Source organism: Pseudarthrobacter sp. L19, assembly GCF_050859435.1.
GTDB lineage: Bacteria > Actinomycetota > Actinomycetes > Actinomycetales > Micrococcaceae > Arthrobacter.
Genome location: NZ_CP193935.1, coordinates 230687 through 288357, shown reverse-complemented (window position 1 = coordinate 288357; position 57671 = coordinate 230687). Strand labels below are relative to the sequence as shown.

The 57671-nt window shown below is 68.6% G+C and carries 39 protein-coding genes and 9 pseudogenes (2 of these 48 running past the window's edge); 19 read left to right on the top strand and 29 right to left on the bottom strand.

The window, feature by feature from the left end; genetic code table 11:
- From ACRQ5B_RS01310 to ACRQ5B_RS01290, 5 genes are all read left to right on the top strand, one after another.
- A protein-coding gene (locus tag ACRQ5B_RS01310) for a hypothetical protein (protein ID WP_432396175.1) crosses the window boundary here: on the top strand, positions 1 to 391 show its 3' portion. Its footprint begins 194 nt before the window's first position; only the last 391 of its 585 coding nucleotides appear in the window; its start codon lies off the left edge, out of view; the stop codon is at positions 389 to 391.
- Positions 392 to 411: 20 nt separating this feature from the next.
- Positions 412 to 1227 (top strand): nucleotide sugar dehydrogenase, encoded by an 816-nt coding sequence (locus ACRQ5B_RS01305; RefSeq protein ID WP_432396173.1) that lies wholly within the window; start codon positions 412 to 414, stop codon positions 1225 to 1227.
- 87 nt (positions 1228 to 1314) lie between these two features.
- Positions 1315 to 2271, top strand: a complete 957-nt coding sequence (locus ACRQ5B_RS01300) for a GDP-mannose 4,6-dehydratase (RefSeq protein WP_432396170.1) — start codon at positions 1315 to 1317, stop codon at positions 2269 to 2271.
- Between the two features lie 159 nt (positions 2272 to 2430).
- Positions 2431 to 4311, top strand: a complete 1881-nt coding sequence (locus ACRQ5B_RS01295) for an S-layer homology domain-containing protein (protein WP_432396167.1) — start codon at positions 2431 to 2433, stop codon at positions 4309 to 4311.
- A gap of 241 nt (positions 4312 to 4552) precedes the next feature.
- The gene (locus ACRQ5B_RS01290; RefSeq protein ID WP_432396164.1) at positions 4553 to 5176 is read left to right on the top strand and encodes a hypothetical protein; all 624 of its coding nucleotides are present in this window, start codon (positions 4553 to 4555) and stop codon (positions 5174 to 5176) included.
- Between the two features lie 20 nt (positions 5177 to 5196).
- On the opposite strand, the gene ACRQ5B_RS01285 is transcribed toward ACRQ5B_RS01290, so the two are convergent.
- The gene (locus tag ACRQ5B_RS01285) at positions 5197 to 5721 is read right to left on the bottom strand and encodes a hypothetical protein (RefSeq protein WP_432396161.1); all 525 of its coding nucleotides are present in this window, start codon (positions 5719 to 5721) and stop codon (positions 5197 to 5199) included.
- Positions 5722 to 6773: 1052 nt separating this feature from the next.
- On the opposite strand from ACRQ5B_RS01285, the gene ACRQ5B_RS01280 reads away from it, so the two are divergent.
- From ACRQ5B_RS01280 to ACRQ5B_RS01265, 4 genes are all read left to right on the top strand, one after another.
- The gene (locus ACRQ5B_RS01280; protein WP_432396159.1) at positions 6774 to 8120 is read left to right on the top strand and encodes a polysaccharide deacetylase family protein; all 1347 of its coding nucleotides are present in this window, start codon (positions 6774 to 6776) and stop codon (positions 8118 to 8120) included.
- 261 nt (positions 8121 to 8381) lie between these two features.
- Entirely contained in the window at positions 8382 to 9677 is a 1296-nt protein-coding gene (locus ACRQ5B_RS01275) for a polysaccharide deacetylase family protein (protein WP_432396156.1), read from the top strand.
- Positions 9674 to 10063 (top strand): hypothetical protein, encoded by a 390-nt coding sequence (locus ACRQ5B_RS01270; protein WP_432396153.1) that lies wholly within the window; start codon positions 9674 to 9676, stop codon positions 10061 to 10063. Before ACRQ5B_RS01275 ends, ACRQ5B_RS01270 begins: the two co-directional genes overlap by 4 nt.
- Positions 10060 to 11493, top strand: coding sequence for a glycosyltransferase family 2 protein (locus tag ACRQ5B_RS01265; protein WP_432396150.1), 1434 nt, complete (start codon positions 10060 to 10062; stop codon positions 11491 to 11493). The genes ACRQ5B_RS01270 and ACRQ5B_RS01265 overlap by 4 nt, the downstream gene beginning before the upstream one ends.
- 93 nt (positions 11494 to 11586) lie before the next feature.
- On the opposite strand, the gene ACRQ5B_RS01260 is transcribed toward ACRQ5B_RS01265, so the two are convergent.
- From ACRQ5B_RS01260 to ACRQ5B_RS01245, 4 genes are all read right to left on the bottom strand, one after another.
- Entirely contained in the window at positions 11587 to 12636 is a 1050-nt protein-coding gene (locus ACRQ5B_RS01260) for a hypothetical protein (protein ID WP_432396147.1), read from the bottom strand.
- Positions 12637 to 13368: 732 nt separating this feature from the next.
- Positions 13369 to 13587, bottom strand: coding sequence for an SCO4848 family membrane protein (locus ACRQ5B_RS01255; RefSeq protein WP_290258502.1), 219 nt, complete (start codon positions 13585 to 13587; stop codon positions 13369 to 13371).
- Positions 13588 to 13590: 3 nt separating this feature from the next.
- Positions 13591 to 14088 (bottom strand): DUF2505 domain-containing protein, encoded by a 498-nt coding sequence (locus ACRQ5B_RS01250; RefSeq protein ID WP_412882465.1) that lies wholly within the window; start codon positions 14086 to 14088, stop codon positions 13591 to 13593.
- Positions 14089 to 14135: 47 nt separating this feature from the next.
- Entirely contained in the window at positions 14136 to 15656 is a 1521-nt protein-coding gene (locus ACRQ5B_RS01245; protein ID WP_432398652.1) for an SDR family oxidoreductase, read from the bottom strand.
- A gap of 278 nt (positions 15657 to 15934) precedes the next feature.
- Between ACRQ5B_RS01245 and mfd the strand changes: the two are divergent.
- Positions 15935 to 19584: pseudogene (mfd, locus tag ACRQ5B_RS01240) on the top strand (transcription-repair coupling factor).
- 6 nt (positions 19585 to 19590) lie between these two features.
- Positions 19591 to 20415 (top strand): metal-dependent hydrolase, encoded by an 825-nt coding sequence (locus tag ACRQ5B_RS01235; protein WP_432396143.1) that lies wholly within the window; start codon positions 19591 to 19593, stop codon positions 20413 to 20415.
- Positions 20416 to 20520: 105 nt separating this feature from the next.
- On the opposite strand, the gene ACRQ5B_RS01230 is transcribed toward ACRQ5B_RS01235, so the two are convergent.
- The 6 genes and pseudogenes from ACRQ5B_RS01230 to nirB all read right to left on the bottom strand — a co-directional run bounded on the left by ACRQ5B_RS01230 (position 20521) and on the right by nirB (position 27428).
- Positions 20521 to 20754 (bottom strand): hypothetical protein, encoded by a 234-nt coding sequence (locus tag ACRQ5B_RS01230; protein WP_432396141.1) that lies wholly within the window; start codon positions 20752 to 20754, stop codon positions 20521 to 20523.
- Between the two features lie 62 nt (positions 20755 to 20816).
- On the bottom strand, positions 20817 to 21548 hold the full coding sequence (gene deoC, locus ACRQ5B_RS01225) for a deoxyribose-phosphate aldolase (RefSeq protein WP_364136913.1): 732 nt from the start codon (positions 21546 to 21548) through the stop codon (positions 20817 to 20819).
- 111 nt (positions 21549 to 21659) lie between these two features.
- On the bottom strand, positions 21660 to 22535 hold the full coding sequence (locus ACRQ5B_RS01220; protein WP_432396138.1) for an FAD-dependent oxidoreductase: 876 nt from the start codon (positions 22533 to 22535) through the stop codon (positions 21660 to 21662).
- A 151-nt stretch (positions 22536 to 22686) separates the two neighbouring features.
- Positions 22687 to 23828 (bottom strand): annotated as a pseudogene (locus ACRQ5B_RS01215) (uroporphyrinogen-III synthase).
- A gap of 5 nt (positions 23829 to 23833) precedes the next feature.
- Complete coding sequence (gene cobA / locus ACRQ5B_RS01210; RefSeq protein ID WP_432396135.1) at positions 23834 to 24859, bottom strand: uroporphyrinogen-III C-methyltransferase; 1026 nt, start codon at positions 24857 to 24859, stop codon at positions 23834 to 23836.
- Positions 24859 to 27428: pseudogene (gene nirB, locus ACRQ5B_RS01205) on the bottom strand (nitrite reductase large subunit NirB). The gene cobA and the pseudogene nirB overlap by 1 nt, the downstream one beginning before the upstream one ends.
- Before the next feature lie 363 nt (positions 27429 to 27791).
- On the opposite strand from nirB, the gene nirD reads away from it, so the two are divergent.
- Positions 27792 to 28175, top strand: coding sequence for a nitrite reductase small subunit NirD (gene nirD / locus ACRQ5B_RS01200; protein WP_432396132.1), 384 nt, complete (start codon positions 27792 to 27794; stop codon positions 28173 to 28175).
- 22 nt (positions 28176 to 28197) lie between these two features.
- On the opposite strand, the pseudogene ACRQ5B_RS01195 reads toward nirD, so the two are convergent.
- Positions 28198 to 29977, bottom strand: a pseudogene (locus ACRQ5B_RS01195) (phospho-sugar mutase).
- Between the two features lie 175 nt (positions 29978 to 30152).
- On the opposite strand from ACRQ5B_RS01195, the gene ACRQ5B_RS01190 reads away from it, so the two are divergent.
- Positions 30153 to 30632 (top strand): RrF2 family transcriptional regulator, encoded by a 480-nt coding sequence (locus tag ACRQ5B_RS01190; protein ID WP_432396129.1) that lies wholly within the window; start codon positions 30153 to 30155, stop codon positions 30630 to 30632.
- Between the two features lie 10 nt (positions 30633 to 30642).
- Here the strand turns inward: ACRQ5B_RS01190 and ACRQ5B_RS01185 are convergent, their stop codons facing one another.
- Positions 30643 to 31461 (bottom strand): purine-nucleoside phosphorylase, encoded by an 819-nt coding sequence (locus tag ACRQ5B_RS01185; RefSeq protein ID WP_432396126.1) that lies wholly within the window; start codon positions 31459 to 31461, stop codon positions 30643 to 30645.
- 83 nt (positions 31462 to 31544) lie between these two features.
- On the opposite strand from ACRQ5B_RS01185, the pseudogene ACRQ5B_RS01180 reads away from it, so the two are divergent.
- Positions 31545 to 32959, top strand: a pseudogene (locus tag ACRQ5B_RS01180) (NAD(P)H-quinone dehydrogenase).
- Here ACRQ5B_RS01180 and ACRQ5B_RS01175 read toward each other — a convergent pair.
- From ACRQ5B_RS01175 to ACRQ5B_RS01165, 3 genes are all read right to left on the bottom strand, one after another.
- On the bottom strand, positions 32910 to 34463 hold the full coding sequence (locus tag ACRQ5B_RS01175) for an aldehyde dehydrogenase family protein (protein ID WP_432396123.1): 1554 nt from the start codon (positions 34461 to 34463) through the stop codon (positions 32910 to 32912). The pseudogene ACRQ5B_RS01180 and the gene ACRQ5B_RS01175 sit on opposite strands and share 50 nt — an antisense overlap.
- A 128-nt stretch (positions 34464 to 34591) precedes the next feature.
- Positions 34592 to 35458: a right-handed parallel beta-helix repeat-containing protein gene (locus ACRQ5B_RS01170; RefSeq protein ID WP_432396121.1), complete on the bottom strand. Its 867-nt coding sequence runs from the start codon at positions 35456 to 35458 to the stop codon at positions 34592 to 34594.
- A gap of 181 nt (positions 35459 to 35639) precedes the next feature.
- Positions 35640 to 36275, bottom strand: a complete 636-nt coding sequence (locus tag ACRQ5B_RS01165) for a hypothetical protein (RefSeq protein ID WP_432396118.1) — start codon at positions 36273 to 36275, stop codon at positions 35640 to 35642.
- 129 nt (positions 36276 to 36404) lie between these two features.
- On the opposite strand from ACRQ5B_RS01165, the gene ACRQ5B_RS01160 reads away from it, so the two are divergent.
- The gene (locus ACRQ5B_RS01160; protein ID WP_432396115.1) at positions 36405 to 36656 is read left to right on the top strand and encodes a DUF1272 domain-containing protein; all 252 of its coding nucleotides are present in this window, start codon (positions 36405 to 36407) and stop codon (positions 36654 to 36656) included.
- Positions 36657 to 36671: 15 nt separating this feature from the next.
- On the opposite strand, the pseudogene ACRQ5B_RS01155 reads toward ACRQ5B_RS01160, so the two are convergent.
- The 3 genes and pseudogenes from ACRQ5B_RS01155 to ACRQ5B_RS01145 all read right to left on the bottom strand — a co-directional run bounded on the left by ACRQ5B_RS01155 (position 36672) and on the right by ACRQ5B_RS01145 (position 41742).
- A pseudogene (locus ACRQ5B_RS01155) lies at positions 36672 to 38227 on the bottom strand (FAD-dependent oxidoreductase).
- A pseudogene (locus tag ACRQ5B_RS01150) lies at positions 38224 to 40401 on the bottom strand (molybdopterin oxidoreductase family protein). The pseudogenes ACRQ5B_RS01155 and ACRQ5B_RS01150 overlap by 4 nt, the downstream one beginning before the upstream one ends.
- Positions 40402 to 41742, bottom strand: a complete 1341-nt coding sequence (locus tag ACRQ5B_RS01145) for an MFS transporter (protein WP_432398650.1) — start codon at positions 41740 to 41742, stop codon at positions 40402 to 40404.
- Between the two features lie 432 nt (positions 41743 to 42174).
- Between ACRQ5B_RS01145 and ACRQ5B_RS01140 the strand changes: the two genes are divergently transcribed.
- Positions 42175 to 43584 carry an MFS transporter gene (locus ACRQ5B_RS01140; protein WP_432396113.1) on the top strand — a complete coding sequence of 470 codons (1410 nt, stop codon included), beginning with the start codon at positions 42175 to 42177 and terminating at the stop codon, positions 43582 to 43584.
- 131 nt (positions 43585 to 43715) lie between these two features.
- Here the strand turns inward: ACRQ5B_RS01140 and ACRQ5B_RS01135 are convergent, their stop codons facing one another.
- The 3 genes and pseudogenes from ACRQ5B_RS01135 to ACRQ5B_RS01125 form a co-directional block, all read right to left on the bottom strand.
- Positions 43716 to 44447, bottom strand: coding sequence for a glutamine amidotransferase (locus tag ACRQ5B_RS01135; protein WP_432396110.1), 732 nt, complete (start codon positions 44445 to 44447; stop codon positions 43716 to 43718).
- Between the two features lie 33 nt (positions 44448 to 44480).
- Positions 44481 to 46312 (bottom strand): annotated as a pseudogene (locus tag ACRQ5B_RS01130) (acetyl/propionyl/methylcrotonyl-CoA carboxylase subunit alpha).
- A 133-nt stretch (positions 46313 to 46445) separates the two neighbouring features.
- Positions 46446 to 47123, bottom strand: a complete 678-nt coding sequence (locus tag ACRQ5B_RS01125) for a Maf family protein (RefSeq protein ID WP_432396107.1) — start codon at positions 47121 to 47123, stop codon at positions 46446 to 46448.
- Between the two features lie 241 nt (positions 47124 to 47364).
- Between ACRQ5B_RS01125 and ACRQ5B_RS01120 the strand changes: the two genes are divergently transcribed.
- A complete protein-coding gene (locus ACRQ5B_RS01120) occupies positions 47365 to 48771 on the top strand; it encodes an HNH endonuclease (RefSeq protein ID WP_432396104.1) in 1407 nt (468 codons plus the stop codon).
- A gap of 182 nt (positions 48772 to 48953) precedes the next feature.
- On the opposite strand, the gene ACRQ5B_RS01115 is transcribed toward ACRQ5B_RS01120, so the two are convergent.
- Genes ACRQ5B_RS01115 through ACRQ5B_RS01105 form a run of 3 tightly spaced genes read right to left on the bottom strand, consistent with a single transcriptional unit; the run spans position 48954 to position 52610 of the window.
- Positions 48954 to 51494 carry an MMPL family transporter gene (locus ACRQ5B_RS01115; protein ID WP_432396102.1) on the bottom strand — a complete coding sequence of 847 codons (2541 nt, stop codon included), beginning with the start codon at positions 51492 to 51494 and terminating at the stop codon, positions 48954 to 48956.
- A 1-nt stretch (position 51495) separates the two neighbouring features.
- Positions 51496 to 52197, bottom strand: a complete 702-nt coding sequence (locus tag ACRQ5B_RS01110) for a TetR/AcrR family transcriptional regulator (protein WP_432396099.1) — start codon at positions 52195 to 52197, stop codon at positions 51496 to 51498.
- A gap of 38 nt (positions 52198 to 52235) precedes the next feature.
- Positions 52236 to 52610, bottom strand: coding sequence for a YbjQ family protein (locus tag ACRQ5B_RS01105; RefSeq protein ID WP_432396097.1), 375 nt, complete (start codon positions 52608 to 52610; stop codon positions 52236 to 52238).
- 180 nt (positions 52611 to 52790) lie between these two features.
- On the opposite strand from ACRQ5B_RS01105, the gene ACRQ5B_RS01100 reads away from it, so the two are divergent.
- Positions 52791 to 53360 carry a hypothetical protein gene (locus ACRQ5B_RS01100; RefSeq protein WP_412882495.1) on the top strand — a complete coding sequence of 190 codons (570 nt, stop codon included), beginning with the start codon at positions 52791 to 52793 and terminating at the stop codon, positions 53358 to 53360.
- A gap of 89 nt (positions 53361 to 53449) precedes the next feature.
- Here ACRQ5B_RS01100 and ACRQ5B_RS01095 read toward each other — a convergent pair whose 3' ends face one another.
- Positions 53450 to 54907 (bottom strand): dicarboxylate/amino acid:cation symporter, encoded by a 1458-nt coding sequence (locus ACRQ5B_RS01095; protein WP_412882496.1) that lies wholly within the window; start codon positions 54905 to 54907, stop codon positions 53450 to 53452.
- Between the two features lie 184 nt (positions 54908 to 55091).
- Here ACRQ5B_RS01095 and ACRQ5B_RS01090 point away from each other — a divergent pair, with 184 nt between their 5' ends.
- On the top strand, positions 55092 to 55451 hold the full coding sequence (locus tag ACRQ5B_RS01090) for a VOC family protein (RefSeq protein WP_432396093.1): 360 nt from the start codon (positions 55092 to 55094) through the stop codon (positions 55449 to 55451).
- A 24-nt stretch (positions 55452 to 55475) separates the two neighbouring features.
- On the opposite strand, the pseudogene ACRQ5B_RS01085 reads toward ACRQ5B_RS01090, so the two are convergent.
- From ACRQ5B_RS01085 to ACRQ5B_RS01075, 3 genes and pseudogenes are all read right to left on the bottom strand, one after another.
- A pseudogene (locus ACRQ5B_RS01085) lies at positions 55476 to 57175 on the bottom strand (DUF885 domain-containing protein).
- Between the two features lie 50 nt (positions 57176 to 57225).
- Positions 57226 to 57459 (bottom strand): acyl-CoA carboxylase subunit epsilon, encoded by a 234-nt coding sequence (locus ACRQ5B_RS01080; RefSeq protein WP_432396091.1) that lies wholly within the window; start codon positions 57457 to 57459, stop codon positions 57226 to 57228.
- On the bottom strand, positions 57456 to 57671 hold the final stretch of the coding sequence (locus tag ACRQ5B_RS01075; RefSeq protein WP_412882500.1) for an acyl-CoA carboxylase subunit beta. The gene runs 1368 nt beyond the window's last position; only the last 216 of its 1584 coding nucleotides appear in the window; its start codon lies beyond the right edge, outside the window; its stop codon occupies positions 57456 to 57458. Before ACRQ5B_RS01075 ends, ACRQ5B_RS01080 begins: the two co-directional genes overlap by 4 nt.

Genomic DNA, 57671 nt, shown 5'->3' with positions numbered 1-57671 from the left:
GGGGTACGTCGGCCTGCCGACCGCCCTCGCCGCGAACGCATCGGGCCGGCGCGTCCTGGGGCTCGATGTCTCCGAAGCCCGGCTCGCTACCATCCGGGCCGAGGAGGCAGACCTCCTCGACTCGGACAGAGTCCGGCTTCGGTCCGCCCTCAACGACCCGACGTTCACGATCAGCACGGATGTGTCACAGCTGGCCCGCGCGGCCGCCGTGGTGGTCTGTGTACCGACGCCGGTGGACCCCTACCTCGTGCCGGACCTGGGAATCCTTAAGTCGGCGTGCGCGTCGGTCGTGGAGTTCGCCGTTCCCGGCCAACTCCTGATGCTGACGTCCACGACGTATGTCGGCACCACGAGGGACCTGCTCGCATCCCCCTGGCAGCCAGGGGCCTGATCCCTGGTCGTGACGTCTTCGTGGCCTTCTCTCCTGAGCGAATCAATCCGGGGGTCGACGCCTTTTCCCACGAGGACGTCCCGCGGGTGGTCGGCGGTGTGACGCAGGCCTGCGGCGATGCCGCCGCGGCCTTGCTGAGCGCGAGTACCAAGTCGGTACACAAGGTCCCGTCGGCCGACGTCGCCGAGATGACCAAGCTGGTGGAGAACACCTTCAGGGCCGTAAATATTGCCCTCGCTAATGAATTTGCGGATATCTGCCAGGGGCTCGGAATGGAGGTCATGGACGTCATCGAGGCGGCGTCCACGAAGCCCTATGGTTTCATGCCCTTCACTCCCGGGCCCGGGGTTGGCGGCCACTGCATCCCTTGCGACCCGCACTACCTGCTGTGGCAGCTGCGTAAGTCAAGGGTGACGGCGCCAGTGATCGAGCACGCAATGGCCGGCATCGCAGGCAGGCCGCACCAGGTCGTGGAGAAGGCCCGCAAAATCCTGTCAGAACGAAACCACGGCCTGACCGGGGCCCGGATCCTCATCATGGGCGTCGCCTACAAGCCCGACGTCGAAGATCTCCGCGAGTCGCCGGCACTGGAAATCATCGCAGAGCTGATCGCCGACGGTGCCGAGGTCGCCTACCACGACGAATGGTGCCCGACGGCGCCCGACGGGCACGGGGGACGGCTGGAATCCCTGCCGGATCCACGTGCGTGGAACGCCGACCTGGTCATCATGCACACGAGGCACTCGGCGATGGACACCGGCTGGCTTTCAGAGGCATCCGCCGTGCTCGACACGACATACCGCTTGCCGAACGACGCCAACGTGACCCGCCTCTAAGCGGTATCTGAAAACGCCACACCAACGAGAAAGTAGTAGCAATGAAGACCACAATTACTGGGGGGCGGCTTCATTGGAAGTCACCTGGTGGAACACCTGCTGAGTGCAGGCGACGAAGTTACCGTGATCGACAACTTGTCCACAGGCCGCCTAGAGAATCTCCGCGACGTCATAGGACACCGGAATTTCCGCTTCATAGAAGGGGACATCCTGGATAAGGCCGCTGTCGACAAGGCGGTAGCCGGGGCCAATCGTGTCTTCCACCTGGCTGCAGCGGTGGGGGTGAATCTCATCGTCGAGCACCCGCTGGAGAGCCTCCGGACGAACATCCACGGAACCGAAGTCGTGTTGGACTCGGTGCTGGCCAACGGGGCCTCGCTCCTGTTGGCATCCACCAGCGAAATCTACGGGAAGAACACGGCCGACAGCCTCAACGAGGACGCTGATCGGATCCTCGGGTCGGCCCTTAAATCGCGGTGGACGTATGCGGCGGCGAAAGGTATCGATGAGGCGTTCGCCCACGCGTACTGGCGCGAGTTCGGTCTCGAAGTGGCTATCGTGCGACTCTTCAACACCGTGGGTCCCCGGCAGACCGGGCGCTACGGCATGGTGGTGCCGAGACTGATCCGGCAGGCACTGGCGGGCGAGCCGTTGACCGTATACGGCGACGGACGGCAGACCAGGTGCTTCTCCTACGTCGGCGACATCGTCCCCGCTATCACCCGGATTTCCGAGGTTCCGTCCGCATACGGACAGGCCTTCAATCTTGGTGGCAGCTACGAAATTTCGATTCTCACGTTGGCCGAGCGGATCATCGAGCTTCTCGGAAGTGAAAGCGATATCCGCTTCGTTCCCTATGAAGAGGCTTACGCAGAGGGCTACGAGGACATGCGGCGGAGGGTTCCGGACAACGGTAAGGCCCGGCAGCTCGTTGGTTTCGACCCCAAAACCACCCTGGATCAGATCATCCGGAATGTGGCGGCGGACCAGCGATCCGAAACTCAAGCTGGAGGCCGATTGAAGGTGTCAATGGCAGGGAATTAGTTACCCCCGCAGCATCATCATCGGCCAGGCAGAGAAACCGCACGCAATTTCGAGGGAGAACCAAAAGTCATGAGCTTGTTCCATCAAACACCTCCACAGAAATCTCCGCCCTCGGTTGCTAGGCGGAGGACAACCGGAACGGGACGCTACAGAAGCCTGGTGACGGGATCACTTGGCATCGCAATGGCTGCGGGCCTTCTCGGAGTCTCGGTACCGGCCGCTCATGCAGCCAATCCAACAATTGTGTCGTTTACTTTCGACGACGGAAACTCGGACCAATTGCCCGCTGCAGCCAAGCTGAAGTCCGCCGGCATGGCCGGGACCTTCTTCCTCAACTCCGGGTTCCTCAACGGCGCCAATCATCTCACCTCGGCCCAGGCGCAGGCGCTCCAGGCGGACGGCCACGAGATCGGCGGCCACACGGTCACCCACGCCGACCTCGCTCAGGTCGGCCCCGATGAGCTGAAACGCCAGGTATGCAATGACAGGGTGACGCTCACCTCGCTGGGCCTCAAGGTGGCCAACTTCGCCTATCCCTTCGCCAGCACCAGCGCCGAGGCGCAAGCCGCTGTGGCGGCATGTGGCTATAACAGCGCTCGCGGCCTCGGCGACATCAAGAGCAAGGTTCCGGGCACGGAGACGTTCCCCGTAGCCGAGACCATCCCGCCTGAATCCCCTTTCCTTACCAAAGCGCCGGACCAGCTGGACAACACATGGACTCTTGCCGACATGCAAAACCTGGTAACGAATGCTCAGAATGGCGGCGGCGGCTGGGTCCAGCTCACCTTCCACCATGTTGGCGATGGAGTTGATCCCAGTTCCGGTGTGGCAGACCCGCTCTCCGTAAGCACTGCAAATTTCAATGCCTTCGTTGATTGGGTGGACACCCAGAAGGCAAACGCGACGAGCCCTGTCCAGGTGAAGACGGTCGCTGCCGTCATCGGAGGCGCTGTAAAGCCGGTGGTCAACGGGCCGGCTGCACCGGCTCCTCAAACGGCCGGAAATTTGATCAAGAATCCGAGCCTCGAAACTCCGGGGCTCAACGGATCCACCGTCCCGCGCTGCTGGCAGGAGGGCGGCTACGGGGCAAATACGAGGGTCTTCTCCAGGGTGGTCCCGGGACACGCGGGAACGACAACGGCGTCCGAGCAATTAGTTCTCTCAGCCCACACCAGCGGGTCGGGTGCACTCTTGCCCTATCTTGATACCGGTGAATGTGCCCCAAGCGCCGCGGCGGGCCACTCCTACCGAGCGATGGCTTGGTACAAGGCAACGACCACCACCCAGTTCGACATTCATTACCGCACGGGAACCGGGTCCTGGGTCTACTGGACTTCCAGCCCGTACTTCCCTGCCTCATCCACCTGGGTCCAAGCGAGCTGGGACACGGGCGCTGTCCCGGCGGGAGCTACCGCAATAAGTGTCGGCCTGAACCTTATCAATAACGGAACTCTGACGACTGACGATTACGAGTTGTACGATTTGGCGGGGGTCAAGACGTTTAGCGACGTGAGCTCCACCAACCAGTTCAACCGGGAAATCAGCTGGCTCTCCAACAACCTGATCACTCAGGGCTATCCGGATGGTACCTTCCGACCCGTATCTTCGATAAGCCGAGAGGCCATGGCGGCGTTTCTCTACCGACTTGCGGGAAGCCCTGCTGTGCCCTCCAATGCACCAACCTTCGTTGACGTCCCCGCCGGTAGCCAGTTCTACAATGAAATTCGCTGGCTTGCCTCTAAGGGCATGACGACGGGCTGGCCTGATGGAACGTTTAGGCCAGGAAATCCGGTAAACCGAGACGCTATGGCAGCATTCCTCTACCGTTACAACGGCAAGCCGGCAGTGCCGGCCTCGGCGCCCTCTTTCCCCGACGTCACGCAGTCAAATATGTTCTACAACGAGATTCGTTGGCTGGCAGCGACTCAGATCACGACCGGCTATCCCGACGGACTGTTCCGTCCCGTTCAACCGATCAACAGGGATGCGATGGCTGCCTTTATCTACCGCTATAACCTCAACTTCCCTAAGCTGTTCTAACATCCGCGTAGGAGAAAGTCAGGGCGGCCGTAATTCCGGTTTTTCCGGAGTTGCGGCCGCCCTTCATGTAAAGACGGAGATTGTCCGGGGAGGCAAAATGTCCACACATCGTCCGGTTGCTCAGGGCACCCTTGTAAGGCTCGTCGGCTTAGGTGCTATCTTCACGCTAGTCTCGTGTTCGGGGCCGTCCCCTGCCCCAAGTCCTACGCCGTCGTCCGGCTATCCATGGCACACAGGCATCGTGGCCACAACGTTCTGGGTGGGCGAGATCTTTGACCCCAATGCCGAAGACGGCAGCCAGGTCACCTCAACCTATGACAGCGAATGGCTAAAGAGCTACGGCGGCTGCGACGGTGTCGTCAAGGATAACGGCTGCAAGACCGAGCCCAGGTCGAGTTCGAACGACTACTTCCCCAGCAGCATGACGCCGAAAGAGAACCCGTTCTACCTCGACCTGCCGTTCGACGACGTGAACAATGCCGCCGCATTTCAGGAGCGGGGATCGGTAGTTCCTTGGGCCAAGGAGTCGACCTTCGCGGGTCAGTCCAGCAACCCCCGTGTGAGCCTCATGAAGAACCGGTGGGTCAAGGTCAGGATGAACGGCAAAGAGTGCTACGGACAGATCGAAGACGCCGGGCCGGGCGAGTACCAGGACAAAGCCTACGTCTTCGGCTCCGATGACGCGCGGCCCAAGAACGCAAAATTCAATGGCGCCGGCATGGACGTCTCGCCCGCACTCAACGGCTGCCTCGGCTTCAAGGACATCGACGGCGAAAATGACAAGGTCGACTGGCAGTTCGTCGACCGCAGGGACGTCCCGGCCGGACCCTGGCTCAAGATTGAAACGACGACACCGGTCCAATGATGGCCGTTCCGCCGTAAAAATCAGTTCATCCGGCCCGTCATCCCGGAACCCAGGATTCGGGCGAACTGTCCGGGAACTTGCTCCACACCGCTGCAGGCATGGTCCGGCCCGTCGATTCCATTACCTGGGGGACAGGCTGCGTCCCGGTTGAGCGACCACATCGACAAGCGCTGCACGCCCTTGGACGAGGCATAATCCCGGAGAGCCTCTGCGGCGTCGGTCGAAAACACTTCGTTAGGGAAGTCGTTCTGACCGATCATCGGCGTCAGCCCGATTTTTGACCAGATGGCACTGCTGGAGAGATTGACGCCCGCCCGCTGATAGATAATGTCCAGTTGATCGTGCGTGAAAGAGGCCGCCGATTTGGACGCCTCCGCCATACTCTGAGAGCTCGTTCGGCTCTCTCCGTAGTTCATTGTCATGATGTTCACCCCGGTTAGCTCCACGCCGGCGGCGAGCATCTGCTCGACGGCAGCGATTCCCGCATCAGTCAGCCCCCTGGGGGAGGCGGGAAGGGTGAGCCAGACTCCGAATCCTTTGTCCAACGGCCCTCGTTCCGTCTGGATCTGGCGGATTGCCTGGGCCCGTCTCTCTCCGGCGGCGCTGTCCAGGAGGTTGTCACCTTCGATGTCGAAGTCCAGGAGTGTGGGGAGTATCGCCTCAGGACCGAGCGGTAAGCTGCGGTCAGGGCTGACTGATCCTTACAGGCGTTGGCGAGCTCCTGATTCACCGAGCCGCCGAACGAGACACCTATCCGGCCGCCGCCGGATACCATGGCCTTGACACGGTCGTCCAGTTTGAGCTGCTGACCGGCGTCGTCGAGGTTGTACAGGTGTCCCCAGCTCGGCACACACGGGTCACCGGGCGACGCGACGATAAAGGACAGGACCACATCCTTGGCGCCGGACGATTCGAAAGCGTATGTGGGCGTGACGGTGACGTCGGTGTAGCCGGCAAACCACGGTGGTCCCGGGGCGTTCCGACCCGGCCAGAATCTAATCATCAGAAGCACCCCCACGAGAACTACGAGGACGACCGAGCCGGTGATGACGGCACGGCGGACCCGGGGTAGGGCCTCCCGCCAAGCGTCTCTGCGCCGCAGCCGACGGCGGACCCTCGGCATCGATGCTGGATCGGAGGGCCGCTCCAGGTCGCTGTGCGTGGTCATTCAACCCTTCCACTCCCCGAACGTCCTCATCTCAGCACTATTTCACCACGAACGCCGGGCACCTGGGGCGGAGAGTGCCGACGGCGTGTGGAATGTTCCCACCGCCGCTACCTGTGTCGCCGGTGCGGAAAGACGAGTAGGGATCACTCGTGCCGCAACCCGTGCAGGTCCTTAGCATTTTTGCTGTCGGCTGCATCAGGAATGCCCGGGGTTAGTCCTCGGGGCGTCACCACTGACGCGTATCGGACTCAGGGCACGACATCGCACTCAGGGCACAACGAATGGAGGGGCCTCAGGCTGGCAACTGAACACCATGTGTGGTCAGGAATGATGAGAGGGGCATCTTGAATGGCGGAGACACCCAGGCACGAACGCGGAAAGCATCCCCGGTGGGGACGCATCCCCGGCGCCCGCACCCGTACGGGCGCCATGCTGGTCATTGCCGGGTTGGTACCCCTGCTGGCGATGGCATCATCGACGCTCTCGGCCCCGGGGGTGCAGACCGGCCCCGGCTCGCCGGCCGGACAGGGAACCGGCCCGTCGTCGTCGCCAACCATCCCGCCGACTACGGTGAGTCTGACATTCGACGGCGGCCGATCAGATCAGATGGCAGCCGCGGACATCCTCGAGGGGCACGGCCTGCGAGGGACATTCTTCGTGAACTCCGGATTCCTGGGTCAGCCGGACTTTATGTCGGAGGGTGACCTGCACACTCTTGAGGCGGCAGGCAACGAGATCGGCGGGCACACAGTTTCCCTGGCCGACCTGGGCACAGTGGTGGGGGACGAAGCAGCCCGGCAGGTCTGTATGGACCGGAGTTCCTTGCTCGCCTTAGGCTTCAAAGTTTCGTCATTTGCCTACCCGTTCGGCACAGTGACTCCAGAGGCGCAGCAACACGTGGCAGCCTGCGGCTACAACAGTGGCCGGGGAAGCGGTGGCATCAAGAATCCTTTCGGGTGCCAGGACTGTGCCGTGGCCGAAACGACCCGGCCCGCCGATTCCTTCAGCACGAAGGCGGTAGAAGTAGGCAATAACTGGACCCTCGACGATCTGCGCGGCGTCGTCCTATCCGCCGAGCGGAGCGGTGGATGGCTGCAACTGGCTTTCGCCGACATCGCAGACAGCGGTACAGGCCAGTCGCTCAGCCCCCGAGTTTTCGCTGATTTCGTGGCATGGCTGGTTTCGGGTGCGAGAGACAACCCGGCGTCGGTGCGCACCGTTCACGAGGTTATCGGCGGCGTTACGAAGCCCTCGGTGCAGGGGCCGGCCACACCACCCGCCGCAGCGGGTAGAAATGCACTCGCGAATCCCGGCCTCGAGGAACAAGGAAAGTACGGGCTACCGCGGTGCTGGCAGATCGGGTCCTACGGCGAGAACGCAGCGATTTTGAGTACTCTCAGCCCGGGCCGCAGCGGTCAGGTTGCCCGTCGCCTGGACGTCACCGGCTATAAGTCCGGCGACGCCAAACTTCTCCCCACTCTCGATCTCGGCGAATGCTCACCCAGCGTCCAGCCGGGTCACGCCTATTCGGTCAGCGCTTGGTACACCTCTACCGCGCCCACACAGTTTGAGTTCTACTACCGCAACAAGGCTGGCACCTGGACCTACTGGACCGCCAGCCCATGGTTTCCTGCGGGGCCCGCTTACCGGCAGGTCCAATGGACGACTCCGGTGGTTCCCGGCGATGCCGTCGGGATCAGCTTTGGCCTGAATCTTTTCAGCGATGGCCAGCTCGCCACCGACGATTACGAAATGTTGGACGCAGGCGTGCCATGACAGCCGCCGGCGGAAACTCGATAGAAGCCAGAATGTGGTGCCCCGCAAGGAAGCGAGCAGGAAATGCAAGCAAAGAGTAGGCCAGAGGCCGCCAACCGACCCGATACCCGCAGATGGGGGGCGCTCATCTTCAGAAGGATCGTCACAGCCGTCGGTATCCTCGCCCTGACCGTGGCCGGGTTCGCGGCAGGTGCTCCGGCGGCTGTTGCGGCGGCTCCCACAGTCGTTTCACTAACGTTCGATGATGGCAACGCGGACCAAATGAACGCCGCCCAGATTTTGAATGACAAGGGACTGAAGGGGACGTTCTATATCCCATCGGGTTCCGTGGGTACCCAGAACTACCTGACCCTGGCCAATCTTAAGAGCCTTGCGTCCGCCGGACATGAAATCGGCGGCCACACCGTCACACATCCGGACCTGACGACGCTTACAACGGACGAAGCGACGCGACAGATCTGCAACGACCGGGTCAACCTGAGCAACTGGGGTTTTCAGGTCAGGAATTTCGCTTATCCCTTTGCCGCGGAAAACTCGACGATCGAAGGAATCGTCAAGAACTGCGGCTACAACAGCGCACGCGGGTTGGGTGACATCAAAACCCGGTTCAGCTGCCCCGGCTGCCCGCTGGCCGAGACCATTCCACCGGCCAACCCTTACAACACGGCCGCACCGGATGAGGAGGACTCCTCCTGGACCCTTGCGGATCTCCAAAAGTCCGTGACCCAGGCCGAGACAGCGGGCGGGTGGGTGCAGTTCACCTTCCACCACGTGGCCGCCACCAGTGCTGATCCGCTCAACATTACCCCCAGCCTGCTGACCCAGTTTGCGGCATGGTTGAAGGCGCGTCCGGCAACGACGACGGTCAAGACCGTTGACCAGGTGATCGGCGGCAGCACCAAGCCGCTTGTTTCGGGCCCGGCGGTCCCGCCCCCGCCCAGCAGCGGAAACCTCGTGCGCAACCCCGGCCTGGAAACGCTCTCGGGTGCGACTCCGCAATGCTGGCAAACCGGAGGCTTCGGAACTAACACGGCGAACTTCAGCGTCGTCAGCCCGGGCCGCGGCGGAAACGTTGCGGAAAGGTTGGTCGTCACAAACTACGTGAATGGCGACGCCAAACTGCTGCCATCCCTGGATCTTGGCGGCTGCTCGCCCGGCGTTACCGCCGGCCACACCTATAACCTGGCGGCCTGGTACACCTCGACGGCTGCTACGCAGTTTGCCCTGTACTACCGGACCGGCATCGGCTCATGGGTCTACTGGACGTCCAGCCCGTGGTTCGGAACTGCGTCCGCCTTCCAAAAGGCCAGCTGGACGACGCCCCCCGTCCCCAGCGGTGCCACCGGGCTGAGCTTTGGACTCAACCTCTTCAGCAATGGGACGCTGACGACCGACGATTACGAGATGTATGACTCGGCGACCGCGCCCACGCCGCCCCCACCCCTGCAGGGACGAACCTCGTCCAGAATGCGAGTCTCGAAACCCCGGGTTCCCCGACTCCTCAGTGCTGGCAAACCGGAGGGTACGGAACGAACACGGCGGCCTTCAGCACGGTGACGGCGGCGCATTCGGGTGCGGCGGCTGAACGACTGACCGTCACGGGCTACAGCAGCGGCGACGCAAAACTGCTGCCGACCATGGACTCCGGATCGTGTGCTCCGCCGGCGATTGCCGGGCACACCTATTCACTCCGGGCGTGGTACACATCCACCGCCGTTACCCAGTTCGCCCTCTACTACCGGAACGCATCGGGTAGCTGGGTCTACTGGACCTCCGGACCCTGGCTGGCCGCAGCCGCGACCTACACACAGGCCAGCTTCACGACGCCGGCGCTCCCCGCGGGAGCGACAGCCATCAGTTTCGGCCTGAACCTGTTTAGCAACGGCACCCTGACAACCGATGACTACGCGATGTACGACTCGGTAGGAGCGCCGGCGTTATGACGGCCGTTTATATCGTGTTGGTCCTGGGAATCAGCACCATCTTCTGGGCGCTGGTGGGGCTCTCCCGGATTTCGATCGAGACCTACCACCGGCAGAAGGCCTTTATTCCCCCACTGGGTTTCACGGGACCGCGGCGGTTCTGGCCGGGGGAGGGTTTTGGCGCCCGGAGTTTTCCGGCCGTCCCCTCCCACGGCCGCGCCGCCCGCATCAGCCGGGTACACGGGCGACGCAAGGCGAAGCCGCATAAGGTAACCCCTGCCGACGTCGCGGTTCTCGTGGCCGCGCACAACGAGGAGCTGGTCATCAGCGCTACGATCCGCACCGCATCGGCCCTCGTTCCAGTGCAGAACATCTTCGTCATCTCCGACATGTCCACCGACAACACCGCCGCGATCGCGCGCAACGCAGGGGTCAACGTGTTGGAGCTGGATCCCAACCGCGGGAAGGCCGGGGCGCTCGCGGCGGGTATCGCCCATTTTGACCTGTGCAACCGCTTCGAAGTGGTGATGTTGCTTGACGCCGATACCAGGCCGGCGCCTGACTATCTTGCAACGGGACTTCCGCTGTTCTCAGATCCGGGCGTGGTTGCGGTTGCGGGTCGGGCGAAGTCGATCATGAGCCCCAAATCCAAGACTCTCATCGGGCGGTTCCTGGTTGATTACCGGGAACGCCTGTACATCGTGGTGCAATTGCTCCTCAAATACGGCCAGGCGGCCAAGGGTGCAAATGTCGTGTCCATCGTCCCGGGATTCGCCAGTATGTACCGCACCAGTGCGCTGGCAAAAGTGAACGTGCTGGCACCCGGACTGGTCATTGAGGATTTCAACATGACCTTCGAGCTGCATGCCAAGAAGCTCGGCAAGATCGCGTTCCACCCGTCGGCTGCCGTGGCCTATACCCAGGATCCCGACACTTTCGAGGACTATACAAAGCAGGTGCGCCGGTGGATTCTGGGCTTTTGGCAGACCGTCCGCCGGCACCGGCTGCAGGCGGGGAAATTCTGGCTGGCCCTGGTTTTCTACATCACCGAGCTGCTCTTTAGTTGTGCGTTTTTCGTCCTGATGATTCCGATTTTGATTGTCTCCGTCATCGCGACCGAGCAACTGCAGGCGGGCAACACGTCGCCCCAAATCGTCGCGCTTGCTGGGCTGATCCGCCCCCAGGATGTGCTGCTGGGGGTCTTTCTGCCGGATCTGCTCCTCACGGTTATCGCAGCCATTGCACTCCGACAGCCATCGTTTCTGCTGCGTGCTCCGTTTTTCCCGCTGATGCGGATCGTCGATGCCGCCATCTGCCTGATGGTGCTGCCGAAGGCGTTCTCTTCGCAGTCCTCGGGTGTTTGGAAGAGCCCGACCCGTCGCGCCCAAGGCCTCCCGCAGGGCGCCTCTCTCCAAGGCCAGCCCAGTCCGGAGGCCCGGTTTACCGGGTAGGCCGCAGGCCCCGGCCTGAAGGAAAATAAGCCCCCGGCGCTGGGAAGCGCCGGGGGCTTATCTGGCCCACGTGGGCTTGGTGCGGAAGAGGCCTTAGCTGACGCCGGAGGTGGTCTCCACGGTAAGCCATGGGCCGGCCGGAACGGCAGACCTGTCAACGAAGGACCACGAGACGTGGTCGCCGCTGCCGTTGAGTTCTGCGAAGCCGAGGCATCCGTTCAGCGCCGGGGAGACATCCATTCCGGCCCCCTGCGTCGCGTCGACAGAGAAATCGGTGTTGGCCGGCCGGGCGTCGTTGGTGCCAAAGACATAGGCCGCATCATGGTATGCCGAACCGCTGGAAGGGCCCGCATCCTCGACCTGGCCGTAGCAGACCTTGCCGTTAGGACCGGTCAGTTTCACCCAGTGGTTCTTCATGTAGCTGTAGCCCGGGTCCGCGCAGTGGTTGACACCGGTGGCGGCGTTGTCGGCGGCCGCCCAGGGGATCACCTGGCAGCGTTGCTGGAAAGCGGTAGCGTCGTTGACGTCGTCAAACGGCAGATCCAGGTAGAAGGGGTTTTCCTTCGGGGCGGGCTGGTGCTTCGGGAAGTAGCCATTGGAGGCGTCACGGGCCTCGGTCGAGCACGTGAAGCTGTTACCCGATCCGGCACTGACGCCGTCGCAACCGCCGTAGATGCTTCCGGGGCAGCCGGAGGCGCTCTGGGCGGTGGTGCCGAGGTTGACACCGGTGTGCTTGAAGGCCCACTGGCTGCTGTACGTGGAGCAAACCTGCGACCCGTCGGACAGGCTTGCGTTGAAGATCTCGCCAACCCAGAACGTCGTGCTCACGATGTTGGTGTGCAGCGGGTTGGTTCCGGTGGAGGCGGCGGGAGCAAGCGTCGGGGCCGCCTTAGTTGACGGCTTCGCCACAGCGGCAGGTGCCGCCGGCGCGGTCGTGGCCGGCTTGGCGGAGGGTGCCGCGGCCGGGCTCGTAGCAGGTGCCGCTGCAGCCGTCGTCGCCTGGGAGGGGGTTTCCGTGGGCGAGGGGGCGGGTGTACGGCTGGCGGTGGGTGCCGCCTTCGCGGCGGTTGGAAGTGCGGACGACGCTCCAAGGGAAGACGACGTCGAGGCGCAACCGGAGGCGAGCGCGCCGATAAGCAGCACCAGCAGGGCAAGGATGGATGGACTTACTTTTTCATAAAGGGATGCTTGTTCTGTTTGGGGGCATGGAAAAGGGCAGCACGGCGCCGACGGGCGCGCACTGCCCATGACCACAGCTGCACGGCTGAGCCGTAGTTGTTCAAAACCAGGTTCGCCGGCACCGGCGGGGTCGCCGGGTTCGTTCCCCGGCGCGCTCTCCCCAGAGCTGCCAGGCGGACGCCGCGGCCCTTGAGACCGAATCGTGCAGGCTCTACCTTACATGGCACCCGGCGGACGGTTGCCGCGCCGAGGCCCTACAGGCAGTGGGCTGTGATCTTTGGCACGTTTCCCGGAGTCGGTTGGACGCATCCCGAAGGACCGCGTGAGGCGGCCGTGCGAATCCACTCCCCGAGACTGGCTAAAACCAGGAATTTACAAAGACACCCCGGTCAACAGGAAAGTCGACCGGGGTGTCAATAACAGTAGTTACGCCGTGTTGACAATGAACTGATGTCAAAGCGGAAAGAGGCCTATCAGGCCGACTAGAATGACGAGGAGAACGAGGGAAAAATAGAGGGACCAGTTTCGCTCGTCAGGTTTTCTGTGGCTGCCGTGCCAAACCCGTTCCATGCCGTTGGTGCTCATGAAATTATTAGACGGCGGGTGGCCGAGAGTTCCCAGAGTGCTCCCTACCCGTAATTCACCATCACCGGCGGGTCTGCTACCTACCTACTTACTGGCGAAGGGACCGCGGAATCAGAAGAGACCGGCGATCCCGATCCCGGCCGTGGCCGCGCCGAGCACCATCGAGATGCTGACCAGCACCACGTGCACGGTCAGGAACCGGGTGGCCTTGCCGTTGGCGTCACGGGCCCGCGGATCGTTGCGCACGCGGCGCAGGAACTGCGGCCAGACCACCAGCGACCAGATGCCGGCAATGATCAGGACGACGGCGGCTAGGACGGGAAGCTCCATGGCCTAGTGGCTTTCGAGCCAGGCCTGCGCCTGGGTGGCCTGGATGTTCAGGGCCTTGCCCACCATCGGCTCGGCGGCGTCAGCGATCTTCCCGCCGAGGAACGGCACGGAGGAGGACACGGTGCCCTCCAGTTCGATCCGGGTGCTGCCACCCTCGGCCACGAGCCGCTGCACAGCGTTGACGTCCAGCGGGGCGCCCGCGACCTTGAGGGAGATGTTGCTTTCGCGCGAACCGTCGGCCGCCGGGGCGCCCCAGCTCTCGAGCTGGGTGACCTTCAGGCTCTCGCCGACGAACTTCCGGGCGATGTCCGGCATCCGGGTGGTGGGGATGGTGCGCACGGTGGTGGTGTTGAATGCGCCGGCCGGATCGCCGTCGACGGCGAACGATTCCAGGGTGCCGCCGACCAGTTCACTGGTGTGGCGCAGGAAGTCCTCGTTGGCGAAGACTGCCGTGACACTCTCGACGGTGTGGGGAAGGGTGGTGGATGCGCTCAGGGCCATTAGGGTCCTCCAGGGGGTGGAAGGGGTCGTTTCGGGCTCCCAACATCTTACGCGTTGGGTCCGGCCGGTTCCGATTCGGCCTTCGTTTCCCTCTCCGGTTGGGTCCCGGGGTCCGTCCCGGGCTCTGTCTCTGCGAGGCGTTGGGCCGCGGCCGCGATATTCCGCGACATGGCGGGGAAAATCAGGCTGTGGAACGGCAGCACGGCCAGCCAGTAAAGCTTGCCGCTGAGGCCCTTGGGGAAGAAGATGGCCCGCTGCCGGTAGAGGCTGCCGTTGCCCTCAGGTTCCACCATGAGCTCCAGCCAGGCCCGGCCCGGGGCGCGCATCTCGGCGCGGAGCCGGAGCAGCCGGCCGCGGTCGATCCGCTCCACCCGCCACCAGTCCACCACTTCGCCCTCGGCCAGCAGCCGAGGGTGGCGCCGGCCGCGGGCCAGCCCGGCGCCGCCGGTCAGCTTGTCCAGCCAGCCGCGCACGCTCCACGCCAGCGGCAGGGAATACCAGCCGTTCTGCCCGCCGATGCCTTCAATGATGGTCCAGACGTGGTCCGGGGGCGCCGGGCTGGAGTAGCTGCGCTCGTCCACGTAGACCCGGTGCCCGGCCCACTCCGGGTCGCTCGGCAGCGGGTCGGCGTCGGCGCCCGCGTTGGCCCACGTGGTCTCCACCTGCCCGTCGCGTTCCCGGCCCAGCGCCAGGGCGACGGCGCGGCGGTAGGGGGTCAGGCCGCCCTCGGGCAGCGGGATGTAGTCATCGATGTCGTGTTCGCGCGCCACGGCGTCGTGCTGCAGCGATTCCACCAGCGGCAGCGACATGGACAGCGGAATCGGGGTGGTCAGGGCCACCCACATGCCGGCCAGCTTCGGGGCCGGGACCGGCAGGGCCAGCACCATCCGGTAGGGCAGCCCAGCCTCCGCGGCGTACTCCTGCATCATCCCGGCGTAGGTGAGCACCTGCCGGGAGCCGATGTCGAAGGTGCGGTTGATCGGGCCCTCCAGCGAGGCGGCGCCGACCAGGTAGTAGAGCACGTCGCGCACGGCGATGGCCTCGATCTTGTTCCGCACCCAACTGGGGGCCGGCATCAGCGGCAGCGTCTCGGACAGGTGCCGGATCATCTCGAAGGACGCGGAGCCGGAGCCGATCACCACGCCGGCCTGGAAGACGACGGCGTCCACGGGGCTGTCCAGGAAGATCCTGCCCACGGCCTCGCGGGAGCGCATGTGGGTGGAGAGCTCGGCTCCGGAGGGGTGCAGGCCGCCGAGGTAGACGATCCGGTCCACGCCGGCGGACTCGGCCGCCTCCGCGGTGAGGGCCGCCATTTCCTTTTCCTTGGCCTCGAAGCCGGAACCGCCGGCCATCGAGTGGACCAGGTAGTAGAGGACGTCGACGCCGGCCAGGGCCGCCTTGAGTGCCGCGCCGTCGTCGAGGCTGCTCTGCACCACCTCCACCTGCTCCAGCCAGGGCACGCCCGCGATCTTCGCCGGCGTCCGGACCAGGACCTTGACCTTGTGCCCGGCCTCCAGCAGCCGGGGGACCAGCCGCCCGCCGATGTAGCCGGTGGCGCCGGTGACCAGGACCGTCTTCGGGTGCGGGGTAGGGGGATGCCGGTCATTGCGGGTGGCTCCTTCTCGTTGCGGATATTAGCCATTCGGAGCGGCGGGGCCGCCGGACGTCCCTGCTGCCATGGGACAGGCGTGGCAGGGAGCCGGAACGGGCCGGGCCCGTCCTGCCAGCTTAGCCTGCGGGTGCCCGGTCCGCTCCGGTGGCGGTAGGCTGGAATCACCCGGGATTCTTGCGAATTCCGGGTATTCGTGTTGCCTGCACGTCAGCGATCAGTTCAGGAGTTTCCGCCATGAGCCTTCCCGGCCCCTCACTTTCCGGCCTGCGGCGCGTCCTCGCCCGGGACTCAACCTTCGCCCGGGTGCAGGCCGAGGCGTCACGGCCGGTCTCCGCCCGCAGCGAGGGCTACCAGCTCAGCGCCCCGGCCGGACTGCGCGCGGCCCTGCTCGCCGAGGTTTCGGACGGCCTGCTCTCTTCCGGCGCCGCCGGCGCAGAAGGCACGGCCGCGGCCGCCCCCGTCGTGTTGGCCGTGACCGCCACCGGGCGTGAGGCGGAGGACCTGGTGCAGGCCCTGGACGCGTTCCTGCCCGCCGGCAGCATCGCCGAATTCCCCAGCTGGGAGACCCTCCCGCACGAGCGGCTCTCCCCGCGCTCGGACACCGTCGGCCGCCGCCTCTCCGTGCTGCGCCGGCTGGCCCACCCGGAGGCCTCCGGCACGCCGCTGCGCGTCGTCGTCGCTCCCGTCCGCGCCGTCGTGCAGCCGATCGTGGCGGGGCTCGGCGAGCTGGTGCCCGTGACCCTGACCGTGGGCCAGGAGGCCCCGTTCGGGGACGTGGTGAAGAACCTCGCGGCCGCCGCCTACGCCCGGGTGGACATGGTCACCCGGCGCGGCGAGTTCGCCGTCCGCGGCGGCATGCTGGACGTCTTCCCGCCCACCGAGGACCACCCCATCCGGGTGGAGTTCTTCGGCGACGAGGTCGAGCAGATGCGCTGGTTCGCCGTCGCCGACCAGCGCTCGCTGACCGCCCCGGGCGTGCACCACCCCACCGAACTGCACGCCCCGCCGTGCCGCGAAATCCTGATCACCCCCTCCGTGATGTCCCGCGCCGCGACGCTGAAGTCCCAGCTGCCGGCCGCCGCGGACATGCTGGAGAAGATCGCCGGCGGCATCGCCGTCGAGGGCATGGAGTCCCTCGCCCCGGTACTGGTGGACTCGATGGTCCCGTTCGTGGACCAGTTCCCGGCCGGTTCGATCACCGTCGTGATTGAACCCGAGAAGGTCCGCACCCGCGCCCACGACCTCGCCGCCACCAACGAGGAATTCCTCGAGGCGGCCTGGTCCACGGCCTCCGACGGCGGGGCGGCCCCGCTGGACCTGAGCGCCGCCGCGTCCGAGGCGCTGCACTCGGCCAGCTTCCGGTCCCTGGCCGAGACCCGCGCCACCGCGCTGGAGCACCAGGTGTCATGGTGGTCGATCAGCTCCCTGGCCAGCGACGAGGAGTTGCTGCCGGACATCGACGTCGTGAACCTGCACGCCCGCGAACCGCGCGGCTACCAGGGCGATGTCGCCGAGATGATGGACTTCATCGGCTCGCACGTGCGCGACCAGTGGCGGATCGTGGTCGCCACCGAGGGCCCCGGCCCCGCGCAGCGCCTCGCCGAACTCTTCCATGACAACGACATCCCCTGCGCCCGGGTCGAGACCCTGGAAGCCGAGCCGCAGCCGGGCCTGATTGAGGTCACCACCGCGTGCGTGGGCCGCGGCTTCGTCCTGGACGGGCTCAAGACCGCGCTGCTGACCGAGGCGGACCTGCTGGGCCGCACCTCCGCCGGGTCCACCAAGGACATGCGGAAGATGCCCTCCAAGCGGCGCAATGCCGTCGACCCGCTGCAGCTGCTCGCCGGCGACTTCGTGGTGCACGAACAGCACGGCATCGGCCGGTTCGTCGAACTGATCCAGCGCAAGGTAGCCGGTGGTGGCGACGGCGTGCGCGAGTACCTGGTGCTCGAATACGCCCCGTCCAAGCGCGGCGCCCCCGGCGACCGGCTCTTCGTTCCCACCGACCAGCTGGACCAGGTCACCCGCTACGTCGGCGGCGACACCCCGGTGCTGAGCAAGATGGGCGGCTCCGACTGGGCCAGCACCAAGTCCAAGGCGCGCAAGGCCGTCAAGGAGATCGCCGGCGAACTGATCCGGCTCTACTCCGCCCGGATGGCCTCCCGCGGCCACGCCTTCGGCCCTGACACGCCCTGGCAGCGCGAGCTCGAGGAGGCCTTCCCGTACGTGGAGACCCCGGACCAGCTGACCACCATCAACGAGGTCAAGGCGGACATGGAGCGGGAAATCCCGATGGACCGCCTGGTCTCCGGCGACGTCGGCTACGGCAAGACCGAGATCGCCGTCCGGGCCGCGTTCAAGGCCGTCCAGGACGGCAAGCAGGTAGCCGTGCTGGTGCCCACCACCCTGCTCGCCCAGCAGCACTACGAGACGTTCACCGAGCGGTTCTCCGGCTTCCCGCTGCGGGTCCGCCCGCTGTCCCGTTTCCAGGCCGCCAAGGAGGCCAAGGAGACGGCCGAGGGCGTCAAGACCGGCGCCGTCGACGTCGTGATCGGCACCCACCGGCTGCTGTCCAAGGACTTCGAGTTCAAGGACCTGGGCCTGGTGATCGTGGACGAGGAGCAGCGCTTCGGCGTCGAGCACAAGGAGGCGCTGAAGAAGATGCGCACCAACGTGGACGTCCTGGCCATGAGCGCGACGCCGATCCCGCGCACCCTGGAGATGTCGCTTACCGGCATCCGCGAGACCTCCACCCTGGCCACCCCGCCGGAGGAGCGGCACCCGGTGCTGACCTACGTGGGCCCGTACACGGACAAGCAGACCTCCGCCGCGATCCGCCGCGAGCTGATGCGCGAGGGGCAGGTCTTCTTCGTCCACAACCGGGTCTCCACGATCGAGCGCACCGCCGCGAAGATCCGCGAACTCGTGCCCGAGGCGCGCGTGGAGGTGGCGCACGGCAAGATGTCCGAGAGCCGGCTGGAACAGATCATCGTGGACTTCTGGGAGAAGCGCTTCGACGTCCTGGTCTGCACCACCATCATCGAGACCGGCCTGGACATCTCCAACGCCAACACCCTGATCGTCGACGGCGCGGACAAGTACGGGCTCTCGCAGCTGCACCAGCTGCGCGGACGGGTGGGCCGCGGCCGGGAACGCGCCTATGCCTACTTCCTCTACCCCTCGGAGAAGCCCCTGGGCGAGGTGGCGCTGGAGCGGCTCAAGGCCGTGGCCACCCACAATGAGCTTGGCGCCGGCATGCAGCTGGCCATGAAGGACCTCGAGATCCGCGGCGCCGGCAACCTGCTCGGCGGCGAACAGTCCGGCCACATCCAGGGCGTCGGCTTCGACCTCTACATCCGGCTGGTCGGCGAGGCCGTGGCGGATTACCGCGGCGAGGCCGAGGAGAAGGCCGCCGAGATGAAGATCGAGCTGCCGGTCAACGCGCACCTGCCGCACGACTACGTCCCGGGCGAACGGCTCCGCCTGGAGGCCTACCGCAAGCTGGCCGCCGCGCTGACCAACGAAGCCATCGAGGAGGTCGAGGCCGAGCTGGTGGACCGCTACGGCGAGCTGCCGCTGCCCGCGCAGAACCTCGTGGCCGTGGCCCGATTCCGGGTCGGGGCGCGCGAGGCGGGCCTCACCGACGTCGCGCTGCAGGGGAACTTCATCAAGTTCTCCCCGCCCAGCTGCCCGAGTCCAAGCAGATGCGCCTGGCCCGGATGTACCCGGGCTCGCAGACCAAGCCGGCGCTGGACGCGGTGCTGATTCCCAAGCCCAAGACCGCCCGGATCGGCGGCCGCGACCTGCAGGACGCCGAGATCCTGGCCTGGGCCAACAGCGTGATCGAGGCGATCTTCACCGACGCCCCGCCCGCCGCGGGCTAGGCCGTGATGGGAGGACACCACGCCGCGTCAGGTGCCGCGGCGTGGGTGGCGATTGCCTCGACCGGGCCGTACACGCTCGGCTGGTACCCGCTGGATCCCGCCGGGATCGTTATCGGCGGGATGGCGACGGCGGGGACGGCGCTGATCTGCGACTGGGACCACCGCTCGTCCACGGTGGCGCACGCGCTGCCGCCGCTTTCGAACCTGATCGCCGTCGGGATCGAGAACGCCTCCGGCGGGCACCGCCAGGGCACCCACTCGGTGCTGGGGGCGGCGTTCTTCGTGCTGCTCGCCGCGCTGGCCGGGAAGATCCAGCTGCAGACCGACTGGGGCCTGCTCTCGGTGGGCGCCGGGCTGCTGTGCATGTTCCTGATCAACATCGCCGCGAAGGCGCTGAAGCTCTTCCCAAAGTACGGGGTGGTCAGCAACTGGATCTTCGCGCTCACCATGGCCGGGCTGGTGACTTGGTTCGCCCCGCACCAGTGGTCCTGGCTGCCGGTGTCCATGCTGACCGGCGTGCTGGTGCACATCATCGGGGACATGATCACCACCGGGGGAGTGCCGCTGCTGTGGCCGATCGTGGTCAAACCGCCGAAGTTCCTGCGCAAGCTGCCGCTGGTCAAGGACGTCTGGAAGGCCAACGGGGCGTTCTCCATCCCGCTCCTGGGCCGGGCCGGTTCGCGGCGCGAGTGGCTGGTGCTGATCCCCGTCGGCGCCTACGCCATGGTGGGGATGTGCGTCGCCGCCGTCGACGTCGCCCGCGGGCACTTCCCGGCGGCGGTCGCCTTCGGCTCCGCCGTCGTCGGCCGACTGCTCGGCACGGGAAGCTAGCCGCCGGCGGCGGCGCCGCGGGCAGAAAGCGCCGCGCCCGTCCGGAACCGGCCGTTAAACGACTGAAGCCCCGGCGGACCGGGGCTTCAGTGCGTTGGACGAGGCTTAGTGTTCGCCGGCCGAGTCCGAGCGGCCGGTGATGGTCTGCGGGATCCAGAACGCCAGGGCGAACAGCACCAGGCAGGCAAGCATCGGCCAGGGGTTGCCCAGGGTCAGGAACGACAGCGAGTACAGGGCACCGAAGAAGAGCGCCATCATGATGACAAACAGCACCACGCTGGATGCCAGGTTGTTCTCGCCCCGACGGGTCTTGGCGGTCTTGCCGTTGTTGCTGGACATTCGTTCCTCCTCGGCCCCGCGGGGCTGTAAAAACTGTGGCGGCGTGCTTTCCGGTGCGGCGCTCAGTACGCGGACGAACCCTGTTCGCCCTTGACGATCGCGATGCCGGAACTGGCGCCAATACGTGTTGCACCAGCAGCTATCATAGCCTGCGCGTCGGCGAGGGACCGCACGCCGCCGGAGGCCTTGACGCCCAGGTCCGGTCCCACGGTGCGGCGCATCAGGGTGACGTCCTCGACCGTCGCGCCGCCGCCGTTGAAGCCGGTGGAGGTCTTGACGAAGTCGGCGCCGGCCTCGACGGCGGCCTCGCAGGCGAGGACCTTCTGCGCGTCGTCCAGCAGGGAGGTCTCGATGATGACCTTGAGGATGGCGCCGCCGGCGTGAACGGTCTCGGCCACGGCACGGATGTCGTCGACCAGGGCGCCCTTGTCGCCGGCGCGGGCGGCGGCGATGTTGATCACCATGTCGATCTCGTCCGCGCCGTCGAGCACGGCGCCGCGGGCCTCGAAGGCCTTGACGTCGCTGGGCGTTGCGCCGAGCGGGAAGCCGATCACGGAGCAGGTCAGTACGCCGGATCCCTTGAGGGCGGTCTTGACGGTCTTGACCCAGATCGGGTTCACGCACACGGACTTGAACTGGTACTCCGCGGCCTCGGAGCAGACCTTGAGCACGTCGGCCTCGCCGGCCTCCGGCTTGAGCAGGGTGTGGTCAATGAACGCGGCGATGTTGCCGGTGCCGTGGTGGAGGTCCTGGCCGGTGCCGGAGGCCCCGGCCGTGGTGGCGTCGTTGCTCATGGTGGTCCCTTTCCTGACGGGACGGATCATGGCCGGCCCGGCTGCTGACGCGGCGCGCGTCGTGGCTTCTCAGTGCACCATCTTGCCATATGGGACCATGCCGGCCGGGGCTCAGGCGGCGGCAGCGACGGGGACCTGGAGGCAGGCCTGCACGAGGCCGGCGGCGCAGATGCTGGCGGCCGACCCGGCGGCCACCAGCAGGCCCAGCCGGACCCCGTCGAGCGCCGCGGCGTCGCCGATCGCCCAGATCCCGGGCACGGAGGTGCGGTAGTCGGCGCCCACCAGGATCCCGCCCTGGGCGGCGGTGGCCAGCCCGGCGGTGCGGGCCAGTCCGTCCCGGGAGATCCGCTCCTCGGCGAGGACCACCAGGTCACCGCTCATGCTGGAGCCGTCCTCGAAGACGATGCCGGAGGCCGGCAGTACGGACCCTGCGAGGGTGGGGACGACGGCGGCGGGCCGCAGCGTGGTGCGGACCGGGCGGACGCCGCGGGCCCGCAGCACCGCCTCGGCCTGTCCGGCTGCGGTGCCGGTGCCCACCAGGATGCCGAGCGGCCGCCGACCGAGGACCCGGGTGACGTCCTTGACCGCGTCGCCGAGGGTGCCGGCGTCGTCGATCGTGGAGTAGTTCAGGCACCGGCCCGAGCCCTCGATCGGGGCCAGGGCCGGGGCCGAGCCGGTGGCGATGACCAGCTGGTCGTAGCCGAATTCGAGGCCGTCCGCCGTCGTCACACGCCGCTGCTCGGCGTCGATGAAGCTGGCGGGCTGGCCGAACCGGACCGAGACCTGGGGGAGGACGGCCAGCTCCAGCAGTTCCGCCGGGGCGTCGTCCCGGTTGCTGAGGACCGTGATGGCGCCGCCGAACGGGGTGCGGGTGAGCTGGCGGACCAGGGCCTGCGCCGCCGGACCGGCCCCGGCAATCACGATCCGCGGCGAGGAGGCCACGGTGGTGGAGGCGGTGCTGGCGGCGGAGGTTTTCGGTGCGGACATGTGCTGGCCCTTTCGCTGGCGGGCCTGCTGGTGTGGCCCCTGTTTCTGTTGTTCCCCAGCGTAGGAGGCCGGTTTTTCGCGCACGTTTCTGCGGTGTTGCGGTATTTTCGCTCCCTGTTCGCCAATTGTTACCAGCTGGTAATGGCGTGGCTCACACCCGGAGCCGGTAGCCCCGCTTCACCACAGTTTCCACCAGCGAGGCGTCCGGCAGTGCGGACCGGAGCCTGCTGACCGTCATGTCCAGCGCGTGCACCGAGCCGCGAAGTTCCAGCAGTTCCGAGAGCGACTCCCGGGACAGCACGGCGCCGCCGGCCCCCAGCAGCGCGCGCATCAGCAGCAGCGGCGCGGGCGCCAGTTCCACGGGGTCGCCGTCGATCCGCAGCGACCGGCCGCGCAGCTCCACCGCGCCGGCGGCGGTGTCCAGACGGCGGACGTGGTTCAGGGCCAAGTGTTCGCAGACCAGCCGGATCAGCGCGCCCATCCGGAACCGTTCCGGCACCAGCGGCTGCACGCCGGCGTCGACCAGCGGCTGGGCAGTGATTGGGCCCACGACGGCGGTGGCCACCGTGGTCTTCAGCGCCGCGACCAGTTGCTTGTACAGGCCCATCTCGTGCGCGGTGCTCCACAGTGCGTCGACGGCGGGGGCGGAGGTGAAGGTCAGGACGTCGAGGCTGCCGTTGCAGGCGGCCTCGATCAGCTTGGGCAGCCGGCCGGCGCCCTCGGGTTTGACCCAGCGGTAGGGGGTGACGGTCATGACGTTCGCCCCGGACATCCGGAGCCGCTCCAGCTGCCGGACGTCGGTGTAGCCGTGCAGCTGGACGGCGACGGTCTTGCCGCGGACCCCTCGGCCAGCAACATGTCCACCAGGGTTGCGGTGGTCTCGTCGCTGCTGATCCCGACGTCGGCCAGGCCGGCCGCGCGCACGGCGCCGCGGGCCTTGGGCCCGCGGACGAACATCCGCGTGGCGCCCAGGGTCTCCAGCAGCTGGTCGCCGATGCCGAAGCTGTCCGCCGCCTCGCACCAGCGGCGCATGCCGTAGGCGGTGGTGGCGATGCACAGCTGCGGCCGGGCCTCGATAATGGCGCGGCTGTCCTCGATCAGCCCGTGGTCCTCCTGCACCGGGGCGATCTTCAGCGCCGGGGCGTGCAGCACCTCGGCGCCGCGGCGCTCCAGGGCCTCGATCAGGTCCTGCGAGCGGCGGTGGGAGGTGACACCGATCCGGAAGCCTTCCAGCGGCTGGTCGGCGGATCCGGCGGCGTCCGTGGCGGTGCCGGCCAGGCTGTTCACGGTCACGGCGCTCACGCCCCGACCAGGGACGCCGCGAGGCGGTCCAGTTCGGCAGCGGCGGCGTCGCAACCCCGGTTCGCCTCCGCGACCCGGACCACCTCGCCGATCACCAGGACGGCGGGGTTGGCGCAGCCGGCCGCGGCCGTGGTGATGCCGCCCAGGTCCGCGATGGTGGTGCGCTGGCCGGGCTGGTAGCCGCGCTCGATCACCGCCACCGGCATGTCCGCGCGCATCCCGGCCCGGCGCAGCCCGGCCGCCAGCTGGTGCAGCGTGCCGATGCCCATCAGCACCACGATGGTCCCGCCGAGCCCGGCCAGGTGCCGGTGCTCGTCTTCGGTCAGCGGGGCATGGCCGGAGACCACTGTGAACAGGCGGCTGACCTCGCGGTGGGTGACCGGGATGCCCGCGGCGGCCGGGACGGAGACGGCGCTGGTGACCCCGGAAATGACCCGGACGGGCAGCCCGGCGCGCACGCAGGCGGCCACCTCCTCGCCGCCGCGGCCAAAGACGTACGGGTCGCCGCCCTTGAGCCGGACCACGTTCGCTCCGGCCAGGGCGGCGGCGACCATCAGCTCCTCGATGCCGGCCTGGCTGACCTTGTGGTGGCCGGGGGTCTTGCCCACGTCCACCAGGTCCGCGGTGGTCAGGGACGGCAGGTCCTGGTGCGGTGCCAGCCGGTCGTAGAAGACCACGTCGGCGTCACGCAGGGCGGCCACCGCGGCGACGGTCAGGAGCTCTCCGGCGCCGGGGCCGCCGCCCACCAGGGTGACGTGCCCGGCCGGACCGGCCGCGGGTTCGGCGGCGATCGGAACCCCGGCGGCGCGGAAGCGGTCCAGGCGGGCCGGCCAGCCGGGCTGGCCGTCGTCCACCGCGGCCACCAGGAAGGGCAGCGGACCCGGGGCCGCCGGGGCGTCCGGGCCGGTGAGGCGGCCCACGACGGCGCCGGCGGCCCGGTAGCGCAGGACGGCCTGCCGGGCGGCGGCGTCGGAGCCGGCGACCAGGACGGTCCGGCCGGTGAGTTCGATGCTGAGCTGCATTAGACCCTGCTTTCGGTGGGTTCGCCGGCGGCGGGGCCGGCCGACCTGACGGGGATGGTCGTGGCGATCAGCCGGGAGCGTTTCTCTTCCGCGGTGGCGGGCCGCATCTGGCCGCGCTCGTCGGGGACCAGGGTGATGGAGTCGTCCTTCTGGTCCGGCGCGTTGACGAAGGAGCGGAAGCGGCGCAGCCGGTCCGGGTCCTGCAGGGTTTCGGCCCACTCGTCGACGTAGGTGTCCACGTGTTTGGCCATGGCTGCCTCCAGGTCCGCGGCGATGCCCAGGCTGTCGTGCACCACCACGTCCTCGACGTGGCGGATGCCGCCGTCGAGCTCCTCCTGCCAGCGGGCGGTGCGCTGCAGCCGGTCGGCGGTGCGGATGTAGTACATGAAGTAGCGGTCGATGTAGCGGATCAGCGTCTCGTCGTCGAGGTCCTTGGCGAGCAGCTGGGCGTGCGCCGGGGTGGCGCCTCCGTTGCCGCCGACGTAGAGGTTCCAGCCGTCCGCGGTGGCGATCACGCCGACGTCCTTGCCGCGGGCCTCTGCGCATTCGCGGGCGCAGCCGGAGACCCCCATCTTCAGCTTGTGCGGGCTGCGCAAACCGCGGTACCGGAGTTCCAGGCGGATGGCCATGGCCACCGAATCCTGCACCCCGAAGCGGCACCAGGTGGACCCGACGCAGGACTTCACGGTGCGCAGGCTCTTGCCGTAGGCCTGGCCGGATTCGAACCCGGCGTCCACCAGCAGCTTCCAGATCTCCGGGAGTTGTTCCAGTCGGGCGCCGAACATGTCGATCCGCTGGCCGCCGGTGATCTTCGTGTACAGGCCGTACTGTTCGGCGACGGCGGCGATCACGCCGAGTTTCTGCGGCGTGATCTCACCGCCGGCGATCCGCGGCACCACCGAGTAAGTGCCGTCCTTTTGCATGTTCGCCAGGGCCCGGTCGTTGGTGTCCTGCAGGGTGCCGCGGCCGGCGTCGAGGACGTAGGCGCCGTGCTGGCTGGCGAGGATGTTGGCAATGGTGGGCTTACAGATATCGCAGCCCTCACCGCTGCCGTAGCGGGCCATGACGTCCTCGAAGGAGGTCAGTTCCAGGACCCGGATGGCGTCGAAGAGTTCCTGGCGGGAGAGTCCGATGTGTTCGCACAGCGCCGTGGAGACCTCGACGCCGGACTTGGTGAGTTCGCCGTCGAGGAGCTTCTTGAGCATCGGGACGCAGGATCCGCAGCTGGTGCCGGCGCGGGTGCAGCCTTTGAGCCCGGGCAGGTCCCGCACCGGTTCGCTGCCCTCGCAGGTGCCGCAGCCGTTGACGGCGTCGCGGATGGTCCCGGCGGCCACGTTGTTGCAGGAGCAGAGGATGGCGTCGTCGGGCAGTTCGGCAGCGAGGGCGTCGACCCCGCCGCCGCCGGCCGCGGTGAGGTAGGCGCCGGGTTCGGCCGGCAGTGCGCGGCCCAGCAGCGGCCGCAGCGCGGTGTACGGGGCGGCGTCGCCGACAAAGATCCCGCCGAGCAGGGTGGTGGCGTCGTCGGTGGTGACGATCTTTTGGTAGACGCCGCGGGCCGGGTCCGCATAGACGATCTCCAGCGCGTGGTCGGTGCGGGCGAAGGCGTCGCCGAAGCTTGCGACGTCGACGCCGGAGAGCTTGAGTTTGGTCGCGGTGTCGAAGCCGTGGAAGGTCGCGGCGCCGCCGTGCAGCCGGTCCGCGACGATTTCCGCCATCGTGTTCGCCGGTGCCACCAGGCCCAGGCACATGCCGCCGAAGTTGGCCACCTCGCCGATCGCCCAGATCCCGGGGACCTCGGTGCGGCAGTCCTCGCCGATGACGACGCCGCCGCGCGGGCCGAGCTGGAACTGTTGGGGCCCGCCGTCGCCGGCCCGGAACAGCTCGTCGCGGGGCCGCACGCCGACAGCGGTGATGACGATGTCGGCATCGACCACGCGCCCGTCCGCCAGCAGCACGCCGGTGACCGCGCCGGCGTCGTCGGCGAGCACCTCGGCGGGGAAGACGCCGCCGTGGACGGTGAAGCCTTTGGCCTCGATCAGCCGGCCGAGGGCCTGGCCGGCGCCCTCGTCCAGCTGGGTGTTCATCAGCCAGGGGAGCCGTTGATGACGATCGGGTTGGCGCCGAGCTGGGCGGTGCCGGCCGCCGCCTCCAGGCCCAGCAGCCCGCCGCCGATGGTGACAGCGTTGACCGTGCGGCCCAGCGCCGCGGTGAGGTCCGCAATTTCCTGGTTGATGGCCCGGACGTCCTCCAGGGTGCGGTAGACGTGGGTGTGTTCGGCGCCCGGGATGGGCAGGCGGGCCGCGTCCGAGCCGGTCGCAACCACCAGCTCGTCGTAGGGGTAGACGGTGCCGGCGGCGGTCTGGACGGTTTTCGCGGCGGTGTCGATGCCGGTGGCGCGCTCGCCGGTCCGGAGCGTGAGCGCCTCGTGCTCCCACAGGGAGGCCTCGCCCAGGGTGAGGTCCACGCCGGTATCGGTCAGCGCCCTGCTCAGCGCCACCCGGTCGTAGGGCAGGTGGGCCTCCTCGGTCAGCACGGTGATCTGCCAGCCCGCCAGGCCGCGGGCGTGCATTGCCTCGACGAAACGGTGGGCTGCGGGGCCGCCGCCGGCGACGACGACGCGCCTCGCCGTGGCGGGTGCGGGGGAGGAGGAGCTGGGGCTGGCGGTCTGTCCGGTCACGGGTGGCCTTTCGTTGGGCCGCAGGCGGTGTGCTGCAACATCTCCGGCCAGCCTAGGCAGCGGCAGTTTCGCGTCAGTTTCCCGAATGTTTCGTGGTCTTAACTTCTGCATCACGGACGGGTTTCGGCCCGGGTGAGGTCTCTTTTACCGGCCGGACACATGGGCCTTATGCGGCCGTTACACGATAGTCCTAGCGTTGGGGCATGGCCGCAGTGGCTGCCGGAAAACCGGAAAGCAAGCAGGGAGGAGCCCCGGATGACTGCCGTACTGGATGACGCGGCCCGCAGTTTTGCGGAGCAGATGGCGGGAACGCACGGGACCGGGTGGCACCGGGTCTGCGCGGTGCAGGACCTGGAACCGGGCTGGGGTGAGGCGGCGCTGGTCGCGGGGCGGCAGGTGGCCGTGTTCCGCACGGCCGGCGGTGAGGTTTTCGCCGTCGACCACGCCGATCCGGCCACCGGCGCGCACGTCATGGCCCGGGGAATTACCGGGTCGCGGGGGACCAGGCGGACCCTCGCGTCCCCGTTGCACAAGGAGGTCTACGACGTGCTGACCGGGGAGTGCCTCGGCAACCCGGAGCTGCGCCTGGCCACCTACCCCGCGCGGGCTGTCGACGGCTTCATCGAAATCCGGCTGTAGCCCCGCAGGGCAGCCCGAGGGTTTAGAGGCCCAGGGCCTCGCGCACGTCGGCCAGCACGGCGTCCAGCGCGGCGCGGGCCTCCTGCCGGGCCTGGGGCAGGCCGGCGGCGGATTCCAGGCCCCGGATCACCTCCAGGTAGCACTTGAGCTTCGGCTCGGTGCCGCTGGGCCGGATGATCACGCGGCTGCCGTCGCGGGTCAGGTAGAGCAGGCCGTCGGTGGGCGGAAGCTGTTCGCTGCCCTCGGCCAGGTCCGCGGCGGTCTCCACGGCGGAGCCGCCGAAGGATTCCGGCGGGCTGACCCTCAGCCGGTTCATCATGGCGTCCAGCAGGCCCAGGTCCGCCACCCGGATGCTGAGCTGGTCGCTGGCGTGCAGGCCGTGCACCAGATACAGCTCGTCGAGGGTGTCGAAGATGGTCCGGCCGGCGGCCTTGGCCGCGGCGGCGAGTTCGGCGATCAGCACGGCGGCGGAGATGCCGTCCTTGTCGCGGACCAGGGACGGGGCCACGCAGTAGCCCAGGGCCTCCTCGTAGCCGTAGAGCAGGTGCGGGACACGCGCGATCCACTTGAAACCGGTGAGGGTCTCCTTGTGCTCGTAGCCGGCGGCGGTGGCCACACGGGCCAGCAGCCGGGACGAAACGATGGAATTGGCGAACACACCGGCGGTCTCGCCGTCCTGCGCGGCGCCCGCGGCGCCTGCCTGCACAGCCCCCGCCGTCGGCCGCGAGCCGGGCGGCCACGTGCGCGCCCAGCAGGGCGCCCACCTCGTCGCCGCGCAGCATCCGCCAGGCGCCGGTGTCCGGGTCCTTGGCCGCCACCGCGGCGCGGTCGGCGTCGGGGTCGTTGGCGATCACGATGTCCGCGTCCACCCGGGCCGCGGTCTCCAGCGCCAGGTCAAGGGCGCCGGGTTCCTCGGGGTTGGGGAAGCTGACGGTGGGGAAATCCGGGTCCGGGAGGGCCTGCTCGGTGACCAGGGTGACGTCCGCGAAGCCGGCGGCGTTCAGCACGGCGACGGCGGTTTCCCCGCCCACGCCGTGCATGGGGGTCAGGACGATCTTCAGGTCGCGGGCCGGGAAGTGCTCCGGCATCACCAGCGCCGCGACGGAGGCCTGGTAGTCGGTGGCGATGGAGGGCTCCAGGACCGTCCAGCCGTCCCCGGCGAGGGCGATCGAATCCAGTGCGCCGACGGCGTCGATCTCGGCGGCGATCCGGGCGTCGTAGGGTGCCACGATCTGGGCGCCGCGGCCGGACTCCTCGACGGCGTGCCGGCCCAGGTAAACCTTGTACCCGTTGTCCTGCGGGGGGTTGTGGCTGGCGGTGACCATCACGCCGCCGTCGCAGTCCAGGGCGCGGACGGCGTAGGCCAGCAGCGGGGTGGGCAGCGCGGCGGGCATTAGGAACGTCTCGATGCCGGCGGCGGTGAAGATGGCGGCGGTCTCGCGGGCGAACACGTCCGAGTTATGCCGGGCGTCGTAGCCGACGACGGCGCGCGGCCGGGTGCCGGCGGCGGCCTGGCCGACGGCGCCGGTGAGGAAGACGGCGAGCCCGGCGGCGGCGCGCCGGACCACCACGCGGTTCATCCGGTTCGGGCCCGGGCCGAGGGCGGCGCGCAGGCCGGCCGTGCCGAACTCCAGGGTGCCGCTGAAGCTGTCCGCGAGTTCCTGGCGGGCCCCGGGGGCGCCTTCCTCGGTGAGGCGGATGAGCTCGGCCAGGGCGGCGGCGGTGGCCGGATCCGGGTCCTGTCCGGCCCAGGCGCGGGCTTCGCCCAGGAGATCGTTCAGTGCGGCATCGGAAGACGTCATGGATACCAAACTAGCGGCAAACCGGGGGCCGGCGCGCCGCGACAAGCGCGCGCGGCCTTACAGTTCCATTACGTCCGGACCCTCCGCAGGGCTTGCTCAGGATTGCCGCAGGAGAGCCCCACCGGGCCCCTTGGCCCGTTGACACCCCAATTTCCGGACACATAGCGTCTGGAATATGAGGATGGGGCGAGGGGTGGAGTGGGCGCTGCATGCGTGCGTCGCCATGTCCTGGACCCCCGTGGGAGAGGCCGTCAACAGCGGCCGATTGGCGGCCCTGTACGACCTGCCCGCCGCCTACCTGAACAAACAGCTGCAGGCGCTGGTCAGGGAGGGCATCCTGGTCTCGGTCTCGGGCCCGCGCGGCGGGTTCGCGCTGGCCCGGCGGCCGGATGCCATCACCGTCCTGGACGTGGTGCTGGCCATCGAGGGCCAGGAACCGGCCTTCCGCTGCGAGGGCATCCTGGGCAATGTCCCGGGCGGCGGGGAGCGGGACGACTTCACCCGGTCCTGCCTGGTCTCCCAGACTATGCGGCAGGCGGAACTGGTGTGGCGGCAGACCCTGGCCCGGCAGACCATCGCCGGGATCGCCGACTCGATGGAGCGGCGGTTCCCGGAGGACCGGGCCAGGACCGTGGCGCGGTTGGCGGCAGGCTGAGCCGGTCCGCTTAGAGCTTGGCGATGATCTCCGCGAGCAGCTTGGAGATGCGCGGGCCCGCGGCCTGGCCGGCCTCGAGGACCTCTTCGTGGCTCAGCGGAACCGGGCTGATGCCGGCGGCGAGGTTGGTCACCAGCGAGATGCCGAAGACCTCCATGCCCGCGTGACGTGCGGCGATGGCCTCCAGCGCGGTGGACATGCCCACCAGAGAGGCGCCGATCCGCTTGGCGTACTGCACCTCGGCCGGGGTCTCGTAGTGCGGGCCGGTGAACTGCGCGTAGACGCCCTCGTCCAGGCTGGAATCCACTTCGCGGGCCAGACGTCGGATCCGGGAGGAGTAGAGGTCGGTCAGATCCACGAACGTGGCGCCCTCCAGCGGGGAGGTGGCGGTGAGGTTGATGTGGTCGCTGATCAGCACCGGGGTGCCGGGAGCCCAGTCCTCGTTTAGGCCCCCGCAGCCGTTGGTCAGGACCAGGGTCTTGCAGCCGGCGGCGGCGGCGGTCCGGACCCCGTGCACCACGGCGCGGACGCCCTTGCCCTCGTAGTAGTGCGTGCGGGCGCCGAGCACCAGGGCGCGCTTGCCCTCGCGGGTGAGAACCGAGCGGATGGTGCCCACGTGGCCCACCACCGACGGGGCGGAGAAGCCAGGGACCTCGTCCGCGGACAGGGTGGCGGTGGTCTCGCCGATCAGTTCGGCGGCGTCCCCCCAGCCCGAGCCCAGCACCAGGGCGATGTCGTGGCTGTCGACGCCGGTCTCCTCCGCGATGTAGTCGGCGGCGGCGCGGGCGGCGTCGAAGGGGTCAGTGTTCAGGAATTCCGTGTTGCTCACTGGAACAAGCTACCCTGCCGCCCCCGCGCTGCCCAGCACCGTGGCTTGGTGGCGCCGGTCCGGATGATGGACAATGGATGATTGTGACTACGCATCCCGATTTCAGTGCACCCCGTATCGCGATTCTCGGCGGAGGGCCGGGTGGCTACGAGGCGGCCATGGTCGCCGCCTCGCTGGGAGCGCAGGTCACCATCATCGAGCGCGCCGGCCTCGGCGGCTCCGCCGTACTCACCGACGTCGTTCCCTCCAAGACCCTCATCGCCACCGCGGACCTGATGACCCGCGTGGGCGAGGCGGGGAGCTGGGCGTGAAGTTCGACGTCGACGGCGGCGACTGCATGCCCACCATGCGCGCTGACCTCAAGCACATCAATGACCGGCTCCTGGGCCTTGCCCGGCAGCAGTCCGCCGACATCCAGCGCGGTCTCGAAGGTCAGAACGTTCGCGTCATGCTCGGCTCCGGAAAGATGCTCGACAACCACACGCTCGAGGTCCTGACCGCGGACGGCGTGGAGACGGTCGAGGCGGACGCGATCCTGCTCGCCGTCGGTGCCCACCCGCGCGAACTGCCCACCGCCCGCCCGGACGGCGAACGCATCCTGAACTGGGCGCAGATCTACAACCTTGACGAGCTGCCCGAGGAACTGATCGTGGTGGGCTCCGGCGTCACCGGCGCCGAATTCGCCTCCGCGTACAACGGCCTGGGTTCCAAGGTCACGCTGATCTCCTCCCGCGACCGGGTCCTCCCCGGCTCCGACGCGGACGCCGCCGAGGTCCTCGAGGGTGTCTTCGAACGCCGCGGCGTCACCGTGCTGTCCCGGGCCCGCGCCGAGACCGTGGAACGCACGGACGACGGCGTCGTGGTCACCCTCGCGGACGGCTCCACCGTCCGCGGCAGCCACTGCCTGGTGGCGGTCGGCTCCATCCCGAACACCGACGGGATCGGACTGGAGGAGGCGGGCGTCGCGCTGACCGAGAGCGGCCACATCAAGGTCGACGGCGTCTCGCGCACCACCGCCCCGAACATCTACGCCGCCGGTGACTGCACCGGCGTCCTGGCTCTGGCCTCCGTCGCCGCCATGCAGGGCCGGATCGCCATCGCCCATTTCCTCGGCGACAGCGTCGCCCCGCTGAAGCTGCACCAGGTGGCCTCCAACATCTTCACCTCGCCCGAGATCGCCAACGTGGGCGTATCCGAGGCGGACATCGACTCCGGCAAGTACCAGGGCGACGTCGTCAAGCTCTCGCTGCGCAGCAACGCCCGCGCCAAGATGCGCAACCACCGCGACGGCTTCATCAAGATCTTCGCGCGGAAGGGCTCCGGCACCGTGATCGGCGGCGTCGTGGTGGGCCCGAACGCCTCCGAGCTGATCTTCCCGATCTCGCTGGCCGTGACGCAGAAGATGCACGTCGACGACGTCGCGAGCACCTTCACGGTCTACCCGTCCCTCAGCGGATCGATCTCCGAGGCGGCCCGCCGCCTGCACGTGCACATGTAGCACCGCTCCGTCCCGGTCCGAACGCCGGCGCCCCGGGCGGCCCGCTCCTAAAACGGGTAGGGCGCGATCTCCGGCCGCATGGTGAGCCACTGGATCTCGGTGAAGGACTCCATGTTGGCGTGATGGCCGCCGATCCGTGAGCCGTTGCCGGAGTTCTTCGTGCCGCCGAAGGGGAGTTGGCCTCGTCGGAGACTGTCTGTTCGTTGATGTGGACCTTGCCGGAGTCCAGCCGGTCGGCGATGGTCATGGCCAGGCCCACGTCGCCCAGGATGCCGATCGAGAGGCCGTATTCGTTGTCGTTGGCCAGCGCCACGGCCTCGTCCACGGTGGAGAACTTCATCACCGGGGCCACCGGGCCGAAGATCTCGTCCTTCCAGGCGGGGCTGTCCGTGTCCAGGTCCACCAGGACGGCCGGCTGGTAGAAGCGGCCGTCGTGGGTGCCGCCCGCGGCGAGCTTCGCGCCGGCAGCGACGGCGTCCTGGACGATCCCGTCCACCCGCTGCAACTGGCGTTCGTCGATCACCGGCCCGAGCGCCACGGTGCCGCTCTTCGGGTCGCCCACGGGCAGGTGGGCGGCCTTCTCGGAGAGGGCTGCGACGTAGTCGTCGTAGATGTCCTCGTGCACGATGTGCCGGCCGGCGGCCATGCAGATCTGGCCCTGGTGCATGAAGGACCCGAACGCCGCGGCGGAGGCCGCCTTGGCGATGTCCGCCCCGGGCAGCACGATCAGGGCGTTGTTGCCGCCCAGTTCCAGGTGGGCGCGCTTGAGCAGCCGGCCGGCGGTCTCGCCGATCTTCCGCCCGGCCGCCGTCGAACCCGTGAACGCGATGACGCTCACCTCCTCGGCCTCGACGACGGCGGCACCCACCTCCGCGCCGCCGGGCAGGAGCGAGAGAAGCCCCGGCGGGAGCCCGGCCTCCTCGAAGATGCGGATGACGCTGACGCCGCCGCACACCGTGGTCCGCGGGTCCGGCTTGAGTAGCACGGCGTTGCCGAGGGCCAGGGCCGGGGCGACGGCGCGGATGGAGAGGATCAGCGGGAAGTTGAACGGGGCGATCACGGAGACGACGCCGACGGGCCGGCGGCGGGCAAAGGACCAGCGGTTTTCGTTGGAGGTCAGGACGTCACCGGCCGGCAGCGAAGGCAGTGCGGAGGCCTCGTAGCATTCGTTGGCGGCGATGTGGGTTTCCAGGCCGGCCTTGGGAGGGATGCCGCCGGATTCGCGGACGATCCAGTCCTGGATGTCGGCGGCGTGCTCCTCCCAGAGCTGCCCGGCGCGGCGCAGGACGGCGGCGCGCTCCTCCGGGTTCCGGGCGGCCCATTCCTTCTGCGCCTTCGCCGCCGTGGCGGCGGCCTCCCGGACGTCATCCACCGAGGCGACCCCGTAGCTGCCCAGCTCCTCGCCCGTGGCCGGTTCGACGGCCGTGCCGGTCCCGCCGCCCCCGTCGCGCCAGCCGTTGAGGTAGATCTTGCCGTTCCAGAGGGCGGAGTCGAGCAGGGACATTCGTTGTCCTTTCGGCGTTCCGGACGGCGGGCGTCCGGCAGATGGGTGGTCCGGGGTCGGTTCCCGTCCATCACATGCTGTCCGGACACCGCCGTCAAGAGCCGTTTCACGCTAGGTGCGCGGTGCCGTCAGCCGGCGTTGACGAACTTGATGCACTGCCCCTGGTTCTTGAATGACGGCAGGAAGGACTTCCAGCCGTCGTCCTTGCAGGCCTGTGCCGAGAGGGGGACGACCGCTTTCTCTCCGGTCCGCTGGTCCCAGGCGCTCATGCCGTTGTTCGCGGCGCTGAGGGCGGCCATGGACGGGTAGCGGCCGGCCTCCGTCGATCCAAAAACGACGAAGCCCCACTCGCTCGGTTGGGCGGCGTCGCCGGGGCGGTTGCCCTGGAAGGTGAAGTTGGCGTTATCGATCAGGAAGTCGCCCTTGGTGTTGTAGAGGGTGTTCCCCTCGATCAGGCCGCTGCCGTTCGGGTTCAGGTAGGCGCCGCTGCGGAGGGAGTGGAAGGTGTTTCCGCTGACGGTGAGTCCGGGGATGCCGCCCTGGGTGACGAGTCCGCGGTTGGTCACCCAGCCGCTCATGGGCAGCGCCTGGGCCGGTCCGAACACGGTGTTGCCGGAAATGGTGACGTCCGCGGCGCCCACCTGGATGAATTCCTTGGGGTAGGGGACGTCGCTGGTGATGGTCAGGTTCGTCAGGGATGCGCCCGCCCCGGTGACCAGGACGGTCACGGCGTTTGCGGTCTGGGTCAGGGTGGCGCCGCCGGAGCCGGTGACGGTGACGTCTTTGGTGATCACCGTGGTGCCGGCGACGGTCAGCGGACCTTGGACCTGGATGGTGTCGCCGGGCGCCGAGGCGTCGACGGCGGACTGGATGGTGCTGAAGTCGCAGCCGGCGGTGCAGACGGTGCGCAGTTCGGCGGCGGTGGCGGCGGGTGCGCCGACGCCGGCTCCGACGACTCCGGCGGACAGCAGCAGGGCAAGAAGTGGCTTTTTCAAAGGTTCCCCCAGTGATGGAATGGCCGGCGCCGTGCTCGACGTCGGCGGGCCCGGCGCAAGCACCTGAGCGGTTCCGGCGGCGGGAGTTCAGGCAACCCTAGATCACGCCCGCGGCGGGATACGGAAAGCCGGGTACTTGTTTCTCACGGCTTCACTACTTGGTTTTCTCCGCCGCCGGGACTTAGGCCGCGGCGGCCCGCTTGCTTTCCGGCGTCGACTTTCCGCGCGTCATCAGGGACGCCACGAGGTAGATGGCTCCGGTGACCAGAGGAACCACACTGGCCGCGGCGAGCGAGGCCGCCGGGCCGGACCTGGCCAGGACCGTGATCAACAGCGGGACGGCCCCCAGGGCCAGCAGCAGCCAGCCGGCCGTGCGGGTCCGTTCCAATCCCAGGACGGCGGCAGCGAACGCGAGCACGACGACGCCGATGGCGAGCACCGGACCATGAGCATTCTGGATATCGCGTGCCGCCGCCGGATCGAGGGCAAACCATATACAGACGGCGACGAGAACCGCCGTCAGCGCCACCAGCAACGGAGCGCTTCCGGCCGGCCAGAACCAGGCGAGGACAGCGAGGACCAGAGCCGGTGCCGCCCAGGACAGGATCATCATCAGACCGGCCTGGCCGCCGGGCTCGTCCATCGCGTAGCCGCCGATGAATGCTCCGGCCAAAAGAGTGAAGACCGTCATGAGCGCAAGGCCGGTCTTCACCAGTGTGCCGGCCCTCCGCCGAGGGTCTTTCTGCCGACCGATGGCGACCGCCACCACGACCGCGAGGACGACGACGGCGACGGCCAGGAGGATGGGGACGGACATTGTGTGCCTCCGGATGCGGTGAGGGCCTGCGCCCAGTGAAGCCTGCTCCCGGAGCCGCGCCAAGAGGCCAAGGACCCGCCGGGTCGAAGGCCGCGCGGCGCGTCAGTTACTGCCCGGTAGGCTGGTCGCATGCTTGAGATCCGACCGAACTGCGAATGCTGCGACAGGGACATCGCGCCCACCGACGAGGCCTACATCTGCACCTTCGAGTGCACCTGGTGCCCGGGCTGCGTCGCCCGTTTCCGCGACGGGGCGTGCCCCAACTGCGGCGGTAACCTCGAGCGGCGTCCGGTCAGGCCGGCCGCAGCCCTCGTTTCCAACCCGGCCAGCACGCTGCGGGTCGTCTCGCCCAGCTGCCAGGAACGCCTGACGGAGGTGTAGGTGCCGACCCAGCCGCTACGCCACCGCCGCCTGGAAGTGCTTTTCGATCAGGCCCCTGATCTCGTCGTGGCAGCTGCCGCAGCCGGCGCCGGCGCGGGTGGTCCCGGAGACCTCGGCAACCGTCGAGCAGCCGGAGGAAACGGCTGAGGCAATGGCAGTGCCGCTGACCCCGGCGCAGCGGCACACGGTCCGCGCCGGGTCGGCCACGGACTGCGAGGCGTCAGCCTCCGGCCCGTCCAGCCGGAGCAGCAGTGACCGGTCAGCCGGCAGTTCCGCACCGCGTTCGAAGAGCTGCACCAGCTCGGCCGCCGTGCGGGGCATGCCGACGGCCACCAGACCCTCCAGCACCCCGGCGCGGGTGGACATCTTGACGTAGCGGCCGTGCTCGGGGTCGGCCCACTGGGAGACCTGCAGCCGCGGCCGGCCGCCGGCCGCCCCGGAACACAGCGCCTCCTCGTCCCATGGATCCGCGCTGACGTCGCCGGCCACGGCCATGGTCAGCCCGCGCGCCTTGAGCACCACCACGGCCGGCTGTTCAGGGGGCAGCGGTGGCACCGCCTCGGCTGCGTCAGGGGAACCCCGGCCAGCAGCGTGAGGTAGCCGGCCAGCCACTCGGCCTGCCGCCATCCCGGCCCCACCAGTCCGGATGGCCCACGGGACGTGCGGCAGTCCACGCAGTCCGGTTCGGGGCACCGGACCTCCGCGCAGTCGCCGACGGCGAAGACATGCGGCTCGTGGTGCGTACGGAGCCGGTGGTCCACCAGGATGCCGGCCGCCGTCGGCAGCCCGCAGCCCTCCGCGAGCTCAACGCGGGGCAGCACGCCGCAGGACAGCACCAGCAGGTCCCCGTCGATCGCGGAGCCGTCGTCCAGGAGCAACACGGAGAATCCGCCGTCGTCGTCCGTCTCCACGCCCACGGACCGCGCATTGCCGGCCATCCGCACCCCGCAGTTCCGCAGCGATGCCGCCAGCACGGCCCCGCCGCCGCGGTCGATGCTGCGGCCCAGCGGGAACGGGCCGTTGTGCACCACGGTCACGGTGGCGCCCTCCTCGGCGGCGGCCAGCCCGGTTTCGAGGCCCAGCACTCCGCCGCCCAGGACCACCACGCGTTTGCCGCCGGCCACTGCGGCGTGCAGCGCCGCCGCGTCCGGCAGGTCGCGCAGCGCGGTCACCCCGGGCGGAAGGGCGGGCCGGCCGGGATCCGGATTCAGCCCGGTCAGGTTGGGAATCACGGGCCGGGCGCCGGTGGCGAACACCAGCCGGTCATAGCGTGGGGTGCTGCCGTCACCGAGCAGGAGCCGGCGCCGGGCCCGGTCCACCCGGCGGACCCGCATGCCCAGCCGGACATCGACGCCGGCGGCGACCAGGGACGCCGCATCGGCAAGGGCCAACGCGTCCGCGCTGGTCCGGCCGACGCCCAGGTCCGCCACCAGGACCCGGTTATAGGCGGCCACGGGTTCCTCTCCAATCACGGTCAGCTCCACCACCCCGGACGCCACCGCCGGCAGCAGTTCATCGATCAGCCTCGCCGCAACCGGGCCGAAGCCCACCACCACAACACGTTCGCTCATGAGGCACCTTCCCTCTGCAGGGCTACGGCGGGCGCACCGGCAGCAACCGGCCGCACCAATACCTGGCTGGTCTTGAATTCCGGCATCCCGGAGACGGGGTCCGTCGCGGCCTCCGTAAGCCGGTTCGCGCTCTCCACCCCGGGGTAGTGGAACGGCAGGAACACGGTTTCCGGGCGGATGTCCGGGCTGACCTCGGCACGGCACAACACCTCGCCGCGGCCGTTCGCCACGAGCACCAAGGCGGCGTCGTCGATGCCCTGCGCCGCGGCGGCCGAGGGATGCAGCTGCAGCCGCGCCTCGGGCCGTGAATCCACCAAGGTGGGCACACGCCGGGTCTGGGCGCCCGACTGGTAATGCTCCAGCCAGCGTCCGGTCACCAGGGTCATCGGGGCGCCGCCGCCCACGCACCCTGGGGCGCCGCCGTCCCCGAAGCCGGCGGATTCGGCGGACGGCGCACGACGGCGGGGCGTCACCGGCGTGAACACCGCACGCCCGTCCGGATGGGCGAAGGCCTCCAAAAACAACCGCGGCGTCCCGGCGCTGCCCGCGGGATACGGCCAGTAGGCCTCCTCGCCGCGGTCCAACATCGCGTAATCGATCCCGGAGTAGTCCGCCGGTCCGCCGGCGGAAGCCCGGCGGAGTTCCTCGAACACGGTCTCCGGATCCTCGCTGAAGGTCGACGGGGCGTCCAGCAACTCGGCCAGCCGTGCCATGATCCACAATTCACTGCGGACCCCGGGCGGGGAGTGACGGCCCGGCGGCGGCGCAGCACCCGGCCCTCGAGGTTGGTCAGCGTTCCCTCCTCCTCGGCCCACTGGGTCACCGGCAGGATCAGGTCCGCCTCGGCCGCAGTCTCGGAGACGAAGAAGTCACAGACCACCAGGAAATCCAGCCGGCGCAGACCCGCGATCACGGCAGTCGCATCCGGGGCGGACACCGCCACGTTGGCGCCGTGCACGAAGAGGCAGCGGACGCCATCGGGCTGTCCCAGCGCGGCAAGGAGTTCGACGGCGGGGACCCCGGGACCCGGGATCAGCGCCTCGGGCACTCCCCAGACGCCCGCGACGTGGGCGCGCGCCGCGGGGTCGGTGATCTTCCGGTAGCCGGGCAGCTGGTCCGCTTTTTGACCGTGTTCCCGCCCGCCTTGGCCGTTGCCCTGGCCGGTCAGTGTCCCGTAGCCGCTCCGGGCCGACCCCGGCAGGCCCAGCAGCAGGGCCAGGTTAATCGCGGCGGTGGCGGTGTCCGTCCCGTCCACGTGTTGTTCCACGCCGCGGCCAGTCAGGATGTAGCTGCCGCCGCGGCTCGCCCCCTCGGCCAAGCGCCGGGCCGTGTCCCGGATCAGGCCGGCCGGCACGCCGGTGAGAGACTGCACGCGCTCGGGCCAGAAACCGGCCACGCTGCGGGCGAGGGCCGGGTAGCCGGCGGTGCGCCCGGCGATGAAGTCCTGATCCGCCAGGCCCTCGTGGATCACCACATGCGCCAGCCCCAGCAGCAGGACCAAATCAGTGCCCGGCAGTGGCTGCATGTGCAGCCCGGCGCCGTCGGAGGTCAGGGCGGCCGTCGCGGAGCGCCGCGGGTCGACCACGATCAGGCCGCCGGCATCCCGCGCCCCGCGCAGGTGCTGCACGAACGGCGGCATCGTTTCCGCCACGTTGGAGCCAAGCAGGAGCACGGTGGCTGCGCCGTCCAAGTCGGCCACCGGGAACGGCAGCCCCCGGTCAAGGCCGAACGCGCGGATCCCGGCCGCCGCGGCGGAGGACATGCAGAACCTGCCGTTGTAATCGATCCGGGAGGTCCCCAGCCCAAGACGAGCGAACTTGCCCAGCTGGTAGGCCTTCTCGTTGGTCAGCCCGCCGCCGCCAAACACGCCGACGGCGTCGGGGCCGTAGGCGGCCCGGGTCTTCCGGACCGCCGTGGCGACGAAGTTGAGGGCGGTGTCCCAGTCGACCGGCCGGTGCACGCCGTCCGCACCTTTGACCAGCGGTTCGAGTGACCCGCCCGGGGTGCTCGAGCAACGACGTCGAGGTCCAGCCCTTCCGGCATAGCCCGCCACGGTTGGTGGGGAACTCCCTGCCGGTCACCTCGAGCGGGGCCTCCGCGGCCGCCTGCGCGGTCAGCATCATGGCACACTGCAGGGCGCAGTACGGGCAGTGGGTTGCGGCGCCGTCGGCCATCTAGACGTGTCCCTTGCCGTGCCCTGCGGGGCGCAGGTAGCAGGCCCAGCACACGGCCAGCATCAGGACGTAGGCCGCGACGAAGCCGTAGAACGCCGGTGTATAGGAGCCCGTGGCGGTGTTCGCGGTGTTGAGCACCTGCGGGATCACGAAGCCGCCGTAGGCTCCGATCGCCGAGATCAGCCCCAGCGCCGAGGATGCCAGTTTCTGCGTGGCCGCCGGAGCGGCCCCGGTGCGGGCTGCCTGGCTGTGCAGGGCGAAGATCACCGGGATCATCCGGTAGGTAGCACCGTTGCCGAAGCCGCTGGCCGTGAAGAGCGCCAGGAACAGGACCAGGAAGAGCCAGAAGTTCTTCAGCGGCAGCGTCCACACCACGGTCAGGGTGATTGCGGCCATCGCAGCGAACGCGGCCACGGTCATCCGCGCCCCGCCCAGCCGGTCGGCCATCCGTCCGCCGTAGGGCCGCGCCAGGGATCCCACCAGCGGGCCGAGGAAGGCCAGAGAGAGCGCCACAGTTCCCACCCCGAAGGAGGAGAACGCCGGGAAGTAATCCTTGATCAGCTTGGGAAAGACGCCCGCGAAGCCGATGAACGAGCCGAACGTGCCGATGTACAGCAGCGCCATCACCCACAGGTGCGGTTCCCGGACCGCGGCGAGGGAGCCGGCCACGTCACCCTTGGCGCTGGTGAGGTTGTCCATGTACTTCCAGGCGCCGAATGCCGCGAGCAGGATCAGTGGAACCCACATCAGCCCGGCCACGGGCAGGTTGACGGCGCCGGCGGCCAGCAGGGTGACGGCGACCGGGACGGCCAGCTGGGCGACGGCGGCGCCCAGGTTTCCGCCGGCGGCGTTGAGGCCCAGCGCCCAGCCCTTTTCCCGGGCCGGGTAGAAGAAGCTGATGTTCGCCATCGAACTGGCGAAGTTGCCGCCGCCGAAACCGGCCAGGGCGGCCACCAGCAGCATGACGCCGAACGGCGTGCCCGGGTTGGCCACGCAGAACGCCAGCCCGGTGGAGGGGATCAGCAGCAGCAGCGCCGAGACCACCGTCCAGTTCCGGCCGCCGAACCGCGGGACCATGAAGGTGTAGGGGATGCGGAGGGTCGCTCCGACAAGGCTGGGCATCGAGATCAGCCAGAAGATCTCATTGGTGGAGAAGCGGAAACCGGCCGCGGGCAGCTGCACCACCACGATCGACCAGAGCTGCCAGACCACGAAGCCCAGGAACTCCGCAAAGATGGACCAGTTCAGGTTCCGCAGGGCGATGCCGCGCCCCACTGACTCCCATTGGGCGGTGTTCTCGGCGTCCCAGTTGGCGATCCAGCGGCCGGGCCGGTGTTCCAGCGCGGGAACGTCGACGGCGGTGCGGGCGGCGGTGCCGGTGCCGCCGCCGGTGCGGGAAGCGCCGGCGACGCGGGCACCGTCGTCGTGGCCGCCGTGGTCGTGTGTTGGGGGAGCGAGGGTGGCGGTGTCTGCGATGCGTTCTGTCACGGGGACCTCCTTGGGGATGTTCCCTCAAAGCTAGGGAGGTCGCATTTCCGGGACGCTCGCCGAATGTAAACGTGCTGTGACGTTTGCCTATCCGGGGTTCAGCCGGGGGCGTGAGGCGCCGGCGGCATCCCGGGCCATCCGACCCCTGATCCGGGCGACACGCAGATGTCCAAATAGTGAAATAAATGTCCAACTCGTGGACAGTGCCGCGTAATATGGCAGATATATTCCACTCCTTTGCCGGACGGCCCCGCGGGTCGCCGGTCTTGATGAAAGCGTTCTCACATGTCACCCACCGCCATGTCGACGGAGCATGGATCCGCCAAGCAGGTGAACTCGCGCGGCCGCGTGATCGTTGCCAGCTTGATCGGCACCACCGTCGAGTTCTACGACTTCTACGTCTACGCCACGGCCGCCGTCCTGGTCTTCCCGAAGCTCTTCTTCCCGGGCCAGAACGAGACCACCCAGCTCCTGAGCTCCTTCGCCGTCTTCGGCGTCGCGTTCGTCGCCCGTCCGCTCGGCTCGATCGTCTTTGGGCACTTCGGTGACAAGTTCGGGCGCAAGGGCACCCTGGTTGCCTCCCTGCTCACCATGGGCATCGCAACCTTCCTGATCGGCTGCCTCCCCACGGCACTGGTACCGGGCTGGGAATTCTGGGCGCCGGCACTGCTGGTGGTCATGCGCTTCGCCCAGGGCCTGGCCCTCGGCGGCGAATGGAGCGGCGCCGCGCTGCTCGCGACGGAGAACGCCCCGGCCAACAAACGCGCGATCTACGGAACGTTCCCGCAGCTGGGCGCGCCGATCGGCTTCATCATCGCCAACGTCCTCTTCCTGGTCTTCAGCTACACCCTGACCCCGCAGGCCTTCAGCGACTGGGGCTGGCGCGTGCCGTTCCTGGTCAGCGCCGTCATGGTCATCATCGGCCTGTACGTCCGCCTGAAGCTGATCGAAACCCCCGCCTTCACCAAGGTCCTGGAGACCAACGAGGTTGCCAAGCTGCCGCTGGGCCGGGTCTTCAAGACCAGCTGGCGCCCGCTGATCCTGGGCACCTTCATCATGCTGGCCACCTACGTGCTCTTCTACCTGATGACCACGTTCACGCTGACCTACGGCACCAAGCCGACCCTGGCCGGCGCGCAGGCCGCCGCGGAGAAGGCCGGCAAGCCGATGAGCGAGGCCGCCACGGCCGCGTTCGTCCCTGGGCTGGGCTACTCCCGCAACGACTTCCTCTGGATGCTGATCGCCGGCGTCGTGTTCTTCGGCATCTTCACCCTGGTCTCGGGTCCGCTGGCCGAAAAGTACGGCCGCCGCAAGATGCTGCTGGCAGTCACCGCCGGCATCTTCGTCTTCGGCCTGCTCTTCGTGCCGCTGTTCAGCGCCGGGTTCGCCGGTACCATGGGCTTGCTGATTCTCGGTTTCTCCCTGATGGGCCTGACCTTCGGCCCGATGGGTGCGCTGCTGCCGGAGCTCTTCCCGACCAACGTCCGTTACACCGGCTCGGCCATCAGCTACAACGTCTCCTCCATCCTGGGTGCGGCCGTGGCTCCGTTCATCGCCGTCTGGCTGTGGGAGTCCGCCAAGGGCAGCCCCGTCCTGGTGGGCGTCTACCTCTCGGTCATGGCCGTGCTGACGCTGATCGCACTGTTCATCAGCCGCGAGACCCGCGATCTGGACTACGAGAACAACGTGGCCTGACGCCCCTCCCCGGTTACTGCGGCAAATGCCCGGCGTGTGCACCTGACACGCCGGGCATTTCCGTGTCCGGGGCGGGTGCGGCCGGAAGTAACCGGAGAGGAGCGTACGACGGCGGCGGCTTCCTTGCAGGGCTAGCGCGCGTACCGCTCCACGAAGTTGCGCAGGATGGTCATCGGCTCGCTTACGTTGTGGCTCCGGGCCTGGGCCATGAGTTCCTCGGCGGATTCGGGCGGGAAGTAGCCTGCGTGCCGGTAGATGTCGATCCGGGTGGTGAGGCCGTCGGCGTCGAGCTCCGGATGGAACTGGGTGGCATAGAGGTTGGACCGGATCCGGAACATCTGCACCGGGCAGGTCTCCGAGCTGGCCAACAGCACGGCCCCGCCGGGCAGTACGGTGCAGGCTTCCTTGTGCCCGACGAAGGCGGTGAACTGCTCCGGTAATCCGCGCAGCAGCGGGTCCTGCAGGCCTTCGTCGGTCTGGCTGACGGTCACGCCGCCCAGCCCCTCGCCGTAGGTCCGGTCGATCACCGCGCCCTGATGCAGGCCCAGGGTGCCGACTCCGTAGCAGGCGCCCAGGAACGGGAAGTCCTCGGCCACAATCCGGTCCAGCAGGGCGAACAGGTCCTTTTCCACCCGGTGCTGGACGTCGGTCTTCTCCTCCGCGGGATCGCTGGAGGTGAACGGGCTGCCGCCGACAATCACGCCCGAGTACCGCTCCAGGTCCAACTCGGGCAGCGGCGCGGCCTCCATGCGGATCCGGTGCAGCCCGGACTCGGCCAGGCCGGTGTAGCGCAGGTAGGCGAGATATTCGTCGTCGGCGGCGGCGTCCTCCGCGCGGGAGGCGAGCAGCAGGAAGGGCTTCACAGACCTAAGTCTGCACCGCCGCCGACGCGGCCGCTATTCGGCGCTCTCGCCGTCCTCGATCATGGCGATCACGGCACCGGCGGATACGGTCTCTCCGGCGGAGGCGGACAATCCGATCACGATGCCGGCGCGGTGCGCGGTCAGCGGCTGTTCCATCTTCATGGCTTCCAGCACCACCACAAGGTCACCCTCGGCGACGCGCTCACCCTCGGCGACGGCCACCTTGACGATGGTGCCCTGCATCGGGGAGGTCAGGGCGTTCCCGCCGGCGGCCGCGGCGGGACCGGCGGCGCTGCGGGAGCGCTTCTTGGCCTTGGCGGGCTTGCCGCCGCCGCTGACGGTACCCAGCGATGCGGGCAGCACAACTTCCATCCGCTTGCCGCCGACCTCGACGACGACGCGCTGGCGTTCGCCGGCGTCGGCCGCCTCAGCGGTGGTGCCGCCGGGGTCCAGGCGGGAATGTCGTTGACGAACGCGGTCTCGATCCAGCGGGTGTGGACCTTGAACGGTCCCTCCGCCGGGGCGAATTCGGGGTTGGTGACGACGGCCAGGTCGAACGGGATGACCGTGGGGATGCCCTCGACCACCATTTCCTCGAGGGCGCGGCGGGAGCGCTGCAGGGCCTGCTCGCGGGTGGCGCCGGTGATGACCAGTTTGGAGAGCATGGAGTCGAAGTTGCCGCTGATGACGTCGCCCTGCTCCACGCCGGAGTCGATCCGGACGCCGGGGCCGGTGGGGTTCTTCAGCGCGGTGATGGTGCCGGGGGCGGGCATGAAGTTCCGGCCCGGGTCCTCGCCGGTGATGCGGAATTCGATCGAGTGTCCGCGGACCTCGGGGTCGCCGTAGCCGAGCTCCTCGCCGCGGGCCAGCCGGAACTGTTCGCGGACCAGGTCGATGCCGGTGACTTCCTCGGAGACGCAGTGCTCCACCTGGAGGCGGGTGTTGACCTCGAGGAAGGAGATGGTGCCGTCCTGGCCGACCAGGAATTCGCAGGTGCCCGCGCCGAGGTAGCCGGCCTCCTTGAGGATGGCCTTGGAGGATTCGTAGAGGCGCTGGTTCTGCTCGTCGGTCAGGAACGGTGCGGGGGCCTCTTCGACCAGTTTCTGGTTGCGGCGCTGCAGCGAGCAGTCGCGGGTGGAGACGACGACGACGTTGCCGTGCGCGTCGGCCAGGCACTGGGTTTCGACGTGGCGGGGCGCGTCGAGGAAGCGTTCGATGAAGCATTCGCCGCGGCCGAAGGCTGCGGTGGCCTCGCGGACGGCGGATTCGAAGAGTTCGGGGATCTCCTCGCGGGTGCGGGCGACCTTGATGCCGCGGCCGCCGCCGCCGAAGGCCGCCTTGATGGCGACCGGGAGGCCGAACTTGTCGACGAAGTCGAGGATTTCCTCGGCGGAGCTGACGGGGTCCGCGGTGCCGGGGACCTGGGGCGCGCCGACCTTTTCGGCGATGTGCCGGGCCTGGACCTTGTCGCCGAGGGCGGAGATAGCCTCGGGGGAGGGGCCGATCCAGGTGATGCCGGCGGCGATGACCTTGGCGGCGAATTCGGCGTTCTCGGCCAGGAAGCCGTAGCCGGGGTGGACGGCGTCCGCGCCGGAGCGCAGGGCCACCTCGATCAGCTTGTCCATGACCAGGTAGGACTCGGCCGCGGTGTTGCCGCCGAGCGCGTAGGCCTCGTCGGCGAGCTTGACGTGCAGGGCGTCGCGGTCCGGATCGGCGTAGACGGCCACCGAGGCCAGGCCTTCGTCACGGGCGGCGCGGATGATGCGCACCGCGATCTCGCCACGGTTGGCTATCAGAACCTTGCTCAGGCGGCGGGTGCCCGGCTGGGTTGAGGCGGGCGCGGACTGGACGGACTGCTCCGAAATAGCTGACAAGGCGTCTCCTTCTTTCCTTCACGGAGCCTAGCGCGGTTTTGTGGGTTCCGCCGAGATTCCTTGCGGATCCCGCGCGTAAACCGCTATTCCTTTGTGGGGTTCCTACAAGGCCGTGCGAATTGCCTCACTCGGCGCGGACCTCGGCGGGATTCGCGGCGCCGGAGGTCCACAGCTGTGTGACGTTGACTCCCGCCTGGGCCAGGAGGCCGCGGAGGGTGGAGATGGAGAGCCCGACGACGGTGTGCGGGTCGCCGTCGACCTTGCGGATGAACGCTCCGCCGTAGCCGTCGATGGTGAACGATCCGGCGCACAGGAGCGGCTCCTCGGTGGCGATGTAGGTGTCGATCTCCGCCTCGCTCATGTCCATGAAGTGCACCTCGGCCGAGGCGACGGAGCCCAGCGTCGCACCGGAACCCGTGGCGCCGGCGTCGTCCGATTCGTCCGTGTCCCGGCAGTCGACCAGCCAGTGTCCTGTGTGCAGGATGCCCATGCTGCCGCTCATCCGGAGCATGCGTTCCTTGGCGACCTCGGGGGTGTAGGGCTTGCCGTGGGCTTCGCCGTCGAATTCGAAGACGGAGTCGCAGCCGATCACCAGGGCGCCCTCCGCCTCGGGCAGCGAAGCGACCGCCTCGGCCTTGGCGCGGGCCAGGAGGAGGGCGGTGTCGTGGGGGTCGGTCACGCCGTAGCGGGCCTGGACGGCGTCCTCGTCGACGTCCGAGACGAGGACGGAGTGCGCGATGCCGGCATTGCTGAGCAGCTTGGTGCGGGCGGGGGACTGGGAGGCGAGGATCAGGCGGGTCACGAAACCAGCGTAGTTCCTCGGGCTGACAGTGTGGCGGGTTCGGTGGGCATGTGTGGCTGGTTGGAGGCCGGCTCAGCCGTCGCCACGCGCCCAAGTAAAGCGGACGACGACGGTGCGTCGCCGAGGGTGCCGGCCGCATTGCTGCGGGTCCGTCGTCAGGTCTCGGTCCCTGCGGCAGGGGCGGGGCGTAATGGCATGGGCGCGGCCTTATATTGTCAGACCCCTCCGGTTGAATTGATTTATGGAAGGCACTCGGAAGCTTTTCGAGGATTCAGTCGCTGCAGCGGCCCCCACGGTGGGAGACGCGGCGGCGATCATCGATGAGCTCCGTGCTCTGGAGGACCGGAAGTCGGCGATCTCAGCCCGGCAGGCCAGGTTGGCGGTGGCGCTGGATGTGGTCCGGCGGCGGGAACAAGCCGCTCTTGGCTTGCCCGCGGACCAGCTCGGCGCGGGTGTTGCGGCGGAGGTTGCGTTGGCGCGGCGGGAATCCCCGGCCAAAGGCTCACGGTTGCTGGGGCTTGCCCGGGCGCTCGTCACCGAGATGCCGCACACCCTCGCCGCCCTCGGCACCGGGCACCTGAACGAATGGCGCGCCACGCTCCTCGTCCGCGAAACTGCCTGCCTGGACGCCGACGACCGGGCCGCCGTGGACGAAGAACTCGCCGCCGACACCGGAACCTTCGACGGCGCCGGAGACCGGGCCATCATCTCCGCAGCCAAGACCGCCGCCTACCGGCACGACCCACGATCCGTCACCCAACGCGCAGCCCACGCCGAAACCGAACGCGGTGTCAGTCTCCGACCCGCACCGGACACCATGTGCTACCTCACCGCCCTACTCCCCGTCGCCGCAGGAGTCGCCACCTACGCGGCCCTGACCAGGCACGCCGACACCGCCCGCGCCGCAGGAGACCCACGGTCCCGCGGCCAGCTCATGGCCGATGCCTTGGTCGAACGCGTCACCGGGAACCCCGGCGGCATCACCGGCATCGAAGTCCAACTCGTCATGACCGACCGGACCCTCCTCGCCGGCGACAACGAACCCGCCCGCCTCTCCGGCTACGGGATCGTCCCCGCCGGGTGGGCAAGGAAACTCCTAGCCGGCAAAGGCGACAGCTCAGAGCTCACAACCTGGATCCGCCGGCTCTACACAGCGCCCGGCGCCGGCGAACTCATCGGCATGGACTCACGGGCCCGGCTCTTCCCCGCCGGCCTGCGCCGGTTCATCGAGGCTCGCGACAACACCTGCCGCACCCCCTACTGCGACGCACCCATCAGGCACCTCGACCACACCGTTCCCTGGCACCGCGGCGGAAAAACCACAGCAGCCAACGGCGCAGGCCTCTGCGAAGCCTGCAACCACACCAAAGAAACCCCCGGCTGGACCGCCCGGACGGTCACTGGAACGGGTTCCGACCACCCGGCAGAAGCGACCAGGACAGCTGAACCGGGTATACGGGCCGGTCTGGACAGCGCAAGACCGCAGTCCAGCCGTGCCTGGCGCCACACCCTGGAACTCACCACTCCCACGGGCCACACCTATTCCTCGGTCGCGCCGCCGCTTCCCGGTGAGCCGTCGAAGCCCCGGAGCCGGCGAAAACAACTCAAGAGGCACGTTGGAACCTCCGCCGTCCCCCGAGCCGGATAGAAATCTCTCCCGGCCGGGTGCCGGCACTGCGGGTCTGGACAAGACAGGGCCATCAAGAAGAAACAACCCAAACGACCACCGCCCGCCGATCACAGGGATCGACGGGCGGCGTCTAGGGGAGTTCGGCGCAGGGGTGCGGTGCCGGGTTCGGTGCGCAACCCGGGAAGCGGCGGAAGCAACCCTTACCGGGCGGCGACTCCGGCCGGCTCGGACTCGGCGGCCCCGCCGTCGGCGTCGGCCTTGCGCAGCTTGGCACCCTCGACGTCGACGTCCGGGAGAATCCGGTCGAGCCAGCGGGGCAGCCACCACGCCTTGCTGCCCAGCAGGTACATGACCGCGGGGACGATCGTCATGCGCACCACGAACGCGTCCACCAGCACGCCGAACGCCATGGCGAAGCCCAGCGGCCGGACCATGTTCAGGTGCGAGAAGATGAAGCCGGAGAACACGCTGACCATGATGATCGCGGCGGCGGTCACCACGGCGGCCGCGTGGCTGAAGCCGGACCGGACCGCGTGCTTGGCCGTCTCGCCGTGCATGTACGCCTCGCGCATCCCGGAGGCGATGAACACCTGGTAGTCCATCGCCAGGCCGAACAGCACGCCGATCAGGATGATGGGAAGGAAGCTCAGCACCGCGCCCGGGTTCTCCACACCGAACACGGACCCCAGCCAGCCCCACTGGTACACGGCCACCACGGCGCCGAACGCCGCGGCGAGCGAGAGCAGGAAGCCGCCGGTGGCCAGCAGCGGAACCACCACGGAGCGGAACACCAGTAGCAGCAGGATCAGCGAGAGCCCCACCACGATCGCCAGGTACGGCGGCAGCGCGTCGCCCAGCTTGGTGGAGACGTCCACGTTGCCGGCGGTCTGGCCGGTCAGGCCGATGGACACGCCGGTCTGGTCCTTGATCTGGCCCTTCTCGGCCCGCAGGTCGGCCACCACCTGGACGGTGCTGGCGCTGGCCGGACCCTCCTTCGGCAGCACCTGGAACACGGCGGTCCGGCGGTCCTCACTGAGGGCCAGCGGCACGGCGGCGGCCACGTTGTCGGTCTTCCGCAGGACGTCGGCGACGTCGAACTGCTTGGCCTGCGCGGCGGCCGCGTCCAGGCCCTCGGGGAGGTCGCCCACCACGATGATCGGTCCGGTCATGCCCTCGCCGAAGCTGCGCTTGGTGACGTCGTAGGCCTTGAACGCGGTGGAGGCCACCGGTTCGGAGCTGGCGTCCGGCAGTGCGAGCCGCAGCTGGCTGGCCGGCAGCGCCACGACGCCCAGCAGGATCACGCCGGCCAGGAGTGCCAGCCACGGGTGCTTGGTGACGACGCCGCCCCAGCCGTGGCTGCCGCGGTACTCTTCGCGCTCCTGGTCCTCCGAGTCGTGTCCGGGGTCGGCGTTGTGCCGTTCGGCCTTGGCCCAGGCCCGCTTCGAGATCAGCTTCCGGCCCACCAGCGACAGGATGGCCGGGGTCAGCGTCAGGGCGACGACGACGGCGACTGCCACCGTAGCCGCGGCGGAGAGGCCCATCACTGCCAGGAACGGCAGTCCGGGCACCACCAGGGCGGCCAGGGCGATAATGACTGTCAGGCCGGCGAACATCACGGCGTTGCCTGAGGTGCCGGTGGCCAGCGCCACGGATTCCTCCGTGTCCATGCCGGAGAGCAGCTGGCCGCGGTGCCGGTTGACGATGAAGAGCGAGTAGTCGATGCCGACCGCGAGCCCCAGCATCAGGGCCAGCATCGGCGAGATGGAGCTCATGTCGACGGCGCCGCTGAGCGCGAAGGTACCGCCGACGCCGACGGCCACGCCCACGATCGCCATCAGCAGCGGCAGGCCGGCGGCCACCAGGGTGCCGAGCATGACGATCAGGACCAGGGCGGCGACGGCGATGCCGATGATCTCCGCGGTGCCGAAGATCTCCGAGATGTCCTCGCTGATCTCCTTGCTGGGCAGGGCGGTGACGCTGGCGGCGGAGACCTCGTTGACGATGTCCTGGACCTGCTGGCGGACCTCCGGCTTCAGGCCGTTGATCGAGGTCTTGAACTGCACCTGGGCGATCGCGGCCTTGCCGTCCTCGGAGACGAACCGCAGCCCCTTGGAGGCCTCCAGCTGGCGCTTACCGAGCGCCAGCTTGGCGTCGCCGGCGGCGAGGTCTTTGGTGCCGGCGTCGAGCTTCGCCTGCCCGGCGGCGAGGGCCGCCTTCTGCTGGCCGAGCTGGGCCTCGATGGCGGCATCCGGCAGGCCGGCGGCCTTCATCTGGGCCTCGGCGGCGTCCAGCTTGGCCTTGCCGGCGGCGAGGTCCGCGGCGGACTTGTCCAGCTGCGCCTTGCCTGCCGCGGCCTGCTGCTCGCCGGCGGCCAGGTCGGTGCCGGCCTTGTCCAGCTGGGCCTGGGTGGCGAAGGGGTCCACGGTTCCCTGCACGTCAGGAATGGTCTTGAGCTTGGCCAGGGCGGCGGACACCGCGTCCTTGCCGGCCTGGCTGAACTGCGCGTCGTTGGCCTCGAAGACCACCGTGGCGGACCCGCCGGAGGACGACGGCAGGTCCTTCTTGAGCTTGTCCGCCATCTGCTGGGTCTCGGTGCCCGGGATCTGGAAGTTGTTGCTGAGGGTGCCGTGGAAGGCGGCGGCGGCCCCGCCGACGGCCACCATGACGGCGAGCCACAGCGAAATGACCAGCCAGCGGTGGCGGTAGGAGAACTTGCCGAGGCGGTACAGCAGGAGTGCCATGTCAGAGCCGATCTGGGGAAGGGGTGGCGGTGGAAGCGGCGGCCGGGGCGGCCGCCGGGGAAGCGAATCCGGAGCCCAGCAGGCTCATGGAGTCGATGAGGAGCTGGCGGAGGGCGGACAGCGAGGCGGGGGAGAGGTCGCCGTGGCAGCGGTCGAACCAGAGGTCCATGGCGGCCTTGCCGCAGGCGATGACCGAGCCGGCCAGCGCCCGCAGGTACAGCTCGTCGAGCGCCCCGGCGGGGCCGGTGAAGCGGGACCGGGCGGCCTCGATGATCTCGGCCGTGCAGTGGTCCCAGGCCTCCAGCTCGGAGCGGTTCAGCTGCGGGTTGGACTGGCCCAGGGTGTACAGCTCGGCCAGCGGGGCGATGGTCATGGGATCAGCGAGGGCCATGAGCGAGGCCCGGGCCGCCTCCAGGATGGGTTCGCTGACCGGGCGCAGCCGGAACTGCTGGAGCGCGGTGTCCAGGAAGCCGTGCGTCACCGAGGCGATGACGGCGTCGGTGCTGCCGAAGTAGTTGAAGAAGGTGCGGCGGGAGATCCCGGCGGCGTCGGCGATTTCCTCGACCGTGAAGTTGCCCGGGCCGTTGGCGCGCAGGAGCCCGAGGGCGGCGTCGATGATGGCCTGACGGGTGGCAGCCTTGTTCAATTCACGCCGGGAGGGTGCGGCCGCGGGGGCACCGGGACCGGTCGCGGAGGAGGGCATGGAATTACACTAAGTGCATCTTTGCACTCCGGGCAACTTTATGACGCTGAGGTCAGCTGGATTGACTGTCCGGTGGCGCCCTGCTCGCCGCTGGTCAGCGGAATCGCGTAGACCGCCGTGCCGTAGGCGCAGATCTCGGACCAGTTGTTGGCCATGTGGGCGGTGTCGAAGCGCATCGCCACGATCGCGTTGGCCCCGCGCTGGGCCGCTTCGGCCACCATCCGGGCCATGACCTCCTGCCGGCTTTCGTAGAGCACATCGGTCAGTTCACGCAGTTCCCCGCCTGCCAGCGACCGGAAGCCCGCCACCACTTGGGCGCCGACGTCGCGCGAGCGGACGGTAAGGCCCATGACCTCCCCGAAGACGGCATCGATGCGGTGGCCGGGGATGTCGTTGGTGGTGACGATCAGCATGCCCTGAGCCTAACCAGTGATCAGCATTCACAGGAAGCTAAAAGGTTCCCAACAGCCCACGCAGAAACGGGCAGTCCACACTGGAAGAGCGGCCGGTCCGTCAGCCACCATGGTTTCCGGGCCGCCGCACACCGTAAGACTGACACCGCCGTCGCTGACGGCAGATCCAGGAGACATCGCATGTCACGTACCAAGAGAATCACGCTCGGCGTCTCGGCCACCGCCCTGGCCCTGGGCGCAGGCCTCGGGGTGGCCGGGATGGCTTCCGCCACCACCACTCCCGCCCCCAGCCCGAGCGCCAGCTCCAGCGCGCCCGCCAACGGCAGCACCGCCAAGGGCGACGGCGACGGGATGCGCGGCGGCCACGGCCGCGGCGACCGCGAAGGCATGGCGGGCGTCAAGGCCGCGGAACTCGCCACCAAGCTGGGCGTTGACAAGACCAAGGTGGTCGATGCCCTGAAGGCCTTCCGTGACGCGCACAAGCCGTCCACGCCGCCGGCCCAGGGTACCAAGCCGGACCGCGCCGCCATGGAAACGGAGCTGGCCAAGTCGCTCGCCTCCTCGCTGGGGATCGACGAAGCCAAGGTCACCGCGGCGCTGGATGAATTGAAGTCCGAGGCCCAGGCCAAGCACGCGGCCGCGCTGAAGACGAAGCTGGACAAGGCCGTCAGCAGCGGCACCCTCACCCAGGCCGAGGCGGACGCCGTCACCAAGGCCGTCGAGAAGGGCGTCATCGGCGGCGGACGCTGACCGAAAGTCAACGACGCCGATCAGGCGAATTCGAACGAAAGGTCCCCGGGAGACGTATCTCCCGGGGACCTTTCGTTGTGGCGGGTGGGTCAGGCGTTGCTGCCCACCAGGCGGCCGCCCTCGAACTCGTCGGCGTCGGCCTCGCGGCTGCCGGCCGCGGCGGTCGGGTCGGAGCCCTTGGACTCGGCGTCGTCGTCGGCGAACGGGTCACCGTTACGAGGGGCGTTATAGAGTGCCTCATCCAGGATGCCCTGGCGCTTCGCGACGATCGTGGGGACCAGCGCCTGGCCCGCGACGTTGACCGCGGTGCGGCCCATGTCGAGGATCGGGTCGATCGCCAGCAGGAGGCCAACGCCGGCCAGCGGCAGGCCCAGGGTGGAGAGCGTCAGGGTCAGCATCACGACGGCGCCGGTGGTGCCGGCGGTCGCGGCGGAGCCCAGGACCGAGACCAGTGCGATCAGCAGGTACTGGCTGAAGTCCAGCTGGATGCCGAAGAACTGGGCCACGAAGATCGCGGACACGGCCGGGTAGATCGCGGCGCAGCCGTCCATCTTGGTGGTGGCGCCCAGCGGCACGGCGAAGGAGGCGTAGGCGCGGGGGACGCCCAGGGACCGTTCGGTGACGCGCTGGGTCAGCGGCAGGGTGCCCACCGACGAGCGCGAGACGAAGGCCAGCTGCACGGCCGGCCACACACCGGAGAAGTACTGCTTGATGGACAGGCCGTGGCTGCGGATCAGGACCGGGTAGACGACGAACAGGACCAGGGCCAGGCCCAGGTAGATGGCGACGGCGAACTTGCCGAGCGAGCCGATGGTGTCCCAGCCGTAGACGGCCACGGCGTTGCCGATCAGGCCGACGGTGCCCAGCGGGGCGATCCGGATGATCCACCAGAGGACCTTCTGGATGACGGCCAGGGCGGAGGCGTTGAGGTTCAGGAACGGTTCGGCGGCCTTGCCCACCTTGAGCGCGGCGATGCCGACGGCGATCGCGATCACCAGGATCTGGAGGACGTTGAAGCTCACGGCCGTGGTGGCGGTGCCGTCCGCGACGGTGGTGCTGGCGCCCAGGCCCAGGAAGTTCTTCGGGAAGAGGCCGATCAGGAACGCCCACCAGTCGCCGGACTTGCCGGTGTACTTGGCTTCCTGGGTGATGCCGGTACCGGCGCCGGGCTGCAGCAGGACGCCCAGGCCCATGCCGATCAGTACCGCGATCAGCGAGGTGATCGCGAACCAGAGCAGCGTGTTCCAGGCCAGCCGGGCCGCGTTGGAGACGGCGCGGAGGTTGGAGATGGAGCTGACGACGGCGGTGAAGATCAGCGGGACTACGGCCGTCTGCAGCAGCGAGACGTAGCTCGAGCCGATGGTCTGCAGCGTGGCGCCGAGGGCGTTCGGGGCCGCCTTGGTGCTGCCCGTGTACTTCGCGAGCAGGCCGAGGCCCAGGCCGACGATCAGCGCGGCGATGATCTGGAAGCCGAACGAGCCGGCCCAGCGTGGCAGCCGAAAACCGGGCTTGCCTGCGGTTGCGGGGGTACTTGTCTGAGTGGTCACCCGAATACGCTAGGACCACGGCCTCTACCACGGCGAATGAATGTTGAGAAATGTTACGCGGTAGATTTTGCAGGGCACTCCGGAAAATCGCGCAGAGACGCCGAATGACTGTCGCTTTGTGAAGTTATTCCGGCCCGCGGTGTGGTGATTGTCTCTCCAGGGCCGGCGGCCTAGAGTGGGCGCCATGGCTATTGCACGCTTCCCCGCCGTCGTCCTCGACTGCCCCGACCCCCGGGCCCTGGCGCGGTTTTACGGCGCCCTGCTCGACTGGACCATCGAGCAGGACGACGAGGGGTGGAGCTCCATCCGCGCCGAGTACGGCGACTCGATCAATTTCCAGAAGGTGGAATCCTTCGTCCCGCCGCAGTGGCCAGGCCAGGAGATGCCGCAGCAGATGCACCTGGACCTGACCGTTGACGACCTCGACGCGGCCGAGGCGGCGGTGCTCGAGCTCGGTGCGACCCGGCACGAGCACCAGCCGGGGGAGACCTTCCGGGTCTTTCTGGACCCGGCCGGCCACCCCTTCTGCCTCTGCCTGGGCTAGCCCCGAAAAGCTAGCCCCAAAAAACTAGCCCAGCAGCGCCCGCTTCAGCGTGTCCAGCCCCACCGACCCCATGTTCAGCGCCTTGGTGTGGAACGCCTTCAGGTCGAACCCCGGCCGGGATTCGAGTTCGGCCCGGATCTGCTCCCAGAGCCGCTGGCCCACCTTGTAGGAGGGGCCTGGCCCGGCCAGCCCAGGTAGCGGGTGAACTCGAACTTCAGCTGTCCCTCGCTGATGGGCAGGTTGGCCTTGAGGAACTCGAAGCCCTTCTCCGAGGTCCAGGTGCCGCTGCCCCAGCGTTCGGGGACCTCGAGCTCCAGGTGCACGCCGATGTCGAAGACCACGCGGGCCGCGCGCATCCGCTGCATGTCCAGCATGCCCATGTGGTCGCCCGGATCCTTGAGGTAGCCCAGTTCCTGCATCAGCTTCTCGGCGTACAGCGCCCAGCCCTCGCCGTGGCCTGAGGTCCAGCAGACGCTGCGGCGCCACTTGTTCAGCAGCTCGCGGCGGTAGACGGCGGTGGCAACCTGCAGGTGGTGGCCCGGGACGCCTTCGTGGAAGACGGTGGTGGTTTCGGCCCAGGTGGTGAAGGTGTCCTCGCCGGCGGGTACGGACCACCACATGCGGCCCGGGCGGCTGAAGTCCTCGGACGGGCCGGTGTAGTAGATGCCGCCCTCGTCGGTGGGGGCGATCCGGCATTCCAGGGTCTTCATGATGTCCGGGATCTCGAAGTGCACGCCGGCGAGGTCCGCCACGGCCTTGTCCGAGAGTTCCTGCATCCAGGCCTGGAGCGCGTCGGTGCCCTTGAGCTGGCGCGCCGGGTCATTGTTCAGGATCTCCTTGGCCTTTTCGATGCTGGCCCCGGGGCGGATCTGGTCCGCCACGCGCTCCTGCTCGGCGATCAGCCGGTCCAGTTCCTGCACGCCCCAGGCGTAGGTTTCCTCGAGGTCCACGGCGGCGCCGAGGAACTGGCGGGAGGCCAGGGCGTAGCGTTCGCGGCCTACGGCGTCCTTCTCCGGGGCGACCGGCAGCAGCTCGGATTCGAGGAACCCGGCCAGGCGGGAGTAGGCGACGCGGGCGTCCGCGGCACCGGCATCGAGGTCCGACTGCAGGTCCGCCGGGAGCGGGCCGTCGTCGGTGCGGGCGCCGGCGGCGAGCTTGGCGAAGAAGCCGTCTTCGGCGGCGTACTTGGTGGTCTGCTCGATGACGATCCGCACCTGGCGTGCGGCGGAGACCTTGCCGTCGGCCTTGGCCGCGCGGAGGGATTCGATGTAGCCGTCGATGGCGCCGCCGATGTTGTGCGCGCGGCCGGCGATGTGCTGCCAGTCCGTGGTGGTGGCCGTGGGCATCAGGTCGAAGATGGCCCGGATCTGCTGGGCCGGGGATTCGATGTTGTTCAGCTCGGCCAGGCCCCAGCCCGACTCGTGGATTTCAAGCTCCAGGCCCAGGCGCTCGCGCATCGCGTCCAGGGTGACGGCGTCGACGTCGTCTTCCGGCTCCAGCCCGTCCAGGGCGTCCAGCGCCTCGCGGGCCGCCGCGGCGAACGCGTCGTGGCCGGCGGGGGAGAAGTCCGGGTACTCGGTCTCGTGGCCGGGCAAGCCCAGTTCGGTGGCGAAGCTCGGGTTGAGCCGGATCAGGGTGTCCGTGTAGGCGTCGGCGACGGCGTCGATCCGGGTCTGCGGGCGGGCCGGCGTGCCGGCGGCGGGGGTGTTGGTTTCGATAGTCACCCGACCGAGACTAGCCCGGCCCGCGCAGTTATGAAAGGGTTACTGAACTTTTAGCCGCGGCTGCGTTTCCACGAGCCGGGCCCGGGCTTCGGGGCCAGCTGCAGCTGCTGCCGGCGGATCCAGTGCCGGGCGCTGGGCTGCTTCGCCTCGGCGGGCGCGCCGCTGCCCAGGGACAGCACGACGGCGGTGAGCGCGGCGAGTTCCTCCTCGGTGGGATCGCCCTTGACGACGGCCAGCAGGGGCTGCTCCTCCGGGGCGGCGGCCGGTTCCGGTGCGTTCGTCACAGCGGGATGTTCCCGTGCTTCTTGGCGGGCAGGCTGGCGCGCTTGTCCCGCAGCGCCCGCAGGCCCTTGATGATCTGCAGCCGGGTCTCCGACGGGGCGATCACGGCGTCGACGTAGCCCAGCTGGGCCGCCTGGTACGGGTTGAGGAGCTCCTCCTCGTACTGCCGGATGACCTCGGCGCGCTTGGCCTCGACGTCGCCGCCGGCCTCCGC

What these genes read in the sequence shown, in the direction of transcription:
- ACRQ5B_RS01190 (WP_432396129.1), top strand. Translation starts at nt 30,153, where the DNA reads ATGAGGATGGGGCGAGGGGTGGAGTGGGCGCTGCATGCGTGCGTCGCC.
- ACRQ5B_RS01110 (WP_432396099.1), bottom strand. Translation starts at nt 52,197, where the DNA reads ATGCCCTCCTCCGCGACCGGTCCCGGTGCCCCCGCGGCCGCACCCTCC.
- ACRQ5B_RS01115 (WP_432396102.1), bottom strand. Translation starts at nt 51,494, where the DNA reads ATGGCACTCCTGCTGTACCGCCTCGGCAAGTTCTCCTACCGCCACCGC.
- ACRQ5B_RS01100 (WP_412882495.1), top strand. Translation starts at nt 52,791, where the DNA reads ATGTCACGTACCAAGAGAATCACGCTCGGCGTCTCGGCCACCGCCCTG.
- ACRQ5B_RS01230 (WP_432396141.1), bottom strand. Translation starts at nt 20,754, where the DNA reads ATGTCCAGCAACAACGGCAAGACCGCCAAGACCCGTCGGGGCGAGAAC.
- nirD (WP_432396132.1), top strand. Translation starts at nt 27,792, where the DNA reads ATGACTGCCGTACTGGATGACGCGGCCCGCAGTTTTGCGGAGCAGATG.
- ACRQ5B_RS01280 (WP_432396159.1), top strand. Translation starts at nt 6,774, where the DNA reads ATGCTGGTCATTGCCGGGTTGGTACCCCTGCTGGCGATGGCATCATCG.
- ACRQ5B_RS01250 (WP_412882465.1), bottom strand. Translation starts at nt 14,088, where the DNA reads ATGGCCCTGAGCGCATCCACCACCCTTCCCCACACCGTCGAGAGTGTC.
- ACRQ5B_RS01175 (WP_432396123.1), bottom strand. Translation starts at nt 34,463, where the DNA reads ATGTCCCTGCTCGACTCCGCCCTCTGGAACGGCAAGATCTACCTCAAC.
- ACRQ5B_RS01165 (WP_432396118.1), bottom strand. Translation starts at nt 36,275, where the DNA reads ATGTCCGTCCCCATCCTCCTGGCCGTCGCCGTCGTCGTCCTCGCGGTC.
- ACRQ5B_RS01265 (WP_432396150.1), top strand. Translation starts at nt 10,060, where the DNA reads ATGACGGCCGTTTATATCGTGTTGGTCCTGGGAATCAGCACCATCTTC.
- ACRQ5B_RS01140 (WP_432396113.1), top strand. Translation starts at nt 42,175, where the DNA reads ATGTCACCCACCGCCATGTCGACGGAGCATGGATCCGCCAAGCAGGTG.
- ACRQ5B_RS01255 (WP_290258502.1), bottom strand. Translation starts at nt 13,587, where the DNA reads ATGGAGCTTCCCGTCCTAGCCGCCGTCGTCCTGATCATTGCCGGCATC.
- ACRQ5B_RS01275 (WP_432396156.1), top strand. Translation starts at nt 8,382, where the DNA reads ATGAACGCCGCCCAGATTTTGAATGACAAGGGACTGAAGGGGACGTTC.
- ACRQ5B_RS01090 (WP_432396093.1), top strand. Translation starts at nt 55,092, where the DNA reads ATGGCTATTGCACGCTTCCCCGCCGTCGTCCTCGACTGCCCCGACCCC.
- ACRQ5B_RS01120 (WP_432396104.1), top strand. Translation starts at nt 47,365, where the DNA reads ATGGAAGGCACTCGGAAGCTTTTCGAGGATTCAGTCGCTGCAGCGGCC.
- ACRQ5B_RS01160 (WP_432396115.1), top strand. Translation starts at nt 36,405, where the DNA reads ATGCTTGAGATCCGACCGAACTGCGAATGCTGCGACAGGGACATCGCG.
- ACRQ5B_RS01220 (WP_432396138.1), bottom strand. Translation starts at nt 22,535, where the DNA reads ATGTCCGCACCGAAAACCTCCGCCGCCAGCACCGCCTCCACCACCGTG.
- ACRQ5B_RS01235 (WP_432396143.1), top strand. Translation starts at nt 19,591, where the DNA reads ATGGGAGGACACCACGCCGCGTCAGGTGCCGCGGCGTGGGTGGCGATT.
- deoC (WP_364136913.1), bottom strand. Translation starts at nt 21,548, where the DNA reads ATGAGCAACGACGCCACCACGGCCGGGGCCTCCGGCACCGGCCAGGAC.
- cobA (WP_432396135.1), bottom strand. Translation starts at nt 24,859, where the DNA reads ATGCAGCTCAGCATCGAACTCACCGGCCGGACCGTCCTGGTCGCCGGC.
- ACRQ5B_RS01105 (WP_432396097.1), bottom strand. Translation starts at nt 52,610, where the DNA reads ATGCTGATCGTCACCACCAACGACATCCCCGGCCACCGCATCGATGCC.